The organism is Achromobacter sp. Root170 (assembly GCF_001428165.1).
GTDB classification, from domain to species: Bacteria; Pseudomonadota; Gammaproteobacteria; order Burkholderiales; family Burkholderiaceae_B; genus Achromobacter; species Achromobacter mucicolens.
Genome location: NZ_LMHN01000001.1, coordinates 1328162 through 1384289, shown reverse-complemented (window position 1 = coordinate 1384289; position 56128 = coordinate 1328162). Strand labels below are relative to the sequence as shown.

Annotated in this window: 53 protein-coding genes (1 of these 53 only partly in view); 29 read left to right on the top strand and 24 right to left on the bottom strand. The window is 66.6% G+C overall.

The window, feature by feature from the left end:
• A protein-coding gene (locus ASD87_RS06335; RefSeq protein WP_056318562.1) for a TlpA disulfide reductase family protein crosses the window boundary here: on the top strand, window positions 1-104 show its final stretch. The gene continues 733 nt to the left of window position 1, outside the view; 104 of the gene's 837 nt are visible here — the last part of the coding sequence; its start codon lies beyond the left edge, outside the window; its stop codon occupies window positions 102-104.
• Here ASD87_RS06335 and ASD87_RS06330 read toward each other — a convergent pair.
• Window positions 78-1259, bottom strand: a complete 1182-nt coding sequence (locus tag ASD87_RS06330) for an alpha-hydroxy acid oxidase (RefSeq protein WP_056318560.1) — start codon at window positions 1257-1259, stop codon at window positions 78-80. The two genes, ASD87_RS06335 and ASD87_RS06330, sit on opposite strands and share 27 nt — an antisense overlap.
• 164 nt (window positions 1260-1423) lie before the next feature.
• Between ASD87_RS06330 and ASD87_RS06325 the strand changes: the two genes are divergently transcribed.
• The 3 genes from ASD87_RS06325 to ASD87_RS06315 all read left to right on the top strand — a co-directional run bounded on the left by ASD87_RS06325 (window position 1424) and on the right by ASD87_RS06315 (window position 4573).
• Window positions 1424-2323 (top strand): LysR family transcriptional regulator, encoded by a 900-nt coding sequence (locus tag ASD87_RS06325; protein WP_056318559.1) that lies wholly within the window; start codon window positions 1424-1426, stop codon window positions 2321-2323.
• Window positions 2324-2452: 129 nt separating this feature from the next.
• Window positions 2453-3505 (top strand): hydroxyacid dehydrogenase, encoded by a 1053-nt coding sequence (locus ASD87_RS06320; protein WP_056318558.1) that lies wholly within the window; start codon window positions 2453-2455, stop codon window positions 3503-3505.
• A 78-nt stretch (window positions 3506-3583) separates the two neighbouring features.
• Window positions 3584-4573 carry a tripartite tricarboxylate transporter substrate binding protein gene (locus tag ASD87_RS06315; protein WP_056318555.1) on the top strand — a complete coding sequence of 330 codons (990 nt, stop codon included), beginning with the start codon at window positions 3584-3586 and terminating at the stop codon, window positions 4571-4573.
• A gap of 49 nt (window positions 4574-4622) precedes the next feature.
• On the opposite strand, the gene argC is transcribed toward ASD87_RS06315, so the two are convergent.
• Window positions 4623-5555, bottom strand: coding sequence for an N-acetyl-gamma-glutamyl-phosphate reductase (gene argC, locus ASD87_RS06310; protein ID WP_056318552.1), 933 nt, complete (start codon window positions 5553-5555; stop codon window positions 4623-4625).
• A gap of 166 nt (window positions 5556-5721) precedes the next feature.
• Between argC and ASD87_RS06305 the strand changes: the two genes are divergently transcribed.
• Complete coding sequence (locus tag ASD87_RS06305) at window positions 5722-6627, top strand: LysR family transcriptional regulator (protein ID WP_056318551.1); 906 nt, start codon at window positions 5722-5724, stop codon at window positions 6625-6627.
• A 10-nt stretch (window positions 6628-6637) separates the two neighbouring features.
• On the opposite strand, the gene ASD87_RS06300 is transcribed toward ASD87_RS06305, so the two are convergent.
• Window positions 6638-8443, bottom strand: a complete 1806-nt coding sequence (locus ASD87_RS06300; RefSeq protein WP_056318550.1) for a chloride channel protein — start codon at window positions 8441-8443, stop codon at window positions 6638-6640.
• An 83-nt stretch (window positions 8444-8526) separates the two neighbouring features.
• Here ASD87_RS06300 and ASD87_RS06295 point away from each other — a divergent pair, with 83 nt between their 5' ends.
• From ASD87_RS06295 to ASD87_RS06275, 5 genes are all read left to right on the top strand, one after another.
• Window positions 8527-8979 carry a MarR family winged helix-turn-helix transcriptional regulator gene (locus ASD87_RS06295; RefSeq protein WP_142055105.1) on the top strand — a complete coding sequence of 151 codons (453 nt, stop codon included), beginning with the start codon at window positions 8527-8529 and terminating at the stop codon, window positions 8977-8979.
• A 110-nt stretch (window positions 8980-9089) separates the two neighbouring features.
• Window positions 9090-10244, top strand: coding sequence for an HPP family protein (locus tag ASD87_RS06290; protein WP_056318549.1), 1155 nt, complete (start codon window positions 9090-9092; stop codon window positions 10242-10244).
• 56 nt (window positions 10245-10300) lie between these two features.
• The gene (locus ASD87_RS06285) at window positions 10301-11740 is read left to right on the top strand and encodes a sensor histidine kinase (protein WP_056318833.1); all 1440 of its coding nucleotides are present in this window, start codon (window positions 10301-10303) and stop codon (window positions 11738-11740) included.
• Window positions 11737-12351 (top strand): response regulator transcription factor, encoded by a 615-nt coding sequence (locus ASD87_RS06280; RefSeq protein ID WP_056318548.1) that lies wholly within the window; start codon window positions 11737-11739, stop codon window positions 12349-12351. The genes ASD87_RS06285 and ASD87_RS06280 overlap by 4 nt, the downstream gene beginning before the upstream one ends.
• A gap of 112 nt (window positions 12352-12463) precedes the next feature.
• A complete protein-coding gene (locus tag ASD87_RS06275) occupies window positions 12464-12952 on the top strand; it encodes a heme-binding protein (protein ID WP_056318547.1) in 489 nt (162 codons plus the stop codon).
• A gap of 20 nt (window positions 12953-12972) precedes the next feature.
• Here the strand turns inward: ASD87_RS06275 and ASD87_RS06270 are convergent, their stop codons facing one another.
• From ASD87_RS06270 to ASD87_RS06255, 4 genes are all read right to left on the bottom strand, one after another.
• Window positions 12973-14538, bottom strand: coding sequence for a hypothetical protein (locus tag ASD87_RS06270; RefSeq protein ID WP_056318546.1), 1566 nt, complete (start codon window positions 14536-14538; stop codon window positions 12973-12975).
• 167 nt (window positions 14539-14705) lie between these two features.
• Window positions 14706-15245: a thioredoxin domain-containing protein gene (locus ASD87_RS06265; protein WP_056318541.1), complete on the bottom strand. Its 540-nt coding sequence runs from the start codon at window positions 15243-15245 to the stop codon at window positions 14706-14708.
• Window positions 15242-15745 (bottom strand): redoxin domain-containing protein, encoded by a 504-nt coding sequence (locus ASD87_RS06260; RefSeq protein WP_056318540.1) that lies wholly within the window; start codon window positions 15743-15745, stop codon window positions 15242-15244. The genes ASD87_RS06265 and ASD87_RS06260 overlap by 4 nt, the downstream gene beginning before the upstream one ends.
• A gap of 64 nt (window positions 15746-15809) precedes the next feature.
• Window positions 15810-16328, bottom strand: a complete 519-nt coding sequence (locus ASD87_RS06255) for a Dps family protein (RefSeq protein WP_056318539.1) — start codon at window positions 16326-16328, stop codon at window positions 15810-15812.
• Between the two features lie 225 nt (window positions 16329-16553).
• Between ASD87_RS06255 and ASD87_RS06250 the strand changes: the two genes are divergently transcribed.
• The 4 genes from ASD87_RS06250 (at window position 16554) to ASD87_RS06235 (ending at window position 20644) form a co-directional block, all read left to right on the top strand.
• Window positions 16554-18518, top strand: coding sequence for an ATP-binding protein (locus ASD87_RS06250; protein WP_200952144.1), 1965 nt, complete (start codon window positions 16554-16556; stop codon window positions 18516-18518).
• Window positions 18515-19165, top strand: coding sequence for a response regulator transcription factor (locus tag ASD87_RS06245; protein WP_056318538.1), 651 nt, complete (start codon window positions 18515-18517; stop codon window positions 19163-19165). Before ASD87_RS06250 ends, ASD87_RS06245 begins: the two co-directional genes overlap by 4 nt.
• A gap of 116 nt (window positions 19166-19281) precedes the next feature.
• Entirely contained in the window at window positions 19282-19665 is a 384-nt protein-coding gene (locus tag ASD87_RS06240) for a response regulator transcription factor (protein ID WP_056318537.1), read from the top strand.
• A gap of 142 nt (window positions 19666-19807) precedes the next feature.
• Window positions 19808-20644, top strand: a complete 837-nt coding sequence (locus ASD87_RS06235; RefSeq protein WP_056318536.1) for an alpha/beta fold hydrolase — start codon at window positions 19808-19810, stop codon at window positions 20642-20644.
• 95 nt (window positions 20645-20739) lie between these two features.
• Here the strand turns inward: ASD87_RS06235 and ASD87_RS06230 are convergent, their stop codons facing one another.
• Window positions 20740-21570 (bottom strand): DUF4189 domain-containing protein, encoded by an 831-nt coding sequence (locus ASD87_RS06230; protein WP_235512618.1) that lies wholly within the window; start codon window positions 21568-21570, stop codon window positions 20740-20742.
• A 300-nt stretch (window positions 21571-21870) separates the two neighbouring features.
• Here ASD87_RS06230 and ASD87_RS06220 point away from each other — a divergent pair, with 300 nt between their 5' ends.
• Window positions 21871-22437 (top strand): hypothetical protein, encoded by a 567-nt coding sequence (locus tag ASD87_RS06220; RefSeq protein ID WP_056318534.1) that lies wholly within the window; start codon window positions 21871-21873, stop codon window positions 22435-22437.
• A gap of 26 nt (window positions 22438-22463) precedes the next feature.
• Here the strand turns inward: ASD87_RS06220 and ASD87_RS06215 are convergent, their stop codons facing one another.
• The gene (locus tag ASD87_RS06215) at window positions 22464-25931 is read right to left on the bottom strand and encodes an autotransporter outer membrane beta-barrel domain-containing protein (RefSeq protein WP_156403382.1); all 3468 of its coding nucleotides are present in this window, start codon (window positions 25929-25931) and stop codon (window positions 22464-22466) included.
• 530 nt (window positions 25932-26461) lie between these two features.
• Between ASD87_RS06215 and ASD87_RS06210 the strand changes: the two genes are divergently transcribed.
• A complete protein-coding gene (locus ASD87_RS06210) occupies window positions 26462-27796 on the top strand; it encodes an MFS transporter (RefSeq protein ID WP_056318531.1) in 1335 nt (444 codons plus the stop codon).
• A gap of 12 nt (window positions 27797-27808) precedes the next feature.
• Here the strand turns inward: ASD87_RS06210 and ASD87_RS06205 are convergent, their stop codons facing one another.
• Both ASD87_RS06205 and ASD87_RS06200 read right to left on the bottom strand, forming a co-directional pair.
• Window positions 27809-29722 carry a radical SAM protein gene (locus tag ASD87_RS06205; protein ID WP_175155551.1) on the bottom strand — a complete coding sequence of 638 codons (1914 nt, stop codon included), beginning with the start codon at window positions 29720-29722 and terminating at the stop codon, window positions 27809-27811.
• A gap of 68 nt (window positions 29723-29790) precedes the next feature.
• Complete coding sequence (locus ASD87_RS06200) at window positions 29791-30996, bottom strand: S9 family peptidase (protein WP_056318529.1); 1206 nt, start codon at window positions 30994-30996, stop codon at window positions 29791-29793.
• A gap of 135 nt (window positions 30997-31131) precedes the next feature.
• Between ASD87_RS06200 and ASD87_RS06195 the strand changes: the two genes are divergently transcribed.
• From ASD87_RS06195 to ASD87_RS06185, 3 genes are read left to right on the top strand one after another with little or no spacing between them, the layout of a single operon-like run.
• Window positions 31132-31785, top strand: coding sequence for a hydrolase (locus ASD87_RS06195; protein ID WP_056318528.1), 654 nt, complete (start codon window positions 31132-31134; stop codon window positions 31783-31785).
• 13 nt (window positions 31786-31798) lie between these two features.
• Entirely contained in the window at window positions 31799-32098 is a 300-nt protein-coding gene (locus tag ASD87_RS06190; RefSeq protein ID WP_056318524.1) for a XapX domain-containing protein, read from the top strand.
• Window positions 32091-33998: an amidohydrolase gene (locus ASD87_RS06185; RefSeq protein WP_056318520.1), complete on the top strand. Its 1908-nt coding sequence runs from the start codon at window positions 32091-32093 to the stop codon at window positions 33996-33998. Before ASD87_RS06190 ends, ASD87_RS06185 begins: the two co-directional genes overlap by 8 nt.
• A gap of 58 nt (window positions 33999-34056) precedes the next feature.
• Here ASD87_RS06185 and ASD87_RS06180 read toward each other — a convergent pair whose 3' ends face one another.
• The 4 genes from ASD87_RS06180 to ASD87_RS06165 form a co-directional block, all read right to left on the bottom strand.
• Window positions 34057-35067, bottom strand: a complete 1011-nt coding sequence (locus ASD87_RS06180; RefSeq protein ID WP_056318517.1) for a tripartite tricarboxylate transporter substrate binding protein — start codon at window positions 35065-35067, stop codon at window positions 34057-34059.
• A gap of 141 nt (window positions 35068-35208) precedes the next feature.
• A complete protein-coding gene (locus ASD87_RS06175; RefSeq protein ID WP_056318514.1) occupies window positions 35209-36318 on the bottom strand; it encodes a cyclic nucleotide-binding domain-containing protein in 1110 nt (369 codons plus the stop codon).
• A 147-nt stretch (window positions 36319-36465) separates the two neighbouring features.
• Complete coding sequence (locus ASD87_RS06170; protein WP_056318510.1) at window positions 36466-37392, bottom strand: AraC family transcriptional regulator; 927 nt, start codon at window positions 37390-37392, stop codon at window positions 36466-36468.
• A 108-nt stretch (window positions 37393-37500) separates the two neighbouring features.
• Complete coding sequence (locus ASD87_RS06165) at window positions 37501-38400, bottom strand: alpha/beta fold hydrolase (RefSeq protein ID WP_056318507.1); 900 nt, start codon at window positions 38398-38400, stop codon at window positions 37501-37503.
• 88 nt (window positions 38401-38488) lie between these two features.
• Between ASD87_RS06165 and ASD87_RS06160 the strand changes: the two genes are divergently transcribed.
• Both ASD87_RS06160 and ASD87_RS06155 read left to right on the top strand, forming a co-directional pair.
• Entirely contained in the window at window positions 38489-38875 is a 387-nt protein-coding gene (locus ASD87_RS06160) for a MerR family transcriptional regulator (protein WP_056318505.1), read from the top strand.
• 50 nt (window positions 38876-38925) lie between these two features.
• Window positions 38926-40650 (top strand): SulP family inorganic anion transporter, encoded by a 1725-nt coding sequence (locus ASD87_RS06155; RefSeq protein ID WP_056318503.1) that lies wholly within the window; start codon window positions 38926-38928, stop codon window positions 40648-40650.
• A gap of 46 nt (window positions 40651-40696) precedes the next feature.
• Here ASD87_RS06155 and ASD87_RS06150 read toward each other — a convergent pair whose 3' ends face one another.
• Window positions 40697-41164: a YMGG-like glycine zipper-containing protein gene (locus ASD87_RS06150; RefSeq protein WP_056318500.1), complete on the bottom strand. Its 468-nt coding sequence runs from the start codon at window positions 41162-41164 to the stop codon at window positions 40697-40699.
• 293 nt (window positions 41165-41457) lie between these two features.
• On the opposite strand from ASD87_RS06150, the gene ASD87_RS06145 reads away from it, so the two are divergent.
• A complete protein-coding gene (locus ASD87_RS06145; RefSeq protein WP_056318497.1) occupies window positions 41458-42708 on the top strand; it encodes a sulfite oxidase in 1251 nt (416 codons plus the stop codon).
• Window positions 42709-42722: 14 nt separating this feature from the next.
• A complete protein-coding gene (locus ASD87_RS06140) occupies window positions 42723-43097 on the top strand; it encodes a cytochrome c (RefSeq protein WP_082586202.1) in 375 nt (124 codons plus the stop codon).
• A 132-nt stretch (window positions 43098-43229) separates the two neighbouring features.
• Here ASD87_RS06140 and ASD87_RS06135 read toward each other — a convergent pair whose 3' ends face one another.
• Genes ASD87_RS06135 through ASD87_RS06125 form a run of 3 tightly spaced genes read right to left on the bottom strand, consistent with a single transcriptional unit; the run spans window position 43230 to window position 45362 of the window.
• Window positions 43230-43559: a YciI family protein gene (locus ASD87_RS06135; RefSeq protein ID WP_056318496.1), complete on the bottom strand. Its 330-nt coding sequence runs from the start codon at window positions 43557-43559 to the stop codon at window positions 43230-43232.
• Between the two features lie 59 nt (window positions 43560-43618).
• Entirely contained in the window at window positions 43619-44170 is a 552-nt protein-coding gene (locus tag ASD87_RS06130) for a sugar O-acetyltransferase (protein ID WP_056318495.1), read from the bottom strand.
• A gap of 49 nt (window positions 44171-44219) precedes the next feature.
• The gene (locus ASD87_RS06125; protein WP_056318818.1) at window positions 44220-45362 is read right to left on the bottom strand and encodes a citrate/2-methylcitrate synthase; all 1143 of its coding nucleotides are present in this window, start codon (window positions 45360-45362) and stop codon (window positions 44220-44222) included.
• A gap of 129 nt (window positions 45363-45491) precedes the next feature.
• Between ASD87_RS06125 and ASD87_RS06120 the strand changes: the two genes are divergently transcribed.
• The 5 genes from ASD87_RS06120 (at window position 45492) to ASD87_RS06100 (ending at window position 50530) form a co-directional block, all read left to right on the top strand.
• A complete protein-coding gene (locus ASD87_RS06120) occupies window positions 45492-46445 on the top strand; it encodes a 2-hydroxyacid dehydrogenase (RefSeq protein WP_056318816.1) in 954 nt (317 codons plus the stop codon).
• 27 nt (window positions 46446-46472) lie between these two features.
• Entirely contained in the window at window positions 46473-47171 is a 699-nt protein-coding gene (locus ASD87_RS06115) for a fumarylacetoacetate hydrolase family protein (protein ID WP_056318494.1), read from the top strand.
• A gap of 60 nt (window positions 47172-47231) precedes the next feature.
• Window positions 47232-47996, top strand: coding sequence for an SDR family oxidoreductase (locus ASD87_RS06110; protein WP_056318492.1), 765 nt, complete (start codon window positions 47232-47234; stop codon window positions 47994-47996).
• A 93-nt stretch (window positions 47997-48089) separates the two neighbouring features.
• Entirely contained in the window at window positions 48090-49064 is a 975-nt protein-coding gene (locus ASD87_RS06105; protein WP_056318489.1) for a tripartite tricarboxylate transporter substrate binding protein, read from the top strand.
• 536 nt (window positions 49065-49600) lie between these two features.
• A complete protein-coding gene (locus ASD87_RS06100; RefSeq protein WP_200952158.1) occupies window positions 49601-50530 on the top strand; it encodes a hypothetical protein in 930 nt (309 codons plus the stop codon).
• 18 nt (window positions 50531-50548) lie between these two features.
• Here the strand turns inward: ASD87_RS06100 and ASD87_RS06095 are convergent, their stop codons facing one another.
• From ASD87_RS06095 to proP, 4 genes are all read right to left on the bottom strand, one after another.
• On the bottom strand, window positions 50549-51721 hold the full coding sequence (locus ASD87_RS06095; RefSeq protein ID WP_056318485.1) for a diguanylate cyclase: 1173 nt from the start codon (window positions 51719-51721) through the stop codon (window positions 50549-50551).
• A gap of 223 nt (window positions 51722-51944) precedes the next feature.
• Window positions 51945-52424 (bottom strand): VOC family protein, encoded by a 480-nt coding sequence (locus ASD87_RS06090; protein WP_056318482.1) that lies wholly within the window; start codon window positions 52422-52424, stop codon window positions 51945-51947.
• A gap of 169 nt (window positions 52425-52593) precedes the next feature.
• Window positions 52594-53472: a PhzF family phenazine biosynthesis protein gene (locus ASD87_RS06085; protein WP_056318480.1), complete on the bottom strand. Its 879-nt coding sequence runs from the start codon at window positions 53470-53472 to the stop codon at window positions 52594-52596.
• Between the two features lie 102 nt (window positions 53473-53574).
• Window positions 53575-55107, bottom strand: a complete 1533-nt coding sequence (gene proP / locus ASD87_RS06080; protein ID WP_056318474.1) for a glycine betaine/L-proline transporter ProP — start codon at window positions 55105-55107, stop codon at window positions 53575-53577.
• Between the two features lie 133 nt (window positions 55108-55240).
• On the opposite strand from proP, the gene ASD87_RS06075 reads away from it, so the two are divergent.
• Window positions 55241-55699 (top strand): MaoC family dehydratase, encoded by a 459-nt coding sequence (locus ASD87_RS06075; RefSeq protein ID WP_056318470.1) that lies wholly within the window; start codon window positions 55241-55243, stop codon window positions 55697-55699.
• Window positions 55700-55719: 20 nt separating this feature from the next.
• Here ASD87_RS06075 and ASD87_RS06070 read toward each other — a convergent pair whose 3' ends face one another.
• Window positions 55720-56124 carry a RidA family protein gene (locus ASD87_RS06070; protein WP_056318463.1) on the bottom strand — a complete coding sequence of 135 codons (405 nt, stop codon included), beginning with the start codon at window positions 56122-56124 and terminating at the stop codon, window positions 55720-55722.
• Between the last annotated feature and the right edge of the window lie 4 nt (window positions 56125-56128).

Here is a 56128-nt window from a genome sequence, read left to right as displayed (position 1 = left end):
TGGATGCCAGTGGACGGATGGTGGACCTGCGCGTAGGCGAATTGTCGGCCGCCACGCTGGCCCAGCGTCTGGATGCCTTACGCGCCGCGTCCAGCGAGCCGTGAAGCGCGTTGCAGGATTTCGGCGTTCAATTCACCGACATCCACGACGCCCAGCAGGCCCATGTCGCGCTTGACCTCCTCGGCGATCAGCGCAATTGCGTGCGCCACGCCGCGCTGCCCCGCGACCGTCGCCGCATAGTTGAACGGGCGCCCCACGAACACGCAGCGCGCGCCCAGCGCCAACGCCTTGATCACGTCCGTTCCGCGGCGCACGCCGCTGTCCAGCATCACCTCCATCCGGCCGCCCACCGCGTCCACGATGGCGGGCAAGGCGTGCAGCGGCGGCACGCTGCCGTCCAGCTGCCGGCCACCGTGGTTGGACACGATGATGCCGTCCATGCCCAGCGCAAGCGCCGTCCGCGCGTCGTCGGGATGCAAAACGCCCTTGAGCACCATCTGCCCCCGCCAGCGCCGGCGGATGGCGGCTACGTGCTCCCAGTTCAGGTGGCCGCGGTCGGAGAAGTCGCGCAGCACGCTGGCCGACAGGATGGGCGCGCCCCGGGTCGCATAGTTGTTCTCGAAGTGCGGCATGCCGTGACGCAACAACGTGCGCAGGAACGTGCCAAACAGCCACCGGGGATGCGTCAGCCCCTGCCACGCCAGGCCCAGGCTTGGCCGCAGCGGCGTCGAAAACCCGGCGCGCACGTTGTTCTCGCGATTCGCGACCACCGGCGTGTCGACCGTCAGGACGAGCGTGCCGACGCCGGCCGCCGCCACGCGATCGATGAGCGCGGCGATCTGTGCGTCGTCGCCGGGCAGATAGGCCTGAAACCAGGTGCCCGGCGCCTGCTCCATCACGGTTTCCAGCCGGATCAGCGACGAACCGCTCATGATGCAGGGCACGCCGGCGTCCGCGGCCGCCTTGGCCATCACGATATCGCCGCGGTAACCGGATATCGCCGAAATGCCCATGGGCGCCACACCCACAGGCGCGGCGAACTCCCTGCCAAGCACGGTGCACCGGGTGCTTCGCGCGGACACGTCCACCAGCACCTTGGGCAGAAAACCATATTCGGCGAACGCGTCGCGGTTGCCGCGTTCCGAATGGCCGTCCTCGACCGCGCCTGACACGTACGCATAGATGGGCTTGGGCAGCCGCTTTCTGGCGGCGGCTTCGAAGTCGTGCAGACTGAGCATGCGGCGCAGCGGATCGGGCATGTGGGCTCCTCGGGGCGCTCGCGCGGCGAGCGGCCGTCCTGTCGTTGTCGATATTGGCGGGGACTATAGGCGCGACGGCAGTTTGAATAAAGTGACTTTATCGATCTTGTTCCCTACACTTTTATTCACCCTCACCAGCCTGCTCCGCCGGATTGCATCCTCTCATGACGCTCAAGCAACTCGAGGCCTTCTACTGGGCCGCCACCTGCAAGAACTTCGCCATTGCCGCGAACCGGCTGAATATTTCGGTTTCGTCGTTGTCCAAGCGGATTGGCGAACTGGAATCGTCCATCGGGGCCGAACTCTTCAGCCGCAGCGCCCGCAGCGCCACGTTGACCGCGCTGGGCGAACAGCTGGTGCCGCACGCCAAGGATCTGCTGCGCAACGCCGACCAGTTCATGCAGCAGGCCAGCAACAACCTCAGCTATTCGGGCCGCTGCCGGTTTGGCGCGGGCGAGCTGACCTCACTGACCTGGATGGCCCGCCTGATTGAAGTGATTCAACTCGACCACCCCGATCTGCTGGTCGAGCCCTTCGTGGGCGTTGGCGAACTGGTCGAGCGCGGCCTGGAAGAAGGCGAACTCGACTTTGCCGTCATTGCGGGCCCCTCTTCCCGGCCGTCGATCGCGTCGCGCGTCATCGGCAGCGCCCACTTCGAATGGGTGGCCGCGGCCGGCGCCGTCCCCAATCCCCAGACGCTCACCCCCGCCGACCTGCCCGGCCTGACGCTCATCACCCTGCCGCAAAGCTCGGGCGCCATCCGCATCCTGGACGATTGGCTGACCGAGCAACGCGTGTCGCCGGGCCGCAACCAGTGCTGCAACGGTTGGGGCGGCATCGCGGCCATGCTCCGCCAGGGCCTGGGGCTGGGCTTCCTGCCATCGGCCTGGGCACGCATCCTGATCGACCGGGGCGACTTGCACCCCCTGCCCGGATTCGCGCCCCTGCGCCCGCTTACCTACACCTTCCAATGGCGCCGGGACGACACGCGGCCCATGTTGGAAACGCTGCGCGCGCACGCCGAGGCCTGCCTGGATTTTCATGCGCCCTCGGGGATGGTGTGAGGGCAACTGTCCCTGCGCGAAGGTCTCGACCGTTTCACAAAAGCGTTCTATTGAGCAGAAAATTATTCGCTTTATCTCCCCTTTTGGCGGGCGTAGAGTCCAGTCGGACTGACTTGGAGATAAGGCCCCATGCCGGATTCCGGATTCACCCCGCACGACCGCCCCGCCCGGCTTGTCCGCCTGGACCTGTGGCTGAACCCCGTATTTGACGAAATCGTCGGCGCCGCGCCCGGCATTGCGCTGTCGGTGCTTCCCGCGAAGGGCGACGACGCCCGCACGCTTGCCGGATTGAAATCCGCTCATGCCTACCATGTGTCCGCGGCCAAGGACGAGTTGCCGCGCCAGTGGTTTGTCGGCGAATCGTTGATCGCGCAGTGCCCGGACCTCGTGTGCGTGTCGTCGGGCGGCGCGGGCTACGACACCATCGATGTACCAGCCTGCACGGCGGCCGGCATCGCTGTCGTGAACCAGGCCGGCGGCAACGCCGAGTCCGTTGCCGAACACACCTACGCGCTGCTGCTGGCCGTGCAACGCCGGATCGTCGAATCCCATAACCGCCTGCGCCATGACACCGGCTTTTCGCGCGAAGACCTGATGGGCCACGAGATCCACGGCGCGGTCATCGGCCTGGTGGGCATTGGCAAGATCGGCACCTGCGTGGCCCGCATTGCCCGAGGCTTTGGCCTGCGCGTCATCGCCCACGACCCGCTGCTGGATGCCGCGACCATCCGCGCCCGCGGCGCTGAACCGGTTGGGCTGGACGAACTGCTGTCGCAGTCCGACATCGTCTCGCTGCATTGCCCGCTGGACGCCTCCACGCGCGGCCTGTTCGGTGCGCGCGCCTTTGCGGCGATGAAACCCGGCGCGGTGTTCATCTCGACGGCCCGCGGCGGCATCCATGACGAAAGCGCGCTGCATGACGCGTTGCGGGGCGGACACCTGCGAGGCGCCGGGCTGGACGTGTGGGAGCAGGAACCGCCCGACCGTTCGGCCCCGCTGCTGGCATTGGACAACGTCGTGGCCACCTTCCACACCGCGGGCGTCACGCACGAAGCGCGCCGCAGCGTCGCCCGATCCTCGGCAACGCAGCTTGCCGCCATGCTGAGCGGCGAGCGGCCGCCGCAACTCGTCAACCCGGAGGTCTGGCCCCGGGCCGCCGAGCGCATTGCCCACCTGACATAACAACGCGGCATTCGAGCCTGCCCGCGCCGCAAGGCGCGCGACAGGCCGTGACCGCCAAAACATCCAAAGGAGACAACCATGCAACAACAGACCAAGCGCCGCACGCTGCGCACCCTGGCTACCCTGCTTGCAGGCGCCGCCCTGTTTTCCGGCGCCGCGCAGGCGGCCGGCTATCCCGAACGGCCGATCAACCTGATCGTGTCTTACGGACCGGGCGGCGGCACCGACCTGGTCGCCCGGATGATGGCGCCCTTCCTGCAAAAGTACCTGGGCGGCGACGCGCGCATCGTGGTGCTGAACCGGCCGGGCGCGGGCGGCGCCATCGGCTTTGCGGAACTGGCGCGCGCTCAGCCGGACGGCTACACCATCGGCTTCATCAACACACCGAATCTGCTGACGATTCCCATCGAGCGCAAGACGGACTTCACCTGGCAAAGCTACGATCTGCTCGGCAACCTGATCGATGACCCGGGCGCGTTCTCGGTGCTGAACGACAACCCGATCAAGAATCTGGCGGAATTGGCTGCCTATGCAAAGCAGAACCCCGGCAAGGTCACCGTCGGCACCACGGGCACCGGCTCGGACGACCACCTGGCCATGCTCCGCTTCGAACGCACGTCAGGCGCCAAACTGAGCCACATCCCGTACAAGGGCGCCGGCGAGGTGCGCGGCGCATTGGCAAGCGGCGAAATCACGATCGGCGCCATCAACGTGGGGGAAGCGCTTCAGTACCGGAAAGGCGGCACGCCGCTGCGCTTTTTAGGACAGATGGGCAATACCCGGTCTGCCGCGCTGCCCGACGTGCCCACCTTCAAGGAACAGGGGTTCGACTTCGAACTGGCTTCGCTGCGCGGCCTGGCCGCGCCCAAGGGCTTGCCGGACGAGGTCCGCACGAAGCTGGTTTCGGCCGTCCAGCACACGGTGCAAGACCCGCAATTCCAGGCCAAGGCCCGGGAGATGTTTGCGCCGCTGCGCTACCTGCCGCCCGCGGAATACGCCAAGGAACTGTCGGCTGGCGAAGCGCAATTCCGCCAGCTCTGGAAGGAAGCGCCCTGGCTCGACAGGTAAACCGGCCGGGCAAAGGCCGCGTGGCCTTGCCCGGCTTGCACAAGCCCCATCACCGCATCGCGGCCAGCATCAGATCCAGATTCTGCACTGCCGCGCCCGATGCGCCCTTGCCAAGGTTGTCGAACACGGCGGTCAGCAGCACCTGGCCGTGCGCGGCATTGCCATACACGCCCAGCCGCAGGTCGTTCGTGCCGTTCAGCGCCTGGGGATCCAGGTTCGCGTGCGTGGCCGCCTCGTCGCGCGGCACGACTTGAACGTGGGCGGCGCCCGCGTAGTGCTGTTGCAGACAATCGTGCAGCGCCGCGGCGTCCACGCCTGCGGGCAGCAGGCGCAGGTGCAGCGGCACGGTCAGGACGATGCCCTGGCGGAAAGCGCCGTAAGACGGCACGAACACCGGACGCTGCGTGAGGCCCGCATGCCGCTCGATCTCGGGCGTGTGCTTGTGAGCCAGACCCAGGCCGTAGACCTGGAACGCGGGCCCGCGCGCACCGTCGGCGCCTTCGTAGGCATCGACGCTGGCGCGCCCGCCTCCCGAGTAGCCTGACACGGCGTTGATGACCGCCGGATAGTCGGCGGGCACCAGCCCGGCCTGCACCAGCGGCCCCAACAGCGCGATGGCGCCGGTGGGATAGCAGCCCGGGTTGCTGACCCGCAGCGCGTGCGCAATCCGCTCGGCCTGGCCCGCGCGCATTTCCGGAAAACCATAGACCCAACCCGCGTCCGTGCGGTGCGCGGAACTGGCATCGATGATGCGGACCTTGGGATTGACGACGGAGGCGGCGGCCTGCCGCGCTGGTTCGTCGGGCAGGCAGAGAATCGCGATGTCGCTGGCGTTGATCGCCTCGGCGCGGCGCTGCGGGTTCTTGCGGTCGGTCTCGGGCAGCGTCAGCAGCCGCAGGTCGGTGCGGCCGTGCAGCCGCTCGTGGATCTGCAGGCCTGTCGTGCCCTGGTCGCCGTCGATGAAAACTAGAGGTTGGGTCATGATGCGGTCCGGATGGTTCGGCGTTGCCTGATCTCTTCAGGAATGAACGTCATCTTCGATCCCGCTGCCAGATAAGAAAAGTCGAATATCATGATCGTTTGATTCAGGTTCCCTGAACGATGTAGGCACGGCGCCGCCACCACCGAAACCCATCCCGGAATCCCTCATGCGCGAAATCAGCCTGGACCGTCTGCGCACCCTCGTGGCCATCGCCGACCTCGGGTCGTTTGCCGACGCCGCGCGTGCGCTGCATCTGGCGCCGCCCACCGTGAGTCTGCACGTGTCAGACCTGGAAGCCCGTGTCGGCGCGCCACTGCTGACGCGAAAACGCGGTCAGGTCAGGCCCACGCCCATCGGCGAAACGTTGCTGGAACGGGCGCGCCGCCTGCTCGCCGAGGCGGAACAGGCGCTGGACGACGTGCAGCGGCAGGTGCAAGGGCTGGCCGGCCGCGTGAGGCTCGGGGCCTCGACCGGGGCCATCGCGCATCTGCTGCCGCAAGCGCTGGAAACGCTGGGCCGCGATCATCCCGGCATCGACGTGCAGGTGGCGGTGCTGACTTCGCAGGAAACGCTGCTGAGGCTGGCCGAAGGGACACTGGACGTGGGACTTGTCGCGCTGCCACAACCGCCCATGACGGGACTCGTGCTGCGACCGTGGCGCCGCGATCCGGTGATGGCCTTTCTGCCCGCGTCCTGGAAAGCGCCCGCGCGCCTCACGCCCACGTGGCTGGCCGAGCGGCCGCTGATCCTGAACGACGCCAGCACGCGCCTGTCGCGGCTGACGGGCGAATGGTTCATGGCCGCCGGCCTGAACCCGCGCGCGCGCATCCAGTTGAACTACAACGACGCCATCAAGAGCCTGGTGGCTGCCGGTTATGGCGCGACCTTGTTACCGCATGAGGCGACCGCGCCGCAACCCGATCCGCGCGTCATCATGCGGCCCGTGCGGCCCGCCTTGTGGCGGCCGCTGGGCATCGCGCATCGCGCCGGGCAAGTGGAAGCGGCCACGCAGCACGTGCTGGACGTGTTGTGGGAATTGCGCGCATCGGGCGGCAAGGCCGCGGCGGCGTAATCGAACCGCCTCAGCCCGTCTTGCGCAGCGCGCCCGGCGCAGACGCCGCCCGGCGGAAAAACGCCGCCCGCTGGCTTTCCTCGCGCAACCGGCGCGCGCGCGAGCGGAACAGGTCCTTACGGCCCACGATGCCCAGCAACCGGCCGGAATCGCGGTCGATGATCGGAACGCGCCCCGCCCCGGACAACGCCATGCGGTCGGCGATCTGGCTGGCCAGTTCATCGGGATGGCCGAACACCAGTTCGCGCCCGTCCAGCGCCTGCGCCAGCGTCCGGTCGTCCGGCTCGCCTTGCAATGCCCACGCCAGCGTGTCGGCGCGCGTCACCTCGCCCACCACGACACCTTGCGCGTCCACCACCGGATAGCTCGTGTGGACGGGCTGCGCGGTGGTGAAATGCGTCACGGCCTGCGCCACCGTCATCGTGTCGGGCAGCGTCTGCACCGGGCTTGTCATCACGTCGGCTACACGCAAGAGGTCAAAGGGATCCACGCGATATTCGCGGCTGATATGGTGGCCGCGGCGTGCGATCTTCTCGGTCAGGATCGACCGCTTGAGCAGCAGCACGGTCACGCCATAGGCAAACACGCACGCCGACAGCACCGGCAAGAGCGCCTGCAGGTTGCCGGTCAGCTCCACGGCAAAAAGCGTTGCCGTCAGCGGCGCGCGCATGGTGCCGCCCATCATCGCCGCCATGCCCACCAGGGCCCAGAACCCCGGGTCGGCCTGCGGCAGCGCGGGCGACGCCAGCGCGCCCAGCGCGCCGCCAAAGATCAGCAGCGGGGCCAGCACGCCGCCGGACGTGCCCGACCCCAGCGCAATCGACCAGATCGCAACCTTGACCACCAGCAGCACCAGCACCGCCTGGAACGCCAGATCGCCCGCCAGCATGTGGCGGATGTTGTCGTACCCCACGCCCAGCGCGGCGGGCTCGATCAGGCCGCCGATGCCGATGGCCAGTCCGCCGATGGCCGGCCACCACATCCAGTGGATGGGCAGTTTCTCGAACAGGTCTTCGGCCGCATACACCAGCGACGTGAGCACGCCGGACCCAAGTCCCGCCAGCACGCCGACCGCGGCGCACGCCACCAGATGCCACGGCGTGAAGGCAAACGTGCCGGCATACGCAAAGATCGGGCCGGGCTCCATGACGAAGGCGCGCGTTGCAGCCGCCACCAGCGCGGCCACGGCCACGGGCAGGAAACTGCGCGGCTTCCATTCGAAGAGCAGCAGTTCAACCGCCAGCAACACCGCGGCCAGGGGCGTTCCAAAGATGGCCGTCATGCCGGCCGCCGCGCCGGCGACCAGGAGCGTCTTGCGTTCGCCGTCGTCCAGATGGATGGTCTGCGCCAGCAGCGACCCGATCGCGCCGCCCGTCATGATGATGGGCCCTTCGGCGCCGAACGGGCCGCCCGTGCCGATGGACACCGCCGACGACACGGGCTTTAGTACCGCCACCTTCGGCTGGATGCGGCTCTTGCCGATCAGGATGGCTTCCATGGCTTCGGGGATGCCGTGGCCGCGGATCTTTTCTGAGCCGTAGCGCGCCATGAGGCCGATGATGAGGCAGCCGATCACCGGGATGGCCACCGATCCCCACCCGAGACGGCCGGTGGTGATGGGCAGGTCGGCAAAGGAAAACAGGCCGTGATAGGCCAGGTTCGTGCAAAGTGCGATCAGGCGCAACAGGATCCAGGCGGCCGCGACGCTGGCCAGGCCGACGGGAATGGCAAGGCCCATCAGCAGAACGACGCGCCGGTCCGTGGTGAAGTCGCCGAGCCGAAGTCCGGGCCGGGCGGAAGAGGAAATGGGAGGCATGGTCAAAGCAACTTGGGAAGTATTCGCACGGAGTTTGAGAAAAGTCATATATATCGTAGCACGACATGTATTAGAATCGCGCGGTGAACGCCTCCAAGACACCCTCTCGCCTGTCTCCCGCAGACTACGAACTGCTCGCGGACTTTCGCTATGCGTTGCGAAAATTCGCGGCCTTCAGTGAAAGCGCGGCCGCGGGCCTGGACCTGATGCCGCAGCAGCATCAGGCGTTGCTGGCCATCAAGGGCACGCGCAAAGGCGCTCCCGGACGCCGGGGCCTCTACGTTGGCGAAATCGCCGACCGCTTGCTGATCCGCCCGCACACGGCGGCCGAGCTGGTGGGCCGTCTGGCGCGGCTGGACCTGGTCAGCCGCGAAGCCGACCCCGAAGACGGACGCCGCGTCGAGGTCGTGCTGACCGCCAAGGGCGAGCGCATGCTGGAAAACCTCTCCGCCTCGCATCTTGAAGAACTGCACGCCATGCGTCCGCTTCTGACGCGATTGCTAGCGCGCATGGGGGCCGACAACGGCAAGGACTGATCCCCCCTCTCCTTTACACCTGTTTGGCATAAGCTCATGCCGTCAGGTAATGCGCCTCGTGATAAATTGTCGCCCCGCGACATATCAATGCGTCGCGAGGAGAGATTGTCTTGGGTGTTGCAATCAAGCGCTGGCTGGGCTCGTTCGCACCAGCGCCCGTGGGCGTCAACGGACGCGAAAAACTGTACGGCGCGGTCGGCGCCCTGATCGGCCTGTTCTGCACCGAGTGGGTGGGACGTCATGCGCTGGGCGCGGACAATCCGTGGTTCATCGCGCCGATGGGCGCATCGGCGGTGCTGCTGTTCGCCGCGCCTGCCAGTCCGCTCGCCCAGCCCTGGTCGTTGATGGCCGGCAACCTCGTGTCGGCCCTGATCGGGGTGTTCTGCGCGCAATTCATTCCCCTGCCCGGCGTTGCCGCCGCCGTCGCCGTGGCGCTGGCCATCGGGGCCATGTTTTCCCTGCGCTGCCTGCATCCGCCCAGCGGCGCCGTCGCGCTGACCGCCGTGCTGGGAGGACCGGCCGTCGCCAAGCTCGGCTACGGTTTCGCGCTGTGGCCCGTGGCGCTGAATTCGGTCATTCTTCTTGCCATCGCCGTGGTCTTCAACGGCGCGCTCAAACGCAACTACCCCCGCCGCCACGCCGAACCGGCCGCCGGTCACCACACGCGCGACCCCATCCCCAGCGCGCGGCTGGGCTTTTCGCGCGCCGATCTTGACGAAGCGCTGAGCCAGCGCGGCGAGCTGCTGGACATCAGCAAGGAAGATCTGGAAGACATCGTGCTCGCCGCCGAACTGCGCGCCAGCGTGCGCCGCTTTGGCGACGTGCGATGCGCCGACATCATGTCGCGCGACGTGGTGACCGTCTTGGAAAAGGACCCGATGGACTACGCGGTGCGGCTCTTTGACAAGCACCGTTTGCAGGCGCTCCCGGTGCTGGATTCAGCGGGCCGCTACGCGGGCATGATTGCCCAGGGCGATGTGCTGGCGCGCAAGAGCCGCCCTGCGCCCGTCGCCACGGATGCCGCCTTCGCCCCAGATCTGCTGGTGGCCGACTGCATGCGCAGCGAAGTGCCTTTCGCCACGCCGGGCCTGCCCGTGATCGAGCTGGCGCGTCCGATGTCGGACAGCCTGCATTGCGTGCCCGTATTGGACGAGGGCCGTCATCTGCAGGGGCTGGTGACGCAGTCCGACCTGGTGGCCGCGCTGTATCAGATGGCCGTTTCGGCCAACTCCCAGCCCGCCGGCACGCATAAGCTGGCTGCCTGAGCCTCCGTAGCCCTACGGATTCCGGCGCGGGTTTGCCGCAAGGCATAATGGCCGGCGTGAATCCCCTATCCCGCGCGCGCGCCTTTCTCTGCTGGCTGGTCCTCTTCTGTCTGGGCGCAATCTGGATCGCGCGCCAGGAGTACGCGGATCAGTACGAGCGCTTCTTCCAAAGCACCAGCATCGCCCAGCGCATGCTGAGCCAGAAGACGGTGCAGCACGAAGCCGTCCTCGCCACGCTCGCCGCGCTGTCGCATCCGCCCGCTCCCGAGCGCCTTTTTCCCAGCCTGCAGCCCGCCATGCCCCAGCTTCTGGGCCTGGGCTATCTGCCGGGCGGCGTGTGGTCGGGCAGCCTGCCCGAGCCCGCCGGCCTGACCGCCGCGGTGCAACGCGCGCGCCAACTGGACCGGCCCGTCACCATCGCCGTGGACGACGCGCGCTACTGGCTGGTGTCCCCATCGGGATGGAGCCTGCTGATCGACGCGCGCCACCTCGTGCCGGCCGCTGACTTTCCCCCGGGCCTGGTCAATCTGACCCTCACGGTGGATCGCAAGCCGCTCTCCCTTCTGGACAAGCAACCCGACGCGTCGCTAGCCGGCTGGACGCTGGCGCTGCAAAAGCCGCTGGGCGCGGCCAGCCAGCCCTTCCAGATGCGCAGCACGCGCGCGCTGACGCCCGCATCCTGGCCCTGGGCCGTCTGGCTTGGGTGGGCCGCGGCCAGCGGCCTGCTGGTGGCCGGCGCAGCCGCGTGGCAACGCTCGCGCGCCGAAGCGCGCCGGCAGCAGGAGCAGGTGCGGCTTTCGGCGATGGCGCGCCTGAGCACGCTGGGTGAAATGGCCGCCGGCATCGCCCATGAACTCAATCAGCCGCTGACCGCCATCCTGGCGCAAACCCGAGCCGCCCAGCGCCTGCTCGATGACGAAGACGAGCGCCCCGCCGTGCGCCATGCGCTGCTGGCCAGCGCCGAACAAGCCAAGCGCGCCGCCGACATCATCAGCCGCATGCGCGCGCTGGTGCAGCCCAGTTCCCCCGCCCGGCGCGAAGCCATCGATCCGGATGCGATGATCGCGTCGCTGCGCTTCCTGCGCGAACCGGAGCTGGCTAGACAAGGCATCCGGCTGACCTGGACCAACGCCAGCCCCGGCGCGCGCCCGCTGGGTGACCGCGTGGCCCTCGAACAGATCCTGCACAACCTGGTGCAGAACGCGGCGGACGCGCTGGATGGCGCCACCGGCGCGCGCAAGATCGCTCTTGAAGGCCGCGTGGTGGACGGCCATTACCAGTTCAGCGTCAGCGACACGGGCCCCGGCATCGCCGCGGACGCGATTCCGCGCCTGTTCACGCCGTTCTACACCACCCGCGACCAGGGCATGGGCCTGGGTCTTGCCCTGTGCGATACCTTGGCCGGGTCCATGGACGGCCGCATCGCCGCGCGCAACCTCAGTCCCGCGGGCGCCTGCTTCACCGTCAGCCTGCCACAGGCCGGAGCCGCCGCATGAATCCCAACGACCATTCCCCGCTCGTGTACCTGGTGGATGACGACGATGCGGTTCGCGATGGCCTTGGACTGCTGCTGCGCAGCGTCGGCTTGCGCAGCGCGGGCTACGCCGACCCGATGGCGTTTCTGGATGCCCTGGCGCAGCCCGTGATCGGTTGCGTTGTGCTGGACATCCGCATGCCCGGCATCAGCGGCCTGGACGTGCTTGCCCAGCTTGCCGACCGGTCCGACCTGCCCGTCGTCATGCTGACCGGGCACGGCAATGTGGACCTGTGCCGCCGTGCATTCAAGGGCGGCGCCATGGAGTTCCTGCAGAAGCCGGTCGACGACGATGTCTTTCTGGATGCGGTGCAGGCGGCCGTGCGCACGCACATCGCCAGCCGTGAACGCCTGGCCGTCACGCAGGCGGCGGCGGACCGCCTGGCGCGGTTGTCCGCGCGCGAACACGAGGTGCTGGCGCGCATCGTGCGCGGCATGAGCAACAAGGAAATCGCGCGCGAGTTCGACCTGTCGCCGCGCACGGTCGAAACCTACCGCGCCAACGTCTTTGCGAAGCTGGAAGCCGAATCGCTCGCGCAGCTGATCCGCCAGTACGCGACCCTGCTCGACTGATGCGCCTCCGTAGCGCTACGGAGGCGCGCGCGTAGTCGGGCGTATACCGGGTTTTCGGCCTTTTGGCCACACTGTCTGCTCCTACCGCAACACCTCACAAAGGATGCAGACCATGAAGAAGCTTTCGCTTGCCGCCCTGATTTCCACGCTGGCTTTTGCCGGCGCCGCCCATGCCGCCGTGCTGAGCGAGAGCAACCTGTCGATGGCCGACGCACAGAAGCTGGCGACGGCCACTGTCGCCGCCTGCCAGGCCAAGGGCTACAATGTCAGCGCCGCCGTCGTGGACCGCGCCGGCCTGCTCAAGGCGTTCGCGCGTGCCGACAACGCTGGCCCGCACACCATCGAAGCCAGCCGCGCCAAGGCCTTCACGGCCGTCTCGGCCAAGACACCCACGCTCACCATGATGGAAAACGCGCAGAAGAATCCCGGCGCCGCCAACCTGACCGACATTCCGGGCTTTCTGCTGCTGGGCGGCGGCGTGCCGATCAAGGCCGGCAACAGCGTGATCGGCGCCATTGGCGTGGCCGGGGCGCCGGGCGGCAATCTGGACGCGCAATGCGCGGATGCCGTGCTGGAAGAAAACGCCGCGCTGTTCAAGTAAGCGCGCGGCTGCGCCCTGGATTAAGGTTGCCGGTCCCTGGCCACGGCACGCGCCAGCGCCAGGTGCTTGCTCAGCAGCAACGCGTCCGCGGCGGCCGGATCGCGGCGTTGCAGCCGCTCGCTTTCGGACGGCTCCAGCTCCGCGGCGCGCACCAGCGACATCAGGTCGCGCGTGGTGGTCTCAAGCACCGGCGTCAGGGTGTCTTCGATCAGCTCGCCCTTAACGTAGGCCTGCATGCGGGTCGACAGATTGCGCGTGTGCGTCAGGTTCGCCTCGGCCAGCATGCCCGCTTCGTAGCGGATGCTGGTCTGGCTCCTGACCTCGTCCCGGATCTGGAAGAAACGATAGTTCTGCGAATCCTTGTCGCGCGTCAGATCCAGCGTCTGCTGCGGCGCCAGCGCGGTGTGATAACTGGCGGACAGATTGGCGCGCTGCTCCTGGCTGACGCCCAGATCGAACAGCGGCCGGCCGCTCACGCTGCTGCTTTGCGAGACCTGATACGTGAATTGGTCGACTTCGCTGGTCTTGTACGGATTGCTCGCGTCGCCATTCTGCGAGATCGAGGCCGAGAAGTCCGCCACGCCCGACAGCAGGCTGCGGTACGTGTAGCCGGCCGCAGCGATGCGCGGCGCTTGGCTGGACGGCGCCGCGCCCGCTTCGTAGCTCTGGTGCAGTTCGGCGAAGGCGTCCTTGAACAGCGACATCATTGCCTCGTTGCCCCGGCCACGCGTGCGCGCGGCGTCGAACTGCTGCAGGTAGTCGCTGACGGCCGCGTCGCGCTGCTGGGCGTTGCCAAAGAGCGCGGACTTGCTCACGTCGACGTCGACCTTCACCACGCCTTCGGCGCTCTTGATCGCCACCGAGCGCTGCTTGCTGTCCGCGGAAAACTCGATGGATTGCGAGATGACGCCATTGGCCGTGGTCGTGGCTTGCAGCGAGACCGACGACAGCACGGCGGTGTCGAACTTGGCCAGGCCGGACCACGCCATGCGCGGCGGCACCGACGCCAGGCCATCCACTGCATCCTGGAACGCCTTGGACAGACCCGCAATCGCCTTGCGCTCGGTTTCCGAAAGCTCGCCCTCGGCCACGTCGATCTGCACTTCCAGACCATCCGCACTGTTGCGCAGTCCCACCTCCACCTTCACGCCGCTGGCGGTGGTGATGCGCAGCGTGTACGCGTCTTCGGGTTGGCCGGCCGAACCGGTCTGCACGGCGCCCAGGGCGCCTACCTGTCCGGCGCCCGGCAGCATCCGCGCCGATTGCAGGTAATTGCCGCCATCGGTCGTGAACCGCTCCAGCAGCGCGGAGGCCACGCCCTCAAGCCGGCCAGCCAGCGTGCGGGCCGAGAGTGTTTCGGCCATGACGGCGGACACCTTGTCCGCCGCCTCGTGCTCCCAGACGACGCCCGTCGCAGCGGGCTGCGGCGTGTAGGTCAGCGCGGGGGCCGTGCCCTGCCCCAGCGTCACCGTCGTGGAGGCGGGCGCCGCGGCGATCTCGGGCGGATCGCCCGCGCGGGTCACGCCCGTGGCAGGCGGCGTAAGGCCGATCGTGGTCACGGCGCCTACGGAGGCAACGGATGTCATGGCGTGTCTTCCTCTTGGCGGCCGCGCGGCATGTTCGCCCGCCCGGCCGGGGTTTCCTTGAGAAATGTAACGGCACGGAAACGCCAGACTTAAGCCCCGGGCGGGCAGCCCCGGGCGGGCAGCCCCGGGCGGGCAACGAGACCGCCAGATGCGGGGCCTCGCCTCACTCACGCGTGGACCGCAGCCTCTCGTGCCGCCGCGGTGAGCGCGGCGACCAGCGTGCCGGCATCCCTTGCCCCGTCATAGCGCACGCCGTTGATGAACAGGGTCGGCGTGCCGTTCACGCCGCTGCGCACGCCGCCGCTGAAGTCCACCTCGATCTTGGAATCGAACGCGCCGCCGAAGGCGCGGTAAAGCACCTGGGCCGACAGGCCTATTTCCTCACCGTAGGCGAACAGGTCGTTTTGCGTCAGGGCATTCTGGCGCTCGTACAGCAGGTCGTGCGCCTGCCAGAACTTGCCCGCCTGCGCGGCCGCCTCGGCAAACTCAGCGGCCGCGACGGCGTCCGGATGCAATTCCGAAATCGGGAAATTGCGGAACACGAAGCGCATCTGGTCCCCCAGCGCGCGCTGCACGGCCTTCAAGACCGGATAGGCTTCGCCGCAATACCGACATTCGTAATCGCCATACTCCACCAGCGTCACGGGCGCGCTTTCAGGCCCCTGGATGTGGTCCTGCGCATTCACGGGAATGAACAAGCGGCTCATGATTGCACTCCTTGCAAGGCGGGGGCGAGTTTGTCGAGCGCGTCCAGGATCCCGTCGGCGCCCGGGTTGATGCCCAGCGGCGACACGTAGCTCCAACGGATGACGCCCTCTGCATCGATCACAAAGAGCGCGCGCTCGGCGATGCCCTCCGGTTCGCGGTAGACCCCGTAGCGCCGGGCAACCTCGCCCTTCGGTTCGAAATCGGCCAGCAGGGGGAAATGCAGCTTGCGATCGGCCGCGAACGCAGCGTGGCACCAGACGCCGTCCACCGAGATGCCGACGAGCTGCGCGCCCGCCTTGTGGAATTCGGGAAGGATCTGGTTGTAAAGCGCCATCTGGTCGCCGCAGACCGGGCTCCAGTCCGCGGGGTAGAACGCCAGGATCAGCGGCCGGCCGCGCAGTTCTTCCAGCGCAACCGTCTGGTCCGGCGTGGCCGGCAAGGCGAAGGACGGGGCGGCCGTGCCGGCTGGCAAGGCGGCCGCGGGGTAGTCGTGTGACATGGAACGTCTCCTGGACGCGCCGCGCGCGGCGCAAGGGTCTGGACGGCAGCGGACCGGCTGGGGATCAGCGTTGAGCGCGCGTCGACTCGTACAGGAACCACGTGCGGCGCTCGGCCTCGTCGATCCAGTTCTCGATCAGGCTGGTCGAGGCGACGTCATTGTGGGCCTCGCAAACGGCGTGCGTCGCGCGCAGAAAGCCCGTCAGTCGGCGGTTGTCGTCGGCCAGTTCAGCCAGCATGTCCTCGGGGGTTACGTAGTCGGCGTCGTTGTCGGCAAGGCGCTGCAGGCGCTGAATGTGGCCGATCGAACGCAGCGTGGTGCCGCCCACCTTGCGGGCGCGTTCGGCAATGACGTCCGTCGTGGCGTAGATCTCGTCGCCCTGCTCGTCGAGCATCAGGTGATAGTCGCGAAAGTGCGGGCCCGACATATGCCAGTGAAAGTTCTTTGTCTTCAGGTACAACGCGAACATGTCTGCCAGCAGGCCCGTCAGGGCGGCGGCGATGTCGACCCTGGCCTCGGCGCCCAGATCGGTGGGCGTGCGCAGGGGAGCGGTGATGCGGGTTTGAAGCGAAAGATCGTTCATGGAATTCTCCGGGTTGGCTTCACGAATCGGGTATCGATTCCCGATGGAAACCAGAATAGCCACGGCGACGCGCCGGCAAAATCGGCTCATCGTTTTCTCCAGTCATACGAAGGTTTACCCAGGAAATACGGGTGTTTTCTTTCAAAGATGGCTGATAATGTGCGGGTCTCATTGCGCGCCCCTGGATTTCCGCCCGACCCGCGCGCCCCTACCCAGAGGTTGATCTTGCTCACGTCGACACTCGGCAGCGCGTCAGGCCAGCCGCCGCAACCGGTGCGTCCCGGCGCGCCGCAGACCACGGGCATGCGCCGCATGCAGTTCCTGTTCCGTGCCGCCGCCCTGCTGCTGGCGCTGGCCATTGCGCTGGTGGATACCTTCACCGACTTTGACGGCGCCGTGGCCGTGCTTTATGTGGTGGTCGTGCTGCTTGCCGCGCGCACCTCGCGGCGCCTGGACATCATCGTGGCGGGCGCGGGCGGCATCCTGCTCACCATCGCGGCCTATCTGAATTCCCACGGCCTGAACCACGTGGGCTCGCCCACCGCCCGCGCGCTGGTCAGCCTGGCCGCCATCGGCATCACCGCGCTGCTGGCGCTGCAGAACCAAAGCGCCACCCGCAGGCTTGCCTCGCAGGCGCGGCTGCTCAACCTGTCGCACGACATGATCTTCGTGCGCGATCACCAGGGTGTGATCACCTTCTGGAACCGCACCGCCGAAGACACCTACGGCTGGCCCGCCAGCATGGCCCTGGGCCGCGTCGCCGATGCGCTGCTGCAGACGCGTTATCCGGACCGGCGCGAAGCCATCGAGGCCGAACTGCTTGCCACCGGCAGCTGGGACGGCACGCTTGAACAGAAGACGCAGGCTGGCGCCACGCTGGTGCTGGAAAGCCGCTGGGTCCTTCAGCGCGATCATCATGGGCGCATCACGGGCGTCATGGAAACGCACCGCGACGTCACCGACCGCAAGGCCGCCTACACCGCGCTGGTCAGCAGCGAACGGCGCTACCGCCGCATGTTCGACGCCAGCCGCATTGGCGTCATCCAGGAAGACTGGCGCGCCGTACGCGCCGAACTGACCGCCTTGGGCCTCATGGACGGACCCGCCCTCACCGCCCATCTGGCGCGCCATCCCGAATTCATCGGCCAGGTCCGCAAGCTGACCAAGGTGGACGACATGAATCCCGCCTTCCTGGCGATGGTGGGCCGCCCGGCCAATGAGCCCGGACCGTACTCGGTCGACGACATTCTCTGCGAGGACGACCGCATGTTCGCGCGGTCGCTGACGGCGTTTGCCCAGGGCGACGCCTTTCACGAAGGCGAAACCGAAGTCGTGCATGCGGACGGGGCGCGCGTGCCGGTGCTGTTCACCATCACGTTTCCGCCCGCCGACGACGTGAACGGCGCCGTGCTGGTTTTTGTGGTGGACATCACGGAACGCCGGCAGGCGCAGGACGCGCTGCTGTTGGCGCAGACCGAACTCGCGCACGCCGCGCGCGTTGCCACCCTGGGCGAGCTCACCGCATCCATCGCGCACGAGGTCAACCAGCCGCTGATGGCGGTCGTCACCAGCGGCGACGCGGGCATGCGCTGGCTACGCCGTCCGCAGCCCGACTTGCATGAGGTCGAGCTGGCGATGGAGCGCATCATCTCCGAAGGCCGGCGCGCCAGCGAAATCGTCAAGCGCATCCGCGCGTTCCTCAGCAAGGCGCCGGTGCAGCAGGCCGCGCTGGACATCGGCGCCGTCATCGAGGAAGCCACGCGCCTGGTGGCGCACGAGCTCAGCCGCGAGCGCGTGGCGCTGAATGTCGACATCGAACCGGGCCTGCCGCCCGTCCTGGGCGACCGGATCCAACTGCAGCAGGTGCTGGTCAATCTGATGGTCAACGCCAGCCAGGCCATGGCCGGCCAGTTTCAGGCCCGCCAACTATCCGTCGGCGCGCGCCGCCACGAGGACGGGCGCGTCGCGGTCACGGTGCGCGACACCGGCCCCGGCATCGCGCCCGGCGACCTGGAACGCCTGTTCGATCCATTTTTCACCACCAAACCGCAAGGCATGGGCATGGGCCTGCCCATCTGCCGCACCACGGCGCAGGCCCATGGCGGCAGCCTTACCGTCGACAACACGCCCGGCGCGGGCGCCGCATTCACGCTGACACTCGCCGCCACCCAGGGGGAACCTTCCGCATGAACACCCGCACCGCCAGCGGCGCCGCAAGCGCCGCCCCGCAGTCGCAAGTCATCGTCGTCGACGACGAGGCCAGCGTCCGCGCCTCGCTCGACAGCCTGTTCCGCTCGATCGGCCTGCGCACCACCTTGTGCGCCTCGCCCGCCGAACTGCTGCAGACCCAGATTCCCGACGCGCCCGGCTGCATCGTCCTGGACGTGCGCCTGCCGGGCATCAGCGGCCTGGATTTCCAGGATCAGCTGGTGCGCCAAGGCATCGATCTGCCCATCGTGTTCATCACCGGGCACGGCGACATCCCCATGACCGTGCGCGCCATGAAGGCGGGCGCGGTGGACTTTCTGTCCAAGCCCTTTCGCGAACAGGACATGCTGGACGCCGTCTCCGCCGCCATCGAACGCGACACGCAGCGCCGTTCGCGCGATGCGGCCATGGACGGCCTGCGCGCCCGCTACGAGACGCTGACCCCGCGCGAACGCGAGGTGATGGCGCATGTGGTGTCCGGGCTGATGAACAAACAGGTGGCGGGCCTGATCGGCCTGAGCGAGATCACGGTCAAGATTCACCGTGGCCACGTCATGCGCAAAATGGGGGTCCGGTCGCTGGCCGACCTGGTCCGCCACGCCGAGGCGCTGGGCATTTCTGCACCCTGACCCGCGCTTGGGACAAACCTCTGTATGATTTCCGCGGCAGGCGCAAAGGTTCATAACGGAACATGCCGGACATCGGATGCGTATCGTGACCCGACCGGCCCGAAGGATTTTCTGATATGAACCACATTCCCACTATCGCGGTTGTCGACGACGACGATGGGGTCAGGATCGCGCTCTCCAGCCTGCTGCGCTCGCTCGGTTACGAGGTTCGGGCCTACGGGTCGGGCCCCGAATTCCTGAACGACGCGCACGCCCAAGAGCCGGATTGCATGATCACCGATGTCCAGATGTCGCCCATGACGGGCGATCAGCTCCAGGCCGAGCTCATCGCGGCCGGGCGCCGGTTCCCGTTGATCTTCATGACCGCCTTTCCCACCGAGGCGGCCAAGCAGCGGCTGCTGTCGCTGGGCGCGTGTGCCTACCTGGACAAGCCGGTTGACGGCGAAGCGATGGCGCGGTGCGTGGCGCACGCATTGCAAGGCTGCCAGCCAGCCCGATAGGCGGTGGTGGCGGTTTGGACACATCCGGCGCCAAACCCCGCCTATACCTTCGTATGACGCGCCAAGCCCAGCGTAGGATTTCCCGGCAGCGCGTAAGGCCCTAGTCTATCCCTGCGGTCCAACTAACCCCGGAGAACCCGACATGAGCACGATCACCACCCCCGACGGCGTTGAAATCTTCTTCAAGGATTGGGGCCCCAAGACGGCCCAGCCCATCATGTTCCACCATGGCTGGCCCCTGTCCGGCGATGACTGGGACGCCCAGATGCTGTTCTTCCTCGCCCAGGGCTTTCGTGTCATTGCGCACGACCGCCGCGGCCACGGCCGCTCGGCCCAGGTCAGCGATGGCCACGACATGGATCACTACGCGGCCGACGCTGCCGCCGTCGCCCAGCATCTGGACCTGCGCAACGCCGTGCATATCGGGCACTCCACCGGCGGCGGCGAAGTCGCCCGCTACGTCGCCCGCCACGGCGAGCCGCAGGGCCGCGTCGCCAAGGCCGTGCTGGTTAGCGCCGTCCCCCCGCTCATGGTCAAGACCGAGTCCAATCCCGGCGGCACGCCCATCGAAGTATTCGACGGCTTCCGCAAGGCCCTGGCCGACAACCGCGCGCAGTTCTTCCTGGACGTGGCCGCCGGCCCGTTCTATGGCTTCAACCGGGAAGGCGCCAAGGTCTCGCAGGGCGTGATCAACAACTGGTGGCGCCAAGGCATGAACGGCGGCGCCAAGGCGCATTACGAAGGCATCAAGGCCTTCTCCGAGACCGACCAGACCGAAGACCTGAAGGCCATCACGGTGCCCACGCTGGTACTGCATGGCGACGACGACCAGATCGTGCCCATCGACGACTCGTCGCGCCTGGCGGTCAAGCTGCTCAAGAATGGCACGCTGAAGGTCTATCCCGGCTTTCCGCACGGCATGCTGACGACTCACGCGGATGTGATCAACGCCGACCTCCTGGCGTTCATCAAGGGCTGATCGTCCGGTGAAAACAAAAAAGGAAGGCGCCGCCTTCCTTTTTTTTCGCCTGTCGCTTCGGGCTGCCTGGCCGCCAGCAGCCTTGGCCACGGCGCCTAGTTCGGCTTTTCGTCCAGGCCGGCATAGCCGTCGATATACGCGCGGCCCGAGCAACGCACCATGGCGACGCAGGCCGGGCTGCCGGTCTTGGCCGTGCACGTCGCGCGCGACTCGTCGCGGGCGGCCTTCGGATCGGGGTTGAGCGCCGTGAAGCTGGTGCCGCGGCCCTTGGCACCCTTGGCCCAGGCCATCCCCACGCAGCTGTCCGTGTACGTCAGCACCTTGCGGCAGTCCTTGCAGTCTTCCCAGTCCAGCAGTTTGGACAGGGCGTCCTTTTCGTTGGGATAGCCATCCGAGTACACCAGTCCGCCGGTGTCGTTTTCGGCGATGGCGCCCCAGTATTCTCGTTGGTTCATCTTCGCGGACAGACTTTCCAGCTCCGCCTTCGAGGCCCGCAGGGGCGCCCGCATGTCGGCGGCGCTGTAACCCGGGCCCACGCACAGCGGCATGGTGGTCAACCGGCACTTGCCATCGGGGCTGCCGGCCGTGCAGCGGCGCATCGCCTTCTTGGCCGCCATCTCCGGCGACACGCTGTTGCCCGGAAACAGATCCTGGACGGAATTACGGGCGTACACCATGCAGCTGTCGGAAAACCAGCTCAGCACCTTGCAGTCCTTGCCGCCCGCCTTGCGGCATTCGGCAAGCGCGGCCGCTTCTGCCGACTTGCCCCCGGTTTCGGGCAATACCCAGTAAATCCGCGAATGCTTGCCGTCGGTGGCAATGCCGCCATAGAGCTTTTCGGCATGCGCCATCGGTGAGGCCAGCCCCGCCACCAGGGCCAGGGCGGCAAATGCGGCGCGGATCAGGAATTGAAAGCGAGCGAGCATGATCGTCACGAAGTCCAGTGGATTGGGCGGGGACGATCTTAGCGCAGCCTGCGCCGGTTCTGTCCCTGTATGCAGCGACGTTGCGGCATATTAGGTAACAAAATTCACACATGGTCTGACGAAATCTGGCCCCTTTTTTCGGTAAAAATGTCGCACTTCACGACGCGGGGGATCGTTGCCTCGACCTGCGTCACCCTGCGCAGCGGGCGCCCCTTCATCGGCGCTCCGTCACGAACAGAAACAAGCGGCCCGCCCCTCGTCTGATCGAGGCCGGTCGGCTCGGGAACCTGGACAACACACATGAAGTCGCCTCAGCATTCCAACCGAAACCGCGGACCGATTCTCCTGTTCACGGGCCTCTTTGCCGCGCTGGGTCTGGCCGGCTGCGCGCCGATGCCGACAGGCGGAAGCTCCACCCTGCCCTCGCTCAGCCAGGTGTTCAAGTCCGGGCTGTCGTTCTCGCCTAGCGTGAACGTGGCCAAGAACATGGAAGGCCGCTCCATCGACGACGCGATCGCGGCGCTGGGCGAGCCCTCCAAGGTCCGTGCGGTCGGTAATACCATGGAGCTGGAATGGTCCGACTTCCAGTCTGCTCCGTACACGGAATGGGTCGTGGACAGCAGCAGCCAACAGGTCGTGGGCATGATCCCCGGCAACAGAAATGCGGCGCCCACGCCGGTGTTCCAGACCAACACCACGGGCCACTATGCCAACCGCACGCGCGTCTACGAATGCAAGGTGCTGATGCGCATGAAAGACAGCGTCATCGTCGACACCAGCGTGGACGGCAATGTCTGCCCGGAATTCATTTCGGCCCTGCGCAAATGGGCCGGCGAGGCCGAGGCCAAAAATTACGTGGTGAACTAAGCGCCGGGCGTGATGATCCTGAATCGCTAGAAAATGATCTTGATCCCGGCGTTCAGGTTGTAGCTGCTTGACTTGCGGCTGCCGATACCTTGCTCGGTGCCCGCTTGAACATTCAGGAAGGTGTTGCCGCCCAACAGGCTGTCGTACCCCAGCGTCAGACCCGCTCGCGGCCCGCCAAGTTTGTTCTTGAAGGTGATGTCTCCCTGCGTGGCCGTGGCATAGCGGCTTGACGAGTGGCCTGCGGTGGTCAGCAGATTGACCGTCGCCCAAGCCGTACTGGCCTTGGCGGAATCGCCATCCCATGTCTTGGACAGACGCATGCCCAACCGGCCGGTCAAGCTGTTCACGCCGGGAAACTCCACCGCGCTTGCGTTGTCCTGGCTGGCCGAGAACTTGATCCGTTGATAGATGACCTGCGCCTGGGGCTCCAGCCGGAGGTTGCTGGCTTCGTCGCCGACGGCGAATGATTTTCCAGCCTCCGCCGAGATCAAGCCGCCCCACCCCGTGGTGTTCAACTGGCCTTCGCCGGCCGCCGAGTTCGCCTTGACGTCGTAGCGGCTGACCTGCGTGACCAGATCCAGATAACCGCCCTTTCCGTCCAGCAGCGTGTAGTAGCCACCCAGGCTGTATGCCGACTGGTTGCTACGCCCCGCATCGACTGTTTCCCTGCTGACGTTCAGATAATGGTCCACGTCGGTCTTCATGGTGCTGGCAGACGCAAACACCCCCGCACTGCGCCGCGACAAGCCTTGAAAGCCCACATACACGTCGGTTCCAAGTTGGATGCCCGCCAGGCTGGAGCGCGTCGCGATGTCCTGCGCGGCCAACCCGGTGCCATTGCCGCGATTGCGCCCAGTGTCCGCCAGGGCGCGACCCCACACAAAGGGGTAAACCTTGCGGGTCAGGCTCTCCGTGGACCCCATCCGGTCAGTCAAGGTGCCGACGGTCAGTTCGCCATGACGTGCGGCCTGATTACCCAGTTGGGAATACAGCGAAACCTCGGGCCGCGCTTCGGTGCGCACGTACCAATTATGCGGAGAAGCTTGTACGCCATTGACGACACTTGATCCGTGTTGCAACCGATAGAGAAAAGCCCCTCTGCGGTTTCCCCCTGGCGTTTCCTCCCGTTGCACGAACGCGTTGTCGGTCGGGCCATTTGCCTTTACCACCATCACGCCGTCGCCCGTCAGCGCGTCCCCAACGGAGGATTCACCCATTTGCAAAACCAGATGCGTCGTTCCGACGGCGCCGCCGTTCAGCTGAATGAGATCGGTGAACCCGGTTTCCGTCGACTGCACATGCAGCTGGACGATACCGCCCTGGCCGTTCAGATTGTTGGCGACCAGCACGGTGCCACCAGATGGGCCATTGGCCGTGCCGGGCGGCATGAAGTTGATGCGGCCGGCAAGGTTGATCTCGCCAGCGAAGCTGAGAACGGTCCCGTGACTGGTGGTCGCGTATGCGGGGTTGTATGCGGGATTGTCCGGGCCGGTGAGCACGTTCCAGCGACTGGAGGCATCCACGTTCAATGTGCCTGGCACATGCATCCACCCGTTCAACTCGGCATTGCGCAAGGTCAGCGTGTGTTGCGGCGGGAGCTTTGCCATGACGCCCGCCACGCTTGACATCGAGCCCAGCGTCGTACCGTCAATGGCCAGTTCGCCCTGGTACAGGTGTGTCATGCCGGTGTAAGTCAGCGGACCCGTCAGCGTCGTCGAGCCCGAGCCCGCTTGCACCACGTCTCCCGTGCCCGCGATCGCGTTGCCGATCACAACGTCATCCGTGCGGTTGAACACCAGCCTGCCGTGGTTGATGACAGCGCCGCTTCCGATGGCGCCGCTTGTGCCGCCCGCGCCGAGTTGCAGCGTGCCGGCGTCAATCTGCGTGACGCCATGGAAGTTGCCGTCTCCTGCTATGGCCAGCGATCCGCCGCCCGTCTTGGCAAAGCCGCTGCCGTCTCCGGTCAGCACGCCATGCAGCACCGACTGCTGTCCGTCGCCGACGCTAATTGCGCCCGTGCTGTTGACGACCACGTCATGATGGAGGAACGCATTGTCCTGGAGCTGCAGCGTTCCACCGTCCAGCGTCACTGCATCGAGCGTGCTTCCAAGACTGTCGCCGCTGGCGATGGCCAATGTGCCGCCCTTGATGCGCCAGGGTGTACGTGCCTGCGTGGGCGCATTGGCCAACTGCCAGGTGCCTTCGGAGGTTTTCTCGAAAGCAGAGAAGCCCTGGTAGACGTCGTTGGTGGCGCCAACGCCCCCTGCGCCGCCCAGCTTCGACACGTCGAAGGCCATTGACGCGCCCGTGATCGGGTCAACGCCCGCCTCGCCATCGAGCACGAGCGTGTTGTTGGTGGATCGGGTGGCGTCCACCGTGCCTTGGATTTCGCTGCCGGCCTGCAACCGAAGCACCGAATTGTGGGCCGTGTCGGCATACAGGATCGCGAGCGATTGCGCCGACCCTGTACCCGGGACAATGCGGCCGGCGTTTGTGATCACGGTGTTGGCGCCCAGGACGTGTATGCCATAGCCGCCCAACGACGTGCCGCCAGCGGTTGACCCATTAGGTCCGCCCACAGCGCCGCCGCCTCTGCCTCCCAAGCCGCCGGGTGCGCCCCCACCGCCGCCTCCGGCGCCGGTCTGGTTCGACACCGTGTGCTCGGCGTCTTTGCCATTCAGGTTGCTGGACGCGCCGGGCTGCCCGCCGGCCGCGCCCAGGTCTGTACCGCCGCCGTCCCCGGCCGCCCCCCCGCAACCGCTATCGGCGCCGGCGCCGCTTCCGCAACCAAAGGGATTGATGCTGCCTCCCGCCCCACCGCCACCCCCGCCATACCGATAGTTGCCCGCGGTCCCATCCAACCCTGGCTGACCGCCGTTGCCACCGTCGCCTGGCAGCATGGGCACTGATACTCCTTGTTCGTTGTTCCAGGGAATATCGCCGCCACCGCCGCCGCCGCCGCCCGCGCCGCCTACGCCATCGCCGCCTCGCCCTCCTGCGGCCGACCCCCGGTTGTACGAGCTGCCGCCGCCGCCGCCGCCTCCGCCACCGGCCCCCCCTTGCAGCAGGTCGCGGTTGGTCAGCACCGCGCCGTCCGAGGCCAGCTCGACACCGTGCCCGCCCTGGCCGCCATTGCCCCCGTCGCCGCCGCTGCCGCTTACCTGGCCCCCGCCCCCGCCCCCGCCGCCGCCACCGCCGCCCGCGCCGCCGATCAGGCGTTCCGCGTTCTCGAACGGCGTGGTGTCCGTGATCACGACCGCGGTATGCCCCGCGCCGCCATCGCCGCCCCGCATGCCGGTCGCGCCGCCCAGGCCGGCCACCCCGCTATCACCGATGATGTCCGCCAGCGCCGAGACCGGCGCCAGCAACGCCACGCCGGCGATAAAACACGTTGCGCGGCGGCGTTTGAAAACGCTTGGTCCAGAGTTTCCGCGATCGGTGAATATGGAATTTTTTACTTTGGCGTGACCGGTTGCCTTTGAAACCGCATACACGCCGCTTTCCACAGAATCGCACCCTGAGCGCATTTGCCCCCCTTGCATAGATTGGCTGTTAAAACCACGTCGTCAACGCGCCATGCGAGTAGATTGGAAGCGGCGCAGCCAATTCCATTCCGTCGCAAACGACGCAGGACGTTCGCATTAGGGGTCAATGCTAGGAAACTCTTCCAGATAAATATTGAGCACAAATACTCGGATTTAGTCTGATTAATCAGAAATTCACATTTCCCGCACCGCGATTTTCTTGATTGACGCGAACCGAAATGAATATTCGGCAATAACGCGGGTCTCTTCCAATATGCCTATTAAGAGCCCGCGCGCGGACGGACCGGGACACCGCGGCAATCGGCGCTACAATCCGCGCCGGATTCCCGCCGCGCGCGCCTTGCGACGCCCGGCCCGCGCCCAAGCGCATGGCATTGCCCTCCCCAAGCCAGGCGAACCATGACGCATCCCCCCAACCCCATTGATCGTTTGTCCGGTCGCACCGGATGCTTTGTGCTGTTCTGGAAATCGAGGATTTCATGTCTCGGCAGTTGTTGGGCCTGGTGCTCGGGCCCCTTCTTGGCTTGTTCGTTGTCTGCATCGGCAACGCCTTCATCTCTTCCCTGACGACCTTGCAGTTGGACGCGGCCGGCGAGTCGGCCACCGTCATCGGCATCATTTCGTCGTCATACTTCATCGGTCTGACGCTGGGCGCGATCTTCAATGACCGCCTGATCCTGCGCATCGGCCATATCCGCGCCTACAGCAGCTTTGCCTCGCTCATCGCCGTGACGGTGCTGCTGCAGGGACTGATCTTCAACCGCGAAGCCTGGTTCGTGCTGCGTCTGATCAACGGCTGGGCGAGCGTGGGCGTCTTCCTGGTCGTGGAAAGCTGGCTGCTGCTGGCGGGCGACGCGAAGGTGCGCGGGCGGCTGCTGGCGCTGTACATGATCGCGCTGTATGGCTCGGGCATGTTGGGCCAGCTGGAATTGGGCGCCATCACCCAGTTGGGCCCCATGGCGCCGTTCATGGTGGCCGGCCTGCTGGCGTCGCTGTCCGTGATGCCCATGGTCATCATTCCGCGCGTCTCGCCGCTGGTGGAACGCGTCGAGCCGTTGCTGCCGCAGCACCTGGCCCGCATGACGCCCACGGGCGTGATGGGCTGCTTCGGGTCGGGCGTCGCGATTGCCGCCGTCTACACGCTGCTGCCGCTGTATCTGCAGCGTATTGGGCTGGACGTTGCCGAGGTCGGCAAGATGATGGGCGCCGTGATCCTGGGCGCCATGGTCCTGCAGTATCCGGTGGGGCGCTGGTCGGACCGGCGCGACCGCCAGGTGGTGCTGATCGCGTTGGCCGTGTTCTGCGCCGTTCTCAGCGTGCTGATCCTGTTGCTGCCGCCCGCCTCGCCGCTGCTGATGCCGCTGTTGTTCCTGCTGGGCGGTGGCGTCTTCGCCATTTATCCGGTGGCCGTCAGCCATGCGGCGGATCGCGCGCCCGCCGACGCGCTGGTGCGCATGATCCAGGGCTTGCTGCTCATCAATTCGCTGGGCTCGGCGCTCAGCCCGCTGGCCATCTCTCCCGTGATGACGAAGTTCGGCGAAGCGGGCCTGTTCTGGTGCTTTGCGCTGCTCAACCTTGGGCTGGTCACCTTTTTCGTCTGGCGCCGCAACGAGCGCCCGGCGCCGGCGCCGGTGGCGCCCTTTGCAGCGGCCGCGCAGATGTCGCCGGTGGGGGTGGAACTGCGCGTGACCGAAGACCTGTTCCAGGGCGCGCTGGACCACGAGATGACCGAGGACCTGACCCACGCGGTGCCCGGCGCCGAGGCGGCCGAGCCCGTGCTTTCCACGGTGCAGGAGGCCCCGCCGGCGGCCTGACCGGCGGCTGCATCAGCCGCGCTGGTTCAACGCGCGCGCGATGCGATTGCGCGCCACCGTCGTGCGTGGCACCTTGAACGGGAACCAGCTGCGCACGTCCTCTTCCAGCCCGATGCCGTGCATGAAGTTGTAGATGGCCTTCTTCAGGCCCTTGCCCAGCGCGTCGTGATCCACGCCCGTGGGGTCATGAAAGCCCACGTCGTTCTTGGCAAACGTGACCTCGGGCAAGGGTTTGAGCTTGATGCCGTATTCGTCCGGATTCTGGCCCACCGGCGAATGCACCGTACAGGCGAAGCGGTGAAAGAACCCGCTCTGGATGCAGTCGTTCTCGAATAGCTGGCGCACGTACTCCAGCGCATCGACAGTGTCCTGCACAGTCTGCGTCGGAAAACCGTACATCAGGTAGGCGTGCACCAGCACCCCGGCATCGCTGAACGCACGCGTCACGCGCGCCACCTGGTCGATCGACACGCCCTTTTTCATCAGGTTCAGCAGCCGGTCCGAGGCGACCTCAAGGCCGCCTGAAACCGCAATGCAGCCGCTGTCGGCCAGCAGTTCGCACAGTTCCGGGCTGAAGGTCTTTTCGAAGCGGATGTTGCCCCACCAGGAAATCCCGGTGTTGCGTTCGATCAGCTCGGCCGCCAAGGCTTTGAGCGCCTTGGGCGGCGCGGCTTCGTCGACGAAATGAAAACCCGTCTGCCCGGTCTCGGCCACGATGGTTTCGATGCGATCGGCCAGCACGGAGGCCGACGCGCCCTCATAGCGGCCGATATAGTCCAGCCCCACATCGCAGAAGCTGCACTTTTTCCAGTAGCAGCCGTGCGCGACGGTCAGCTTGTTCCAGCGGCCGTCGCTCCAGAGCCGGTGCATCGGGTTCAGCATGTCCAGCAGCGACAGATAGCGGTCCAGCGGCAGGCCGTCCCACGTGGGCGTGCCCACTTCGGCAAATGCGACGTCGGGCTCGACCAGGTTGATGTAGCGCACTGCGCCGCTGTCGGCATCGCGCACGAAGGTGCGCACCAGGCGCTGGCGCGACCGCTTGCCCTGCACGTGTTCCAGCAGCGCCAGCAGCGGACGCTCGCCGGCATCCAGCGTGACGAAATCGAAGTAATCGAACACGCGCGGGTCTTTCAGTTCGCGCAATTCGGTGTTGACGAAGCCCCCACCCAGCACGGTGACGATGCTGGGGTCCTGCGCCTTGATGGCCTGCGCGATGCGGAAGGCGGCGTACACCGCGCCCGGAAACGGCACCGACAACAGGACCATCGTCGGCGTATGGCGTGCCAGGGCGGCCTCGGTCAGTTCACGAAGCGTCTCGTCCACCAGGTTCAGCGGGGCATCCAGCGCCTCGGCCAGCGGGTCGAACGTGGGCTGGCTGCCCGCAAGCGATTCGGCATAGCGCACGAACTCGAAACGCGGATCGATCGCGTCGCGCAGCACGTCGGCCAGGTCATTCAGGTACAGCGTGGCCAGGTGCTTGGCCCGGTCCTGCAACCCCAGCGCGCCGAACGCCCAGCCCAGGGGATCGCCGCCGTCCTCGTCCATGTAGACGTCCAGCGTCGCAAACCGCGGCCCTTCGGGCAGGTAGTTGCGCCCCGCAATGCGATGCGCCAGCGTGGGGTCGCGGCCTTGCAGAAAGGCGATCACCGGGCCGATGGTGGCCAGATAACGCGACTGCATGGCGACGAATGCCTGAATGGGCTGCGTGTGCTTTTCAAGGGGCAGCGCGTCGATGCGGCTTGCCACGGCCCGCAGGCCGTCGGCGGAAAGCAGGCGCAGCACCAGGGCCAGCGCCAGATCTTCCTGGAACGCAGTGACGTCGCGCGACCGCAGGAAGCCGGTCAGGTAGGCGGTGGACGGATAGGGAGTGTTCAGCTGCGTCATCGGTGGAATCACCGACAGCACGCGCAATGGCAAGGTCGACATGAGGCACGGCAGGGCTGCCGTCAGAAAGCGGGGATCGGATGCAATTATAGGCAGCCCGCCTTCGCGCCCTATAAGACGCCGTCCAGCCAGTCGAGCACGCGGCGGTTCAAGAGCGACCGGTTCGCCGATTCGCAATGATCGCCGGCGCCCTCCTGCGCCGTGAAGCGCAGCAGGGTCTTGGGGCAGCGCAACTGATCGAAGAACTGCTGGGTGCCGGCAGCAAGCGGGTCGTTTTCGGCCAGTGTTACAAGGGTGGGACACGTGATGCCCTGGATACGGCCGTCCAGGGTGAATAGCTCCACCGCGCGCAGGTAGTCGCGCAGATTGTCCACGCCGTGCACCCAGAAGCCGCGCTGCACCACCTTCCATGTGAGCGCCGGACTGGACAAGACGAACTTCCAAAGGCGGTCCATCACGGGCCCTTCCAGTTCCCCCATGTTCGCCGCGCTTTCCGGGCTGGCGCCGAGCTTGACCGCCAGCGGCCGGAACAGGCCCGCGACGCTCCATTGCCCGGGGTCCGCAATGCAGGCCGCAAGCCGCGGTTCGCCCGACGCCGCGCGTGGCGCCAGATGCCCGCCCAGGCTCCAGCCGCTCAGGGCAATTCGGCTTGCGTCGACGATGGGCAGCGCAACGGCGCAGTCGACCACCGCACTCACTACCGTCTCCCAATCGGGACGCATGGGCACGCCCTGTTCGTAAAGCATGCCGCCCTGCCCGGGGCCGTCGAACACCAGCGCGTGGTAGCCCCGGCGCGCGGCGGCCACGGCGCTCGCGAAGTACATGTCGGTCACCGTGGCGTCATAACCGTTGGTGAAGATGACGAGCGGCCTGATGTCGGCCTCCTGACCCGCAGCCGGCACCAGATAGGCAGGCATGTACGCGCCGTCCAGCGCAATGCGCATCGGCCTGACCGGTTGCGCGGACAGCGCCAGTCCCCGGTCGAACGCCGCCATCTGCTTGCGAAAGGCCGCAAGCAGCCGCGCGTCCGTGGGCGCGCCGTACAAGGGCCGGTAAGCCGTCGAATAGAAGGCGCTGGCGCGCAGATGCAGTTCACGCGCGCTGGCAAGCAGGTTACGGCGTTCAGCGTCTTGCGCCTCGGCGGCCAGACGGTCGCCCGCCGCCATCCAGGCCTCGAAGAACGCAGTGTCGTCGCCGCTACCCACCGCGCGGCCCACCGCCAGGATTTCTCCCAGATCCGCCCCGCCGTAGGACATGTAAGCGACCGGCCGCGTGCCGAAATCGTCATGCAGTTCGTTCTGGAAAGCCAGGCCCATGGGTTTCTCCTGAGTCAGGACGGCAACGCCGCCGCAATCACAATCTACAAACCGGCGGACTATCGTTCAATACGGCAGGCCGGCCGGCTGGCACATTGCGCGGGTCCTCCATTATGGCAACCGAAGGAGTCATCCATGCCCATCAATGCGACCCCCACGCCCGGCGCCAAGCTGCTGTCCCCGCACGATCACACGCTCATCATGATCGACTTCCAGTCGCAGATGGCGTTTGCCACCCATTCGATCGATGCCGTCACGCTGCGCAGCAACGCCGCGCTGGTGGCCCAAGCCGCCGCCGGCTTTGGCGTGTCCACCATCCTGACGACCGTTGCCGAGAAGCGCTTTTCCGGCCCAATGTTCGAGGAAGTCACCGTCCCGTTCCCCGGCCGGCCGCTGATGGACCGCACCTCCATGAACACCTGGGAAGACGCCGCCGTCATCAAGCAGGTTAACGAAATCGGCAAGAAGCGCATTGTGCTAGCGGGCCTGTGGACCAGCGTGTGCATCGTCGGCCCGGCCCTGTCCGCGCTGGACCAGGGCTTCGAGGTCTATGTCATCGCCGACGCCTGCGGCGACGTGTCCGCCGAAGCCCACAACCGCGCCATTGAGCGTATCGTTCAGGCAGGCGGCCAACCCATCACGGCATTGCAATACCTGCTGGAGATGCAGCGCGACTGGGCGCGCATCGATACCTACGACATGACGACCGGCATCGCCAGCAAGTTCGGTGGCGCCTACGGCCTGGGCATCCTCTACGCCAAGTCCATGTTCAACGCGCACGAAGGCTGACAGGAGCATACCCATGAAGGTCTACCTTGTGTCGTTGGGACTCGGCCTGCTGGTCGGTATCATCTATGCCCTGTTCAATGTGCGCTCGCCCGCACCACCCGTGATCGCCCTGGTGGGCTTGCTCGGCATCCTGGCGGGAGAACAGATTCCTCCGCTGCTCAAGCGCCTGCTGGCGGACGAGCCCGCCCGCACGTCCTTCATCCATGAACAGGTAAAACCGCACATGTTCGGCGAACTGCCTAGCTGCCCCAAGGCATCCGCCGACACCGCCCAACAACCCGCCGACGCATGTGGAGACAAGCGCAATGGCTGACACCCTGGACCCCGCGCCCCAAGGCGCCCCCGACCTCATCCTGCATCAGGGCCGGTTCACCACCCTGGACCCCGCCAATCCCATCGCCGACGCGGTCGCCATCAAGGACGGCCGGTTCACGCGCGTGGGCGCCGCTGGCGACATTCTGCCGCTGGCCGGCCCGGCCACCCGCATCATCGCGCTGGGCGGACGCGGCGTGCTGCCCGGACTGATCGACAACCACCTGCACATCATCCGCGGCGGCCTGAACTACAACATGGAACTGCGCTGGGACGGCGTGACCAGCCTGGCCGACGCCATGGCCATGCTGCGCCGCCAGGTGGCCATCACGCCCGCGCCGCAGTGGGTGCGCGTGGTCGGCGGCTTCACCGAACACCAGTTCGCGGAAAAGCGCCTGCCCACCATCGAAGAACTGAACGCCGTGGCGCCCGATACGCCCGTGTTCGTCCTGCACTTGTATGACCGCGCCCTGCTCAACGCCGCCGCCCTGCGCGCGGTCGGCTACGACAAGAACACCCCGGCGCCCCCCGGCGGCGAGATCGTGCGTGACTCGGCCGGCAACCCGACCGGGCTGCTGCTTGCCAAACCCAACGCGTCGATCCTGTACGCCACGCTGGCCAAGGGTCCCAAGCTGCCCTTCGAATACCAGCTCAATTCCACGCGCCACTTCATGCGCGACCTGAACCGCCTGGGCGTCACCGGCGCCATCGATGCGGGCGGTGGTAACCAGAACTACCCCGAGGACTATCAGGTCATCCAGCAACTGGCCGACGCCGGCCAACTGACGATCCGTCTGGCCTACAACCTGTTCACGCAGAAGCCCAAGCAGGAAAAGGAAGACTTCCTGAACTGGACGGCCACTTCGCAGTACAAGCAAGGCACCGATTATTTCCGCCACAACGGCGCGGGCGAAATGCTGGTCTTTTCCGCCGCCGACTTCGAAGACTTCCGCCAACCGCGTCCCGAAATGGGCCCCGAGATGGAAGGCGAACTCGAGGAAGTGGTGCGCATCCTGGCGCAGAACCGCTGGCCCTGGCGCATGCACGCCACCTACGACGAGACCATCTCGCGCTCGCTGGATGTGTTCGAACGCGTGAACAAGGACGTGCCGCTGGCGGGGCTGAACTGGTTCTTCGACCACGCCGAGACGATCTCCGAACGCTCCATCGACCGCATCGCGGCACTGGGCGGCGGCGTGGCCGTGCAGCATCGCATGGCTTACCAGGGCGAATACTTCGTCGAACGCTACGGCCCGGGCGCCGCCGAAGCGACGCCCCCCGTCAAGCGCATGCTCGAAAAAGGCGTCAACGTGTCGGCCGGCACCGATGCCACCCGCGTGGCGTCCTACAACCCGTGGGTATCGCTGTCGTGGCTCATCACCGGCAAGACGGTGGGCGGCCTGCGCCTGACGCCGCAACGCAACTGCCTGGACCGCGATGCTGCCCTGCGCATGTGGACCGAGAACGTCACCTGGTTTTCCAACGAGCAAGGCAAAAAGGGCCGCATCGCCGTCGGCCAACTGGCCGATCTGGTTGTGCCGGATCGCGACTTCTTCTCTTGCCCCGAGTCCGATATTGCGGACACCAGCAGCCTGCTCACGGTCGTGGGCGGCAAAGTGGTCTGGGGCGCGGGTGAATTCGCGGCGCACGACGAGGCGGCGCCGCCGCGCGCCATGCCCGACTGGTCGCCCACACGCCTGTTCGGCGGCTACGGCGCCTGGGGCGACAGCGAAGGCAAGCCGCTGCAGGCCACCCTGCGGGAAGCCGCGGCCGCCTGCGCCTGCGCCAACGACTGCAATGTCCACGGCCACCAGCACGCTGGCGCCTGGGCCAGCAAACTGCCCGTCTCCGACCTGAAAGGGTTCTGGGGCGCCCTGGGCTGCGCCTGCTGGGCGGTCTAGAGGCGCATCACGCGGCCGAGGCATTCCCCCCTCGGCCGCGAGTGTTACGCCTGAACCGTCATTTGGCGGTGATTCCCCCTTCGCGGATGACCTTCGCCCATTGCTCGATTTCGGCGTTCAGGCGCGCCTTGGAAGCATCCACATCCAGCGGGTCCGCGTAAACACCTTGCTGCAGCATCTGGGCCTTGGCGTCGTCCTTTGCCAGCGCGGTGGTCAGCGCCTTGTTGATCTTGGCCACGATGGGCGCCGGCGTGCCGGCAGGCGCCATCACCCCGAAGAGCGAACTGACGTTAAAGCCGCTGAAGCCTTGCTCTTCGGCCGTGGGAATGTCCGGCAACATCGAGATGCGCTGCGGCGTAAGCACCGCCAAGGGACGCAGCTGGCCCGACTTGATGAAGGAGATCGCGGCGGGCACCGTCTCGGTCATCGTCTCGACCTGCCCACCGACCAGATCGGTCATGGCCGGCCCGCTGCCGCGATAGGCCACATGCACAATGTTGACGCCCGCGATCTGCTTGAACAGCTCCATGGCCATGCGCTGCGGCGCGCCGGCGCCCGAAGAGGCAAAGTTGAGCTTGCCCGGATTGGCCTTGGCGTAGGTCACCAGTTCGGCCAGCGACTTGATGGGCAGCTTGGGATTGACCACGGCCACCAGCGGCACGAAGCCGACCACCCCCGCGGGCACCAAATCCTTGCGCAGGTCGTACGCAATGCTGTCTTTCTCCAGGGTCGCCATGACCGAGTGCGAGGTCAAGGCGCCCATCAGGAGCGTATAGCCGTCGGGCTGCGCGCGCGCTACCTCGGCGGCGCCGATGTTGCCGCCTGCCCCGCCCCGGTTCTCGATGACGACCTGGCCGCCGATCTCTTCGCTCAGGCGCTGGCCCACGATGCGCCCGATCACGTCGGTCGCGCCGCCCGGCGGGTAAGGGATGATCAGACGGATGGGTTTGCTGGGGTAGCTGTCGGCGGCCTGCGCGCAAGCCTGACCGGGCAAGGCGAACGCGGCAACCGCGATAAAGCCGGCCGCGACGATATGGACGCGCTTGCGCGCGGCGTGCTTACAGATCATGGTTGTCTCCCGATGCGCTCTTCTGGCTTGAAAGCTTTAAGCGCATGTTCGCAAACTACCGGCTGCGAAAAGGGAAAAATAATTATGGTCTGACTAAAAAATCCTTGCGGGTATTAGGGCTTCTGGATGAGCGACCGGCGGTCAATGCGCCGACGCATCCAGAAACCGATGCACAATCCGCACCGCGGCGGCGCCCTCTGCGATGCTTGCCAAGACGTGTTTCACCGACCCCGCGCGCGCCGCGCCCACCGCAAATACGCCCGGCTGCGAACTTTCGTAATCGCGCGCCCGCATCGACCCCGCTGCGGCCAGGCCCGTATGGATATAGCCCTGGTCGTCCGTATCGAGCCACCCATCCAGCCACGCGGTATTCGCTTGAGCGCTCGTCCCTGCGCCATCGCCAGCCCGCGTTCCCGTCGCCACGATCAGGCTGCGCGCCTCGATCATCCGGCCGTCGTCCAGCCACACGCGGTAGGGATAACTCCCTCCGTCAAAGCGGCTGACGGTGCGTAGCGGCAGCAGGTGCGCGCCAAAGCGCCTGCTCTGATCCTCGGCGCGGCGCAGCAGCGGGCCGTCGCACAATCCCGTGATCGTGCCGGGAAAGCCGTTCAGTAGGTCCAGCCCGGGCGCGTCGCCGCAGGACAGCGAGCCGCCCACCAACAGGGTCTGCAAGCCCTCGGACGCGGCGTAGGCCGCTGCGGCCAGGCCTGCGGGGCCGCCTCCGATCACCGCCAGATCCATCACGGGGTCTTCCTGCCCTGCCCGCGCTGTCGAGCGCAGAATCGCGCCGCCATAGGGCCGCTGGCGCAGGTAGCCGATGCGGCGCAGCACGAATGCGCGCAGGATGATTTCCGCCATCGGCCTGTCGTCCAATATCAGCGACTCGAGCGCCGGGCGGCTCAGGCGCAGCAGCCGGCTTGGGGTGCTGGCGCGCACGGTGACCGCGTTCGGCCTGTCCGTGAAGAGGTCCAGGCTCCCCGTGAACTCGCCGTCACGATGCACAAGCAGACTGCGCAGGATGCCGCCCGTTTGCGCTTCCAGCACCTCGATGTACCCGTGCAGCAGGATGTAGAAGGCGGCTTCGCGGTCGCCGCTGTTGAGCAGCACGTGGCCTGGATCGGCTAAAACCTCGTCGCCATACGCCGCGGCGCGCTCGATCATGCCCCTGGGCAGCATGGGAAAGGCCTGTGCATGCAAGGCGGCCAGATCGGCGGGCGGCGTGGCCGGTGCGCCGGCGGCAAGTCGACTCATGGGGACGCTATCGGATCATCCGGGAGAATGGGCGGGATATTGCGATGACGTTACCGCCGGGCAGCGCCCGCGTCTTGCGCACTTGCGTCCTGATTTGTATGAAAGCGCCATGCGCGTTGCATGGCCTGTCGCGCGCCGGCTAAAGGGTCAACGGCCGTGTTCCCTGCGCCAGGCGCCGGGCGCCACGCCCACCACGCTGGTGAACACGCGGGTCATGTGCGCCTGGTCGGCAAAGCCGCACAAAAGCGCGATGTCGGTGATCGACCGGCCCGGTGTGCGCAGCAACGCCTGCGCTTTTTGCACCCGCTGTTCCAGGAGCCACCGATGCGGCGTGGTGCCAACCGTTTGCCGGAACGCCTTGATGAAATAGCTGCGTGACAGATTGCAGGCCTCTGCGATATCCGCAATCGACGCGTCTTCCCGCAGCGACGCCAGCAGCATGTCCTTGGCGCGCGCCTCCAGTTTGCGCGACAGCACGCGGGCGCCGCCCGACGCTGCCCATCCGCTGGTGGCCCCGGCCCCGTATTGCGCCAGCAGGTGCGTGCCAAGGGCCAGGTTCAGATGCTCCACGAACAGGCTGCTGGTCTGCGCGGGATTTGCCACGACGCTCGCCAGCACCTGCGAAAGATGGCCCAGCACCGGATCCGGCTGCCCGGCGCGCGGCGTCAGGCTGCTGACGCGCGTCCCGCCCTTCTCGTCGTTGATCCGCTCGATGAAGGCGCGAGACAGCTCGACCAGCAGGAAGTCGAAACCGCCCAGCATGTCGGCGCGGTAATCGTCGGTGAAGTCGCGAATGTAGATCGAACCCGCATCGAAATCATGCGTGGACGCGTGGTGACCGTGCAGGATGCGACGGCGATGACCGCCCTGCAGCGCCACGCCCACGAGAAAGCCGCGATCGGACGCGGGCGTCTGCACGCTGCCGAAGTAATCGTTGTGGGTGCGCTTGCGATAGAGCGTCAGCCCGCCGCCATGGAATTCCTGGTCCAACGCCAATTGGCTGGCCGAGCAACCCAGCGTGTCGGTGGGCCGCGCCGGTTGCGAGCCGGAAATCAGGGGTTGGGTGGCGGGCATCGGATATGTCCAGATCAGGGCGAACGCGCTAACGGGCTCGAAGATAGCAGGCGATGCTGCTTCGCAACAAGCAACATTTGGCAAGCATCCCCGGCCCGCCCGGGCCCGTCAGCGGGCGACGACGCTGTCCACAAACGCCGCCAGGTCCCGATTAAACCTGTCCGCTTCCTCCATGAACGGCGCGTGCCCCGATGCCGCGTATACCGTGCTCTTGACGCGCGGGTTCAGTTGCCGCGCCCGCTCGATCGACGGATGAGGCTGGACCAAGGCGTCGTTTGCTCCGTAGATCAGCAGCAGAGGCTTGCGCGCCGAGCCAAGGCCGCGCGCCGCCGCGACCGTCATGCCTTGCACGGCGGCCTGCATGTCAAAGGACGCCATGGCGGCATTGGCCAGCAGCCGTTGGAATGTGACGGCGTCGGGCGGCTGCGCAAAGCACAGACCGATGAATTCGCGCTCCGCGTCCAAGTGGGTTTTCAGGTCGGGGGACACCATGTCTCGATACAGCGCGGGATGCTGCACGATCTGCTTCGGATCCAGCTCGATCACACCCCCCACATAGACGGCGCCCGCGATTCCCGCATCGCCGTACGCGGCGAGGTAGTTGGTCGTCACGGCAGCGCCAAGCGACCATCCGACGACCACGGGGTCCGCGGCCCCGGTCGCCTTCATCACCGCGGCCAGATCGTCGGCCCAGCGCCGGCCGTCTGTATACGCCGCCGCGTCCGCCGGCTCGCCCGATAAACCATGGCCGCGCAGGTCATAGGTGATCAGCCGATATCGTTGCAGCGCAGGGCTGGCAAGCTGGGCCTCCCAGTTGAGGTGGCTGCCCAGCAACCCGTGCACGAAGATGACGGGCGGGCCATCGGCATTGCCGGCCTCCTGGACGGCGAGCAATACGCCATCGGGCGCCTTGACGGTGTATTGCAGGGGCTGCGCGTGCGCGGCCGCCGAGGCCACGATGACCAAAACCGCCGCCGCCACCCGGCGGAAAAAAGTTCTGCGTTGCATGCTGATGCATCCGAAAGATTGAAGGACGGCCAGTCTCAACCCTCACACCCATGTCAAGGTCAAGTCCCCATCTGCTAATCTTTCCCGCATGAAAACGCCCGCGCCTTCCCCCCCCATGTCGATCGGCGAGCTTGCCCGCAGAACGGGCGCAAGCCTGCGTTCGCTGCGCCACTACGACGACCAGGGTCTGCTTGTCTCGGCCCGGGCCGACAATGGATACCGTACTTTTCCCGCAGCCGCCGTCACGCAAGTCAGGCAAATCCAGCGCCTCATCGCTGCCGGCTTCTCGTTGGCGGAAATCCGCGGGTTTCCCGATTGCATGCGGCTGATCGAAGGCGCTGCGGCATGCCCGGAGACGTCCGAGGTGCAGCGCCGGCGGCTGGCATCCGTCGAACGCCAGATCGCCGACCTGGAGCGCCGCCGCGCCCGGCTGCGCCAGATGCTGGAAGATTCCGCCCCCCCTTGCCCGCAATGAAACGCGGATAAGTCCCCAAGCTGTAGCGCACGCTTTCCTACCGGGATTCCATGGCTACCGAAACGCCCCGCCGCCCCGTCCAGAATGCGCCGCGCTGGTTGCGCTGGCTGCCCGGCCTGGCGTTGTTGCAGTCCTATCAGGCGGCGTGGCTGCCCAAGGACATTGCCGCCGGCCTCGTCCTGACGACCATGCTGGTGCCGGTGGGCATCGCCTACGCCGAAGCCTCGGGCGTGCCCGGCGTCTACGGCCTGTACGCCACCATCATCCCGCTCCTGGCGTATGCGTTGTTCGGTCCAAGCCGGATCCTGGTGCTGGGACCGGATTCCGCGTTGGCGGCGCCCATCCTGGCTGTCGTGCTCAGCGTCTCCAACGGCGACCCCATGCGCGCCATCGCCGCGGCAAGCATGATGGCCGTTGTCTCGGGGCTGTTCTGCATCGTGATGGGCTTGATGCGCCTGGGGTTCATCACCGAGCTGTTGTCCAAACCCATCCGCTACGGCTACATGAACGGCATCGCGCTGACCGTGCTGGTCAGCCAGTTGCCCAAGCTGTTCGACATCTCCATCGATGACGCCGGCCCGCTGCGCGAGATGCAACAGTTGGCGCTGGCCGTGGCCGATGGCCAGGCCCATTGGCCAAGCTTGGCAGTCGGCGCCGCAAGCCTGGCCGTGATTCTCTTGCTCAAGCGCTTCGATCGCGTGCCGGGCATCCTGATTGCCGTGATCCTTGCCACGCTGGCGGTCAAGCTTTTCGGACTGGACGCCCAGGGCGTCAAGGTGCTGGGCGAGATTCCGCAAGGATTGCCAAGCTTTGCGTGGCCGTGGCTCAGCAACGCCGACCTCGTCAAGATCGTGCTGGGCGGCTGCGCGGTGGCGCTGATTGCCTTTGCCGACACCAGCGTGCTGTCGCGCACCTACGCGGCGCGCACGAACACGCGTGTGGATCCGAATCAGGAGATGGTGGGACTGGGGGTGGCGAACCTGGCAGCCGGTTTCTTCCAGGGCTTTCCGATCAGCAGCAGCGCATCGCGCACCCCGGTGGCCGAGGCGGCGGGGTCGCGCACGCAACTGACCGGCGTGGTCGGCGCGGTGGCCGTCGCCGCGCTGCTGATCGCCGCGCCGAATCTGCTGCGCCACCTGCCCAACAGCGCGCTGGCCGCGGTTGTGATCGCCGCCGCCATCGGTCTCTTCGAATTCAGGGATCTGCGGCGCATCTACCGCATTCAGCAATGGGAGTTCTGGCTGTCCATGCTGTGTTTTGCGGGTGTCGCCGTCTTCGGCGCGATCCCCGGCATTTGCCTGGCGGTCGTCATCGCCATCATTGAATTCCTGTGGGATGGGTGGCGCCCGCACTTCGCGGTGCTGGGCCGCGTGCCGAACTTGCGCGGCTATCACGACCTGAAGCGTTATCCGCATGCCACGCTGATCGACGGACTGGTCCTGTTCCGCTGGGACGCCCCGCTCTTTTTCGCCAACGCCGAACTCTTCCAGCAGCGCCTGCTTGAAGCCGTGGAGGCCTCGCCCACGCCCGTACGGCGCGTGGTGGTGGCTGCCGAACCCGTCACCAGCGTGGACGTCACCTCAGCCGACATGCTGCGCGAACTGTGCGAAACCCTGTCGCGCGAAGGGGTCGCGCTGCACTTCGCGGAAATGAAGGATCCCGTGCGCGACAAGCTCAAGCGTTTCGAGCTGTCGCGGCTATTCAGCGACGACCGCTTTCATCCGACCGTCGGCAGCGCGGTGGACGATTACCTGCAAGGCGAACGCGCATCCTAGACCCGCCTTCCTTTTGCCGCGCTGGACCGCGACGCACGCTTGCCGCTCAAGGCGTCACCTGATACCCCCGCTGCTGCATGCAGGCGGCGTACGCAGAAGACGCTGCCGCAGCCTGCTGGTTCTGGCTGGCGCGGTCCTGACGCCGATCCTGCCGCTGGCGCGACCCGCCCACCACCATTCCCGCCGCCGCTGCGTCCTTTGCCTGGTTTTGCCGGTACGCCTGCTTGGTGTCGTCGTCCATGCGGTCGTAGACCTCCTCGTGCTGTTGTCCGCGCGCACCGGCCACCGCGGCGCCCGCGGCCGCGCCAGCCGCCGCGCCACGCGCACGGCCACCAGCCTCGCGCGAATCCGGGCTGGTGCTGGCCGCGCTGCCTGTCTGCGACTGGCATGCCGCGATGTCTTGCTGGGTAAGTTCGGGGGATTGGCCTTTGAGCGGCGTGACGGTCTGCGCGGACGCAGTCAGGCAGACGCCAGCAGCCAGCATGGCCACGCAGGGAAAGATGATCGTATTCATGACAACCTCCATGGAAGTCAGAGCCCTGATTCACCAGCGTAGCGCTGCGTTCTGCGACGGTGCAACATGGGTTACGAGGCTTGCATGCGCGCCTTGGCGCAGCTTGCTTCGTGCTTGCCCGACCAAATATCCAAAACTCTTATATCTGAAATGCCCACAAACCTATAGTTCTTTAGAACCCGTTGACATAAAGAGGGGCATTGCCGATGATGCGGAAGGCCGCAAGCGCTGGGCCGCCCATAAGCACAACACCGCGCCTGTTCCGCGGGACGCGGCAACCAGAGAGGCAAGCCATGGAGACAACCCCACGCAACCCCGCACGGCGCCGCATGCTGGCCGGCAGCGCCAGTGCCCTGGCCGCGGCCGGGCTGGGCGCCGCCGGCATCGCGCGCGCCAGCGATGCGCCCGCCAAGCCCGCCGCTGCGCCCGCCGCTACCCCCGTCGCGCCCGCCGCCAAGCCGCTGCCGCCTTACGCAGCGTGGAAAGACGCCGACAGCGTCATCGTGCACAGCGCCAACACCATCGAGACCCGCCGCAGCGCGTTCGGCGATGGCGTCATCACGCCGTCGCGCCAGCTATACGTGCGCAATAACCTGCCGCCGCCCGACGCCGCGATCCTGAACGACCGCGATGCCTGGAAGGTCGAGATCGAAGGCGTCAAGCAGCCCCGCACGTTTACCGTGGGCGAGCTGAAGACGCTGGGCATGGAAACGCTGGCGACCGTGTTGCAGTGCTCGGGCAATGGCCGCGGGTTCTTTCCGCACAAGCCCAGCGGCACGCCGTGGGAAGTGGGCGCGGCCGGCTGTGTGATGTGGACGGGCGTACCGGTGCGCACCCTTGTCGAACGCCTGGGCGGCCTGGAAGGCACGCCTGCCTTCATGACCGGTACCGGCGGCGAAGTGCTCCCCGAAGGTCTGGATCCCAAATCGCTGCTGGTGGAACGCTCGGTGCCGCGCGAGGCGATGCAGGATGCCCTCTTGGCCTGGGAGATGAACGGCGAGCCGCTGTCGCTGGCGCACGGCGGCCCGTTGCGCCTGATCGTGCCGGGCTACACCGGCGTGAACAACGTCAAGTACATCAAGCGGCTGGCGTTCACCGCCGAACAGAGCCCCGCGAAGATCCAGCAGACCGGCTATCGCCTGACGCCCATGGACGCCAAGCCCAGCCCCGACCAACCGTCGGTCTGGGCCATGGAACCCAAATCCTGGATCAACGCGCCGGGGGCAAACGGCCAGCCGGTGAAGGCCGGGCGGGTCGTGGTGCGCGGCGTGGCCTTCGGCGGCATGCATGCGGTCAAGCGCGTGGACGTGTCGATCGACGGCGGCAAGACCTGGAAACAGGCCGCATTGATCGGACCGGATCTTGGCAAGTACGCCTGGCGGCAGTTCGCGCTACCGGTGGAACTGTCCGCCGGCCAGCACATGCTGGTCAGCCGCGTCGAGGACACGGAAGGCAATGTGCAGGTGGAAAACCGGTTCGAGAACGCGCCGGGTTATATCAACAGCAGTTGGCGCGACCACGGTCTGGCCATCAACGTGTCCTGATCGAGGCAGCATCGATGCACAACAGTCAAGTCAAGCAGCATGCAGCAACCCGCCGCCCGATCGGGTGGCGGGCTTCCTTTGCGCTCGCGGCAGGTGTCTGGTTGCTGACGGGCGCGAAGGCGTGGGCGGCCGAACCGCCCAATGCCGAAGCGGGCCGGGCCTTGTTCCTGAAAGCGACCACCCCGGCCTGTGCCGTCTGTCACACGCTGGCCGACGCCGGCGCGGCAGGCACCATTGGTCCCAACCTGGACGAGCTCAAGCCCGATGCCAACCGCGTCACGCAGGCCGTGCGTAACGGCATCGGCGTGATGCCGGCCTTTGATGCCTTGAGCGATGAGCAGGTGCAGGCGTTGGCGAAGTACGTGTCGGGCGTGACCGGGGCGCAGTAGCCGGCCCGTGCATCGCGGACAGCGTCATCATGGTAGGCTTTCCGCCAGCCGGATTGCCTACCCATCCTCACGTTCACGACGACATCGTCCGAAACCACCTGCGACATGCGCTCGGTCGACCGGTAATCCGCGCTACCGGCGCTCAAGCGGCCAGACTTCCACCACGCCGTGCGCCACGGCGCAGGGCGTGCGGGACACCTTTTCGATGGCCTCGGCCATATCGGCCGCTTCGATGACGGCAAAGCCGGCAATGGGCAGCGGCGCATTCATGAACGGCCCCTTCGCCGTCACCACACCGGACGCTTCCGGATTGCGCACCTGAACCGGCGTGCCCGCGATCCCCATCAGCACGCCCGCGTGCTGCAATGCCGCGTCGTGCGCATGCGCTGCCTCTCGCACGGACACCGGGGTACTATCGTAGCCCGCCTGATCGCCGTAGCCGATCGTGATGAACATGGGCATGGTCTTCTCCTTGAGGTTGGCGCCGCGCCTTGTGGCGAGACGCGTGGCGTGCTCATGCGCTAGCCCCGCACCCGCGCCGGATTGCCGACGACCTTGGCGCCCGCGGGCACGTCCCGCGTCACCACGCTGCCCGCGCCGATGATCGCGTCGTCCCCCACCGTCACACCGGGCAGGATGATCGCCCCGCCGCCGATCCACACCTGCCTGCCGATGTGCACGGGCCGCCCGAACTCCAGCATCGCGCGCCGCTGCTCGGGGTCGTGCGGGTGGTCTGCGGTATAGATCTGCACGGCCGGGCCGATCTGCGTGCCTTCGCCGATGGTGACCTGCACGACGTCCAGGATCACGCAATTGAAGTTCATGAAGACGTTCGCGCCCAGCGAAATGTTGTAGCCGTAGTCGCAATGAAACGGCGGCCGGATCAGCGCGCCCTCGCCAACACTGGCCAGGCGCTCGCGGAGCAGCGCATGCCATTGTTCGGGCGGCTCGCCCAGCAGCGCGTTGTACCGCTGCATCCAGGCGCTGGCGGCAAGCTGGTCCGCCTGGATCTCGGCGTCGGCGGCCGTGTACAGCTCTCCGGCCAACATCCTCTCTTTCTGCGTGCGTGTCATGGCAGTCTCCTGTCCGGTACGTTGCAGCATACCGAACATTGCCGTGCCGCTACGCCGCTTGCGGCAAGACCCCGACGTAACGGCCGCGCGGCCGGATGACCTGCGCAACGCTGAGTTGCTCCAGGCCGTGCGCCAGAAGGCCAATGCTGCGCGCCGTGGCGAACAGCCCGAATGCCGCATCGTCCGGCAGGCCGCAATGCGCCGCCAGCGCGGCCAGGGCGACGTCGATGTTGGGATGCAGACCCGTCAGTTGCGTGGCCTTGCCAATGAAGCGCGTGATGACCTCGGCCGGTTCGAAGCGCGCCAGCAATGCGGCTGCGCGCGGATCTCCGTCGGGATACAGGTGATGGCCAAAGCCCGCCAGCGGCAGGCCCGTGGACAGGTAATGCGCGATCACGTGGTCCTCGCCCTGGCGCGCCACGTCGTCGAACAGCGCCTTGACGCGGCCGGACGCGTCGCCGTGAAGCGGTCCGGACAAGGTGGTGAGGCCGGACAGCAGGCACGCCGGCAGCGATGCGCCCGTGGACGCCGCGATGCGCGTGGCGAATGCCGAGCTGGTCAGTTCGTGGTCCACCAGCAGGACCATGGCGGTGCGCAAAAGCTCAGCGGATTGCGGCGATAGCTTCCACGCCTGCGCAAAACGCAGGTGCAGCGGGCGCTTGCCATGCTGCGCGCCAAATGCATTGGCCAGTTGGCCGACAAGGCTCTGGCACTCGGTGTGCAGCACGCGCGTCATACGGCCGCGGGTGGAATGCCCGGTGGCGGCCAGCGCGGCCAGCGACGTGAAGGCCGCCACCCGGCCGGGCGTAGACACGCGCGCCGCGCACGAAAAGTCTGCCAGCTGATCGGAATTCCACAGCAATTGGGCCACCTCCTCCAGGCTGGCCGACGCGGCCAGCGCGACGGCATCCTGCCCGCGGTAGTACAGGCGTTGCCGGTGAAAGGTGGAAATGGCCGTGGGAATGCTGGGCTCGGCGCCGAAAAGCGTGTTGGTCGCCAGGGTTTCGTGCTTGCGGCCCGCCTGCTTGCGCTTGGCCAGCCCAGCAACGTCTTCGGCGCGATACAGGCTGCGGCGCGTATCGGCCGGATCGGGCATCACTTCCAGCTTGCCGCGGCTGACGTAGGCGTAGATGGTTTGCGGCCGCACGCCAAGCTGGCTGCACGCTTCGGCCATTGATATCCAGGTGCCCATGATCTTCTGTAGCAAAGTTTATATGTTGATTTTATAGATCAATATTGCTTTACAAATCAATCATTAAATACCATGGAATCCATGTTCAACGCGGACCCGCAGCCGGTCCCCCAACAGAGCCGAACCGACATGAAGCCCCAGGTCCTGCAACTCAACCCCATCCTGATCCCGGCGGTCAACGACGAGCTGGCCTCGCTGTATCAGGTGCACAAGTTCTTCGAGATTCCGGATCAGGCTGCCTGGCTGCGCGAGCACGGCGCCGGCATCGAGGCCGTCATCACCGGCGGCCACACCGGCATCTCGCGCGCCATGCTGGAACAGCTGCCGGGCGTGAAGGTGGTGGCGGTCAATGGCGTGGGCACCGACGCGGTCGACCTGGCTTATTGCCGCGGCCGCGGCCTGCCGGTCACCGCCACCCTGGGCGCGCTGACCGAGGACGTGGCCGACCTGGCGATCGGCCTCTTGATCGCCGCCTGCCGCCACCTGTGCGCGGGTGACCGTTTTGTGCGGGAAGGCCTGTGGGAACAATTCCCCTCGCCCAGCGCCATCCCGCTCGCGCGCCGCTTCAGCGGCATGCGCGTCGGCATTGTCGGCATGGGCCGTGTGGGCCGCGCGGTCGCCACGCGCGCCGCGGCCTTCGGATGCCAGATCCTCTACACCGACTTGCGCGCCATGGACGACCTGCCGCATGAATTCGTGCCCGACCTGATCGAACTGGCGCGCAGCTCGGATGCGCTGGTGCTGAGCGCCGCGGCCGACAAGGCCGAGGGCATCGTCAACGCCAAGGTGCTGGATGCGCTTGGCCCGCGCGGCTTCCTGGTGAACGTGGCGCGCGGGCGTCTGGTCAACGAGGCCGACCTGACCGAGGCGCTGGTGGCCGGGCGCATCGCGGGTGCGGGGCTGGACGTCTTTGTCGATGAGCCCCGCGTGCCGGCGGCCCTGCGCCAGTCGGATCGCACCACGCTGCAGGCGCATCGCGCCAGCGCCACCTGGGAGACGCGCGCCGCGATGGGCCAGATGGTTCTGGACAGCATCGCGCAGGCCTTGGCCGGCGAACGTCCGTCGATGAGCCTGACGACCTGAGCCGCAAGGCACGCATTGAGAACTGTCATGACGGACCTGGTCTTTCCCGCGCTTGCACCCATCCTGCTTCCAACCGCCGGCAGCGCGGCCCGCTTTCCGGTCGCGCGCGTCTTCTGCATCGGACGCAACTACCGCTGGCTGCCCGACGAGCCGCGTCCAACCGACATGCCGGCGTGGTTCATGAAGCCTGCCAGCGCGGTGTTTCCGGCCAGCGGCGCGTTGCCTTATCCCGCGGACACGGCAGACTTCTGCCACGAGATCGAACTGGTCGTGGCGATTGGCCGCGGCGGAAAAGACATCGAACCCAAGGACGTCGAAGCGCGGCACATCTGGGGCTATGCGGCAGGGCTGGACATGACCCGGCGCGACGCGCAGCAGCAGGCCAAGCGCGCGGGCGGCCCGTGGGAACCGGCCAAGGCCTTCGATCATTCCGCGCCCTGCACGCCGATCGTGCCGGCCACCGTGTGCGTCCATCCTCGCCGAGGCGCGGTGTGGCTTGCGGTCAATGGGCAAGACCGCCAGCGTGCGGACCTGTCCGGCCTGCTGTGGTCCGTGCCTGAGCTGGTGGCGATGCTGTCGCGGTCGGTGGCGCTGGCGCCCGGCGATCTCGTCTACACCGGCACGCCTGCGGGCGTTGGCCCGTTGGCGCCCGGCGACATCGTCAGCGCGGGTGTGGCCGATATCGGGGCTTTGACCATGACCGTTGCCCGCCCTCGCGCCGCCTGACGGCACACGCAGATTCCTTCCATCACCAATCGCTATTCCATCCGCCCCAGGAGTCACGCTTTGAACGAAAGCACCACCCAAAAGATTGCGCTGGTCACCGGCGCCGGCAGCGGCGTCGGCCGCGTCACCGCCGTCGCGCTGCTGAACGACGGCTGGACCGTTGTGCTGGCCGGCCGGCGCGCAGACCCTTTGCAGACCCTGCAGGCAGAGGCCACCGCACGCGGCCAGACCGCGCTGGCCGTGCCCACCGACGTTACCCGCCCTGAAAGCGTCGAAGCCCTGTTCAACACCATTGAAAGCCGCTTCGGCCGGCTGGACCTGCTGTTCAACAACGCCGGCGTCAACGCCCCCGCCGTGCCCATGGACGAACTGCCGCTGGAAAAGTGGTTCAACGCCATCAACACCAATGTGACGGGCGTCTACCTTTGCGCGCGCGCGGCTTTCGGGCTGATGCGACGCCAGTCGCCGCAGGGCGGCCGCATCATCAACAACGGGTCGATCTCCGCGCATACCCCGCGCCCCTTCACTGCGCCCTACACCGCCAGCAAGCATGCGGTGACGGGCCTGACCAAGTCGCTGGCGCTGGATGGCCGCGCCTTCAACATCGTGGCCGGGCAGATCGACATCGGCAACGCGATGACGGAACTGTCCGAACGCATGACGCGCGGCGTGCTGCAAGCCAATGGCACGGTCGCGCCCGAGCCCATGATGGACGCCGTGCACGTTGCAAAGGCGGTACGCCACATGGCGTCGCTGCCGCTGGACGCCAACGTCCTGACCATGACCGTCATGGCCAGCGCCATGCCCTTTACCGGGCGCGGCTAAGGCCCTGACTGCGCCCCCAACCCGCGCCCCGGGTGCAGCACGCCGGGGCGCCTCACAGAGTTGACAGAAGTTGACCACCCCGAGGAGACAAGCATGACCTTCACCACGCTGGCCAAGACCCTGGCCTTTTCGGCAGTCCTTGCCGCCGTGCCCGGCCTGGCCGCGGCGCAAAACTATCCCGCCCGTCCCATCAGCATCATCGTGCCCGCGCCGCCGGGCGGCGGCATCGACATGATTGCGCGCGTCGTCGGCGAAAAGCTGTCGCAGTCGCTGGGCCAGCCCGTCATCGTCGACAACCGGCCGGGCGCCTCCAACAACCTGGGCACCGCGCTGCTCGCCAACGCCAAGCCCGATGGCTACACCATCGGCATCGTGGGCGGCAGCCACAACATCAACAAGTACCTCTTCAAGAACCTGGGCTGGGATCCGCAAAAGAGCTTCGAGCCGATCGTCTACACCCATGAAATTCCGCTGGTGTTCGCGGTCTATCCGAAGATCCCGCCCAAAACCCTGCCCGAACTCGTCGATTGGATGAAGGCGCATCCCGACGACGCCAAGGTCGCCACGTCCGGCCGCGGCAGCGCGCAGGAAATGGCGGCAGAAATGTTCCGCATGGTCAGCGGCGCGCCCATGCTGCTGATCCCGTACAAGGGTTCGTCCGCCGCGCACCCCGATCTGCTGGCGGGCCGCACTGTCCTGTACATCGACACGCTGAGCGCGATGCAGGAGCAGGTCAAGGCCGGCAACGTGCGCGCGGTTGCCGTGTCCACCGCGAATCGCACCAAGGCGCTGCCGGACGTGCCGACCGCGCAGGAACAAGGCTTGAAGGGCTACGACGCCAACACCAACGGTGGCTTCCTTGCGCCAGCGGGCACGCCCAAGGAGATCGTCGCCAAGCTCAACGCCGAGATCAACGCGGTGCTCAAGCAGCCGGCCGTGCGCGCCAAGCTGGAAGCCGCGGGCATCGAAGTCCAGGGCGGCACGCCGCAGGAATACGCGGCGGTGATCCAGTCGGACCTGGACAAGTGGGGCAAGGTCGTTAAAGAGGCGAAGATCGAGGCCGAGTGACCTTTGACCGGCGTGCAAGAGGCTGCGGCGCCGCCGCAGCCTCTTGCACGCGCGTGGCGCGATCCGATGGAGCCCGGATCGCGCTACGCCGCCTTTCCCGTAACCCTGAGTATTGCCAAGGTAACAGGGCGTTAAGGGCCTTTTACCCCTGCCCGCCGCGTTCCTTCCGTCGCGGATGCCCCGCAATTGCTGGGCATCCGCACGCCGGCGCCCGCCTTGGCCGTGGGCGCCGGCGGCATGCGCCGCCCTCAGTGCCGCGCAAGAGTTGCCTTGACACCCTTCTCGCCCCCCTTCTATGGTCGAGCCCGCCGGTCGATTTGGCACTATTAATTCCCCATGCAGCCCGTCTTGCGGCGCCCACCCGCGCCGCGACCCGATGGCGCGCCGGCGGCGCCCGGCGATGGCTGCATATCGCGATAGAGAGAGAGAAGAAGGACATGGCGTCTACACGCAAGTCGGAAGGAAAGGGTTTGCGGACGGGCAACGCGGCAGCGGCCGCCCTCCTGGTGGCGGCGATCACTGCCGCATTCGCGGCGATGAGCCCGACGCCGGGCAACGCGGCGCAAGAGAAACCGGCAGCACCGGCTGCCGGAGCGCCGGCCGCCGCGGCACCGGCTGCCGCAGCACCGGCTGCCGCAGTATCCGCTACCGCGGAACCGGCTAACCCAGCCTCGGCCACGGCCGCGCCCACGCCTTCCCCCGCCGCCAACGCGCAGGCCGCCCTGCCCGACGCCGCATCGGTCCTCTACGCGATCCACCAGGTCGACAGCAAGGGCGCCGACTCGGCCGACGTGGCCAACGGCAGCGTGGCCACCTATTGGTTCGGCCACGCCTTCGAAATGGATGGCACGCCGTACTACACGGGCTTCGTGTGGGAAACCGCCGAACGCTATGGCAAGCCGGGAGAGGACGATGTCGGTCCGATGACGACGGTGAACCTTGCCGAGGCGACCTTCATCCGCGATCCCGCATCGCCGTCAAGCCCCTGGAAGTTCCGTGGCATGGAACCGACCATCGGCGAGTTCGGCGCGTACGAGCGGCCGCCGGAAGTCGACACGCGGCGCAAGCCGCGGGAATACCGCACGGCAGCCGGCAAGCTGCTGCTGGCGGTGCCCACCGAGACGTTCGACAACGGCATCACGATCAGCGGCTACACGCTGCTCGTCTTCACGCCGCCGGAAAAGCGCCAGGACGAAGCCAAAGACAAGGTGTGGGCGTATGCGGGCGAGGTGATTGCAGGCGAAGACAACGGTCCGGCCTGTGCGGACGGCGACGTCATGCCGTGCACGCGCAGCGAGGGCGAACTGGTCTTTAGCGCCACCGCCACCGCCGACCTGCCGCGCGTGACCGTGCAGTTCTCCGGCAACACCATCTCCGGTCCGGGCAAGACCCGCAAGCTGGGTCCGGCCGACGCCGTCATCTACGCCTACGACGCAACGCGCAAGGCCTACGTGGCGCAGCAATGACCCCAGGGGGCCTGCCGATCAAGCCGTGACCGGCGCGGGCTCGCCGGCCAGTTCCAGCCGGTTGCCGCCCATTTTTTTGGCCCGGTAGAGCGCCTGGTCCGCGATGGCCAGCGCGTTCATGATGGTGGGCGTGTCGCCCTCGAAGCGGGCCAACCCGATGCTTACCGTGGCGGCAATGCCAATGCCGTCCATCCGGTTCGAGACGGTGACCGCGAAACGCTCGGCCATGGCCTTGCCCAACGTGTGGGCGCCCTTCGCGTCATCCCCCCACAGCAGCGCGGCAAATTCCTCGCCGCCGATGCGCGCAAGAATGGTGTCGTCACCCAGGACCTCGCGCGCGGTTTCGGCAAATGATTTCAGCACCTGATCGCCCGCCTGATGTCCATAGCGGTCATTGACGGACTTGAAGTGATCCAGGTCGAATGCCATCACCGCCACCGTGCCCCGCCCTTCCTTGCCGTTCAGGATGCGCGCGCCTTGTTCGACGAACCAGCGCCGGTTTCCCAGCCGCGTCAGGTAATCGGTCTGCGATTCCATCAGCAGCTGGCTGTGGGTTTCGTCGCGGATGAGCTTGAGCAGCATCATCGGCAGCACCACGGAATACAGCACGCCTTCATAGATGGTGAGCTTGCCGGCCAGCGCCAGAACCTGGCCGCCGGACTCGATCGCGAACCACGGCAGGACAAGCGCACGTGCCGCATACACGGCGGTATGCACCCCGGCAACCGCAACCACGATGTACCGCGAGCGCCGTGGCTTGAGCGCCTGGCAGCGCAACAGCTCCCAGGCCGTCAGTCCGCTGACGAGCGCAATCGGCACTGAGCTTACGTGCGTCCACATGACGTCCAGCCAGCGCACGCCGCCGATCACCCAGGTCAGCCCCATGCCCACCAGCACACAGACGGCGGTGCGCACATAACGCCGTCCGCTCAACGCGGCAACGCCATTGAGCACCAGCAGGTAGCCACCCAGGATGACCAGATTGCTGATCGCCGCGCCACTCACGCCGGGCAGGTCGCGGCGATACAGCGCTGCCGCGCAGCCGACAGCCAGCGTGGCGAATCCTGATGCCAGGATGCGCAGTTCCTTGCTGCGTTTGGGATTGGCCCGCTGCTCCCAGAACATCAGGCCGGCGCTGACAAGCAGTGTTCCGACTGCCAACAGGTAAAGAGTGAGAAGATCGACGTACATCTCGAAAGTCAGGAGATTTCGCCGAAATATCGCGGCGGCTGCGGGATTTTACGGGGCTTTCCCACGCGTGCAACATCCTTACCGGGGCCTGTCATCCGACCCCGGATTTTTGTTCTATCGACAGGTCATTCTTGCTGATACGGCCCCCAAAACCGGGATCCCAATCCGCGGAACTGGCCCGCCGTTTCAGTGCACCCGCAGCCAGCGCCTGCAAACCGCGGCATCATCCCCGGCGCGCGGCCTCGATGGTCGCGATGTCGATCTTCTTCATCGTCATCATCGCCTCGAATGCACGCTTGGCAGCTGCCTGGTCAAGATCCGTGACTGCCGCGAGCAGCGCCCGTGGCGTGATCTGCCAGGACACGCCCCATTTGTCCTTGCACCAGCCGCAATCGCTCTCCTGGCCGCCATTCGAGACGATCGCGTCCCACAGGCGGTCGGTTTCGGCCTGATCGTCGGTCGCGACCTGAAAGGAAAACGATTCGTTGTGCTGAAATGCGTCGCCGCCATTGAGCCCCACGCAGGGAATGCCCATGACGGTGAAGTTGACCATCAGGATGTCGTCCTGCTGACCCGACGGGTAGTCGCCGGGCGCGCGATGGACGGCGCCCACCTCGCTGTCTGGAAACGTCCGGGCGTAAAAATTCGCCGCGTCCAGCGCGTCGCCGTCGTACCACAGGCAAATCGTGTTTTTGCTGGCCATCTTGCTCCTCCTTGGCAGGAAAGTGATGCGCTCAACCCTTGCTGCAATGCGCGACGTTCAAGCATAGTGCACGCCGCGCCGGCCGAAAACCGGGCACGGATCGCGCCTGAGCCGGTCGCGCATGAGCCGGCCGCCCCCCACGCCGGCCGCCCCGCATGCCGGCGCACGTTCACACTGCAATGCGGCCGTCGATGCACGTCACGGATTGCCCGCCCACGCGAATGGCCCCGTCCGCACCGAACGCGATGTTCAGCCTGCCCGACCGCCCCACCGCCGCGCCCTGCGTGCTGAGGTATTCCGTCCCAAACTGCTGCACTTGCCCCGCATCGCGGATGAACGCCGCCACCGATCCGTTGCCGCTGCCGCACACCGGGTCTTCGTTTGCGCCCAGGCTGGGCGCAAAGGCGCGCACTTCGATGGCGCTTTCCGCGCCTTCGCCGTACGCCCCATACACCACGATGCCGGCGGCCTGGTTGCGGCGGTCGAACTCGGCCATGCGGGCAAAGTCCGGGCGCAGCGTCAGCACGGCCTGCGCGCTGGGCAACTGCGCGATCGTCCACACCGGGCCCACGTTGACAAGCTTGGGCGCGGGATCATGCAGCACCGCCGAACCCAATATCCCTTCCATCTCATCGACAAGGTCTGCGCCGAGCTCGGTCAACTGGGCCTCCGGAAGCGTGAAGGCAATACGCGGACTGCCGCCGGTGATCTCGGTGACTGACAGGTCGATCAGGCCGGCGGCGCATTCCTGCACCAGCCTGCCGCCGCGCGCCTGGACGATGCCGGCTTCCAGCAGCGCGTGCGCCGTTCCCAGCGTGGGGTGCCCCGCAAAGGGCAACTCGGCCTGCGGCGTGAAGATCCGGACCAGATAGTCGGCCCCGGGCTGCGTTGGCGGCAGCACAAAGGTGGTTTCCGACAGATTCGTCCAGTTGGCGATGCGCCGCATCTGCTCGTCGGTCATGCCCTGCGCCTGCAGCACAACCGCGACGGGATTACCGCGATAGGGTTCGCTGGTAAATACATCCACCTGTTTGAATGGCACGCTCATGACCTGCTCCTTTACATGAAGCGCCGCCCGGGTGCGGACCGGGCGGCAATGGTGGTTCCGGTGATTGCCGCGTGCCGGACCGGCACGGGGCCGGCACGCCGTTCATTCGATCCCTGGATGCCTGTCCGCCAGCCGTTGGCGGCGCACACGCAGCGCATCCAGCTTTTCTTCCAGCGCCGCGATCTCGGCATCGACGTCCTGCACACTTTGTTCGATGTGCTCGTACGCCTGCTGCAGCAGCACCTTGGCTTCCTTGCGGCTGGAAGCGGTCGGTGTCTCGCCTCGCAGCGGCCGGTTGGCGGTCTCGGGCAGGAAGAACGAGGTGATCAGCCCGATGAGTGACGCCGCCATCAGGTAGTACGCCGGCATCATCAGATTGTCGGTCTCTTCGACCAGCCACGCGGCCACGGTGGGCGTAAGCCCGGCGAAGATGATGGCTACATTGAACGAACTGGCCAACGCGCTGTAGCGGATGCGCGTCGGAAACAGCGCCGGCAGCGTGGAGGCCATGATGCCGATCAGGCAGTTCAGGAAAATGGCGATCAGCAGCAGTCCCAGGAAGATAAGGGCGGTGTTGTCGCTGCCGATCAGGAAGAACGACGGGATCGCGGTGACCAGGAGCCCCAAGCTGCCGACCAGCAGAAACGGCTTGCGCCCGACCTTGTCGCTGACGAAACCCACCACCGGCTGCACGAACAGCATGCCCACCATCACCACGACGATGATGAGCACCCCGTGGCCTTCGGTGTAGCCCAGGCTGCCCGACAGGTAAGTCGGCATATACGTCAGCAGCATGTAATAGGTGATGTTGGTCACCAGCACCATGCCGATGCTGACCAGCAAGGCGCGGCGGTATTTGGCGAAGATCTCGCGGAACGACACCGACGGCTTTTCCTGCACGGCGTCGCGATCTTCCTTTTCCATCCGTTCGAGCTGCTGCGTGAAGGCCGGGGTTTCTTCGGCCGCATGCCGCAGATACAAGCCCAACAGGCCCAGCGGCCCCGCCACGAAGAACGGAATGCGCCAGCCCCAGTCCAGAAACGTCTGCTCGCCCAGCATGGTCTGCAGCAGCACGACCATGCCGGCGCCCACGACAAAGCCGGCTATCGAGCCGAAGTCCAGCCAGCTGCCCAGGAAACCGCGCTGTCTGTCCGGCGCGTACTCCGCCACGAAAACCGCCGCGCCGGTATATTCGCCCCCGACGGAAAAACCCTGCGCCAGCTTGCACAGCAGCAGCAGGATTGGCGCCCACAGGCCGATCGTGGCGTATGCGGGAATGAGGCCAATGCAGAACGTGCTGATGGCCATGATGATGATGGTGAGCGACAGCACCTTCTGTCGCCCGAAGCGATCGCCCATGACGCCGAAGAACACGCCTCCCAACGGTCGCACCAGAAACGGCACGGAAAACGTACCGAGCGCGGCGATGGTTTGCACGGCGGGCGAAGCGTCCGGGAAGAACACCTTGCCCAGTGCGAACGCCACGAAACCGTAGACGCCAAAGTCAAACCATTCCATTGCATTGCCAAGCGCCGCCGCCGTGACGGCTTTCTTGAGCTTGGTGTTGTCGATGACCGTGATGTCGCCGATTTCCAGCGGGCGGATCTCTTGCGACGACGTGGGGGTTTCTGCCATGGTGCGACATCCATAAAACTAGACATGCCGATTATGGACCCGATTTCGGCGACGGTCATCGCCCGCTGCATTGCGCAATGCGCGAACGCGCGCCCATAATGCCCCACCCACCAGATACTCGCCGGAGCCATCGATGCCACAGCCCCCCAAGCCGCCGCTGATCTACCTGGAAGACCTGTCCGTCGGTGACGTCTTCGTCAGCAAGACCCATGCCCTGGACGCCGAGCAGATCGTCGGCTTTGCCTCGCAGTTCGACCCGCAACCCTTTCATCTGGATCCGGAGGCGGCGCGCGACACGCTGTTCCAGGGGCTGGCGGCCAGCGGCTGGCATACGGCGGCGCTGACCATGAAGCTGCTGGTCGAGAGTTTTCCCGTGGCGCGCGGGGTCATTGGCGCAGGCGCCGAACTGGCGTGGCCGCTGCCCACCCGGCCGGACGATGTGGTCAAAGTGACGAGCACCGTGATCAGCATCACGCCATCGCGCTCCAAGCCCGATCGCGCCATCGTGGTCGTGGAATCGATCACATCGAATCAGCGCGACGAGGCGCTGCAGAAGTTGACAAGCAAGGTCGTCGTCTTCCGCAAGCCTTGATAAGACGCAGCCCCGCCCGATCAAGCAGGCGCGGCGTCGGGCACCTTGGCGATGACCTTGATCTCGAACTGGAATCCGTACAGCCAAGTGACGCCCACCGCCGTAATGTTCGGATACGGCGCCTCGCCCCAGAATTCGGGCACCACTTCCCACATGGTTTCGAACTGCGACTGTGGATCGACCATGAAGACCGTCACGTCGACGACGTCGTCAAACGACGCACCCGCCGCGTGCAGGATGGCGTTCAGATTCCGGAAGGCCATCCGCACCTGCTCGCGCAGGTCGGGCTCGGGTGAGCCGTCGTCATGGCTGCCGACCTGGCCGGACACGAACAGAAAGCCGTTGGAGCGAACCGCCGGCGAATAACGGTTGCGCTCGTAGAGCGCATGGCGATTGGGAGGAAAAACAACGTCGCGTTTGGTCATGGCG

Bases quoted from the DNA above. Each gene is read 5' to 3' on its own strand.
- ASD87_RS06330 (WP_056318560.1), bottom strand. From the start codon at position 1,259: ATGCCCGATCCGCTGCGCCGCATGCTCAGTCTGCACGACTTCGAAGCC.
- ASD87_RS06325 (WP_056318559.1), top strand. From the start codon at position 1,424: ATGACGCTCAAGCAACTCGAGGCCTTCTACTGGGCCGCCACCTGCAAG.
- ASD87_RS06320 (WP_056318558.1), top strand. From the start codon at position 2,453: ATGCCGGATTCCGGATTCACCCCGCACGACCGCCCCGCCCGGCTTGTC.
- ASD87_RS06315 (WP_056318555.1), top strand. From the start codon at position 3,584: ATGCAACAACAGACCAAGCGCCGCACGCTGCGCACCCTGGCTACCCTG.
- argC (WP_056318552.1), bottom strand. From the start codon at position 5,555: ATGACCCAACCTCTAGTTTTCATCGACGGCGACCAGGGCACGACAGGC.
- ASD87_RS06305 (WP_056318551.1), top strand. From the start codon at position 5,722: ATGCGCGAAATCAGCCTGGACCGTCTGCGCACCCTCGTGGCCATCGCC.
- ASD87_RS06300 (WP_056318550.1), bottom strand. From the start codon at position 8,443: ATGCCTCCCATTTCCTCTTCCGCCCGGCCCGGACTTCGGCTCGGCGAC.
- ASD87_RS06280 (WP_056318548.1), top strand. From the start codon at position 11,737: ATGAATCCCAACGACCATTCCCCGCTCGTGTACCTGGTGGATGACGAC.
- ASD87_RS06275 (WP_056318547.1), top strand. From the start codon at position 12,464: ATGAAGAAGCTTTCGCTTGCCGCCCTGATTTCCACGCTGGCTTTTGCC.
- ASD87_RS06270 (WP_056318546.1), bottom strand. From the start codon at position 14,538: ATGACATCCGTTGCCTCCGTAGGCGCCGTGACCACGATCGGCCTTACG.
- ASD87_RS06265 (WP_056318541.1), bottom strand. From the start codon at position 15,245: ATGAGCCGCTTGTTCATTCCCGTGAATGCGCAGGACCACATCCAGGGG.
- ASD87_RS06260 (WP_056318540.1), bottom strand. From the start codon at position 15,745: ATGTCACACGACTACCCCGCGGCCGCCTTGCCAGCCGGCACGGCCGCC.
- ASD87_RS06255 (WP_056318539.1), bottom strand. From the start codon at position 16,328: ATGAACGATCTTTCGCTTCAAACCCGCATCACCGCTCCCCTGCGCACG.
- ASD87_RS06245 (WP_056318538.1), top strand. From the start codon at position 18,515: ATGAACACCCGCACCGCCAGCGGCGCCGCAAGCGCCGCCCCGCAGTCG.
- ASD87_RS06240 (WP_056318537.1), top strand. From the start codon at position 19,282: ATGAACCACATTCCCACTATCGCGGTTGTCGACGACGACGATGGGGTC.
- ASD87_RS06235 (WP_056318536.1), top strand. From the start codon at position 19,808: ATGAGCACGATCACCACCCCCGACGGCGTTGAAATCTTCTTCAAGGAT.
- ASD87_RS06230 (WP_235512618.1), bottom strand. From the start codon at position 21,570: ATGCTCGCTCGCTTTCAATTCCTGATCCGCGCCGCATTTGCCGCCCTG.
- ASD87_RS06220 (WP_056318534.1), top strand. From the start codon at position 21,871: ATGAAGTCGCCTCAGCATTCCAACCGAAACCGCGGACCGATTCTCCTG.
- ASD87_RS06210 (WP_056318531.1), top strand. From the start codon at position 26,462: ATGTCTCGGCAGTTGTTGGGCCTGGTGCTCGGGCCCCTTCTTGGCTTG.
- ASD87_RS06205 (WP_175155551.1), bottom strand. From the start codon at position 29,722: ATGTCGACCTTGCCATTGCGCGTGCTGTCGGTGATTCCACCGATGACG.
- ASD87_RS06200 (WP_056318529.1), bottom strand. From the start codon at position 30,996: ATGGGCCTGGCTTTCCAGAACGAACTGCATGACGATTTCGGCACGCGG.
- ASD87_RS06195 (WP_056318528.1), top strand. From the start codon at position 31,132: ATGCCCATCAATGCGACCCCCACGCCCGGCGCCAAGCTGCTGTCCCCG.
- ASD87_RS06190 (WP_056318524.1), top strand. From the start codon at position 31,799: ATGAAGGTCTACCTTGTGTCGTTGGGACTCGGCCTGCTGGTCGGTATC.
- ASD87_RS06185 (WP_056318520.1), top strand. From the start codon at position 32,091: ATGGCTGACACCCTGGACCCCGCGCCCCAAGGCGCCCCCGACCTCATC.
- ASD87_RS06180 (WP_056318517.1), bottom strand. From the start codon at position 35,067: ATGATCTGTAAGCACGCCGCGCGCAAGCGCGTCCATATCGTCGCGGCC.
- ASD87_RS06175 (WP_056318514.1), bottom strand. From the start codon at position 36,318: ATGAGTCGACTTGCCGCCGGCGCACCGGCCACGCCGCCCGCCGATCTG.
- ASD87_RS06170 (WP_056318510.1), bottom strand. From the start codon at position 37,392: ATGCCCGCCACCCAACCCCTGATTTCCGGCTCGCAACCGGCGCGGCCC.
- ASD87_RS06165 (WP_056318507.1), bottom strand. From the start codon at position 38,400: ATGCAACGCAGAACTTTTTTCCGCCGGGTGGCGGCGGCGGTTTTGGTC.
- ASD87_RS06160 (WP_056318505.1), top strand. From the start codon at position 38,489: ATGAAAACGCCCGCGCCTTCCCCCCCCATGTCGATCGGCGAGCTTGCC.
- ASD87_RS06155 (WP_056318503.1), top strand. From the start codon at position 38,926: ATGGCTACCGAAACGCCCCGCCGCCCCGTCCAGAATGCGCCGCGCTGG.
- ASD87_RS06150 (WP_056318500.1), bottom strand. From the start codon at position 41,164: ATGAATACGATCATCTTTCCCTGCGTGGCCATGCTGGCTGCTGGCGTC.
- ASD87_RS06145 (WP_056318497.1), top strand. From the start codon at position 41,458: ATGGAGACAACCCCACGCAACCCCGCACGGCGCCGCATGCTGGCCGGC.
- ASD87_RS06140 (WP_082586202.1), top strand. From the start codon at position 42,723: ATGCACAACAGTCAAGTCAAGCAGCATGCAGCAACCCGCCGCCCGATC.
- ASD87_RS06135 (WP_056318496.1), bottom strand. From the start codon at position 43,559: ATGCCCATGTTCATCACGATCGGCTACGGCGATCAGGCGGGCTACGAT.
- ASD87_RS06130 (WP_056318495.1), bottom strand. From the start codon at position 44,170: ATGACACGCACGCAGAAAGAGAGGATGTTGGCCGGAGAGCTGTACACG.
- ASD87_RS06125 (WP_056318818.1), bottom strand. From the start codon at position 45,362: ATGGGCACCTGGATATCAATGGCCGAAGCGTGCAGCCAGCTTGGCGTG.
- ASD87_RS06120 (WP_056318816.1), top strand. From the start codon at position 45,492: ATGAAGCCCCAGGTCCTGCAACTCAACCCCATCCTGATCCCGGCGGTC.
- ASD87_RS06115 (WP_056318494.1), top strand. From the start codon at position 46,473: ATGACGGACCTGGTCTTTCCCGCGCTTGCACCCATCCTGCTTCCAACC.
- ASD87_RS06105 (WP_056318489.1), top strand. From the start codon at position 48,090: ATGACCTTCACCACGCTGGCCAAGACCCTGGCCTTTTCGGCAGTCCTT.
- ASD87_RS06100 (WP_200952158.1), top strand. From the start codon at position 49,601: ATGAGCCCGACGCCGGGCAACGCGGCGCAAGAGAAACCGGCAGCACCG.
- ASD87_RS06095 (WP_056318485.1), bottom strand. From the start codon at position 51,721: ATGTACGTCGATCTTCTCACTCTTTACCTGTTGGCAGTCGGAACACTG.
- ASD87_RS06090 (WP_056318482.1), bottom strand. From the start codon at position 52,424: ATGGCCAGCAAAAACACGATTTGCCTGTGGTACGACGGCGACGCGCTG.
- ASD87_RS06085 (WP_056318480.1), bottom strand. From the start codon at position 53,472: ATGAGCGTGCCATTCAAACAGGTGGATGTATTTACCAGCGAACCCTAT.
- proP (WP_056318474.1), bottom strand. From the start codon at position 55,107: ATGGCAGAAACCCCCACGTCGTCGCAAGAGATCCGCCCGCTGGAAATC.
- ASD87_RS06075 (WP_056318470.1), top strand. From the start codon at position 55,241: ATGCCACAGCCCCCCAAGCCGCCGCTGATCTACCTGGAAGACCTGTCC.
- ASD87_RS06070 (WP_056318463.1), bottom strand. From the start codon at position 56,124: ATGACCAAACGCGACGTTGTTTTTCCTCCCAATCGCCATGCGCTCTAC.